53 protein-coding genes, 3 tRNA genes and 1 pseudogene (1 of these 57 running past the window's edge) are annotated in these 57317 nt (G+C 66.9%); 29 read left to right on the top strand and 28 right to left on the bottom strand.

The genetic code is table 11. The features are described from left to right. Positions 1–870: 870 nt before the first annotated feature. From RJ03_RS06665 to RJ03_RS06725, 13 genes are read left to right on the top strand one after another with little or no spacing between them, the layout of a single operon-like run. Complete coding sequence (locus RJ03_RS06665; RefSeq protein ID WP_051024409.1) at positions 871–1602, top strand: hypothetical protein; 732 nt, start codon at positions 871–873, stop codon at positions 1600–1602. Between the two features lie 50 nt (positions 1603–1652). Beyond that, positions 1653–3149: a YHS domain-containing protein gene (locus RJ03_RS06670; protein WP_036499022.1), complete on the top strand. Its 1497-nt coding sequence runs from the start codon at positions 1653–1655 to the stop codon at positions 3147–3149. A 27-nt stretch (positions 3150–3176) separates the two neighbouring features. Continuing rightward, positions 3177–3437, top strand: a complete 261-nt coding sequence (locus RJ03_RS06675; protein WP_036499026.1) for a toluene-4-monooxygenase system B family protein — start codon at positions 3177–3179, stop codon at positions 3435–3437. Further along, positions 3438–3776: an MmoB/DmpM family protein gene (locus tag RJ03_RS06680; RefSeq protein ID WP_036499029.1), complete on the top strand. Its 339-nt coding sequence runs from the start codon at positions 3438–3440 to the stop codon at positions 3774–3776. Continuing rightward, a complete protein-coding gene (locus tag RJ03_RS06685) occupies positions 3773–4759 on the top strand; it encodes an aromatic/alkene monooxygenase hydroxylase subunit beta (protein WP_036499032.1) in 987 nt (328 codons plus the stop codon). Before RJ03_RS06680 ends, RJ03_RS06685 begins: the two co-directional genes overlap by 4 nt. 1 nt (position 4760) lies before the next feature. Beyond that, a complete protein-coding gene (locus RJ03_RS06690; protein WP_051024393.1) occupies positions 4761–5855 on the top strand; it encodes a 2Fe-2S iron-sulfur cluster-binding protein in 1095 nt (364 codons plus the stop codon). Positions 5856–5865: 10 nt separating this feature from the next. After that, positions 5866–6201, top strand: coding sequence for a Rieske 2Fe-2S domain-containing protein (locus RJ03_RS06695; protein ID WP_036499035.1), 336 nt, complete (start codon positions 5866–5868; stop codon positions 6199–6201). Positions 6202–6214: 13 nt separating this feature from the next. After that, positions 6215–6424, top strand: coding sequence for a tautomerase family protein (locus RJ03_RS06700; protein ID WP_036499038.1), 210 nt, complete (start codon positions 6215–6217; stop codon positions 6422–6424). Positions 6425–6436: 12 nt separating this feature from the next. Next, positions 6437–7153 (top strand): 5-oxoprolinase subunit PxpA, encoded by a 717-nt coding sequence (locus RJ03_RS06705; protein WP_083870632.1) that lies wholly within the window; start codon positions 6437–6439, stop codon positions 7151–7153. Positions 7154–7194: 41 nt separating this feature from the next. Next, on the top strand, positions 7195–7440 hold the full coding sequence (locus RJ03_RS38270) for an acetyl-CoA carboxylase (RefSeq protein ID WP_036499043.1): 246 nt from the start codon (positions 7195–7197) through the stop codon (positions 7438–7440). Positions 7441–7444: 4 nt separating this feature from the next. Then, entirely contained in the window at positions 7445–8806 is a 1362-nt protein-coding gene (locus tag RJ03_RS06715; RefSeq protein ID WP_036499046.1) for an acetyl-CoA carboxylase biotin carboxylase subunit, read from the top strand. Beyond that, positions 8799–9689 (top strand): 5-oxoprolinase subunit B family protein, encoded by an 891-nt coding sequence (locus RJ03_RS06720; protein ID WP_036499049.1) that lies wholly within the window; start codon positions 8799–8801, stop codon positions 9687–9689. Before RJ03_RS06715 ends, RJ03_RS06720 begins: the two co-directional genes overlap by 8 nt. After that, entirely contained in the window at positions 9679–10647 is a 969-nt protein-coding gene (locus RJ03_RS06725; protein WP_036499051.1) for a 5-oxoprolinase subunit C family protein, read from the top strand. The genes RJ03_RS06720 and RJ03_RS06725 overlap by 11 nt, the downstream gene beginning before the upstream one ends. Before the next feature lie 49 nt (positions 10648–10696). Here RJ03_RS06725 and RJ03_RS06730 read toward each other — a convergent pair whose 3' ends face one another. After that, a complete protein-coding gene (locus RJ03_RS06730; protein ID WP_051024394.1) occupies positions 10697–11689 on the bottom strand; it encodes a 5-oxoprolinase subunit C family protein in 993 nt (330 codons plus the stop codon). Further along, entirely contained in the window at positions 11686–12690 is a 1005-nt protein-coding gene (locus RJ03_RS06735) for a 5-oxoprolinase subunit B family protein (protein ID WP_051024395.1), read from the bottom strand. Before RJ03_RS06735 ends, RJ03_RS06730 begins: the two co-directional genes overlap by 4 nt. A gap of 189 nt (positions 12691–12879) precedes the next feature. Between RJ03_RS06735 and RJ03_RS06740 the strand changes: the two genes are divergently transcribed. Beyond that, complete coding sequence (locus tag RJ03_RS06740; protein ID WP_157163358.1) at positions 12880–14016, top strand: PucR family transcriptional regulator; 1137 nt, start codon at positions 12880–12882, stop codon at positions 14014–14016. 6 nt (positions 14017–14022) lie between these two features. Here the strand turns inward: RJ03_RS06740 and RJ03_RS06745 are convergent, their stop codons facing one another. Beyond that, entirely contained in the window at positions 14023–14412 is a 390-nt protein-coding gene (locus RJ03_RS06745) for an SRPBCC family protein (RefSeq protein ID WP_036499056.1), read from the bottom strand. Between the two features lie 171 nt (positions 14413–14583). Between RJ03_RS06745 and RJ03_RS06750 the strand changes: the two genes are divergently transcribed. Both RJ03_RS06750 and RJ03_RS06755 read left to right on the top strand, forming a co-directional pair. After that, positions 14584–16047: an NAD-dependent succinate-semialdehyde dehydrogenase gene (locus RJ03_RS06750; protein WP_051024396.1), complete on the top strand. Its 1464-nt coding sequence runs from the start codon at positions 14584–14586 to the stop codon at positions 16045–16047. A 49-nt stretch (positions 16048–16096) separates the two neighbouring features. Then, positions 16097–16939, top strand: a complete 843-nt coding sequence (locus RJ03_RS06755; RefSeq protein ID WP_036499059.1) for an HpcH/HpaI aldolase/citrate lyase family protein — start codon at positions 16097–16099, stop codon at positions 16937–16939. A 30-nt stretch (positions 16940–16969) separates the two neighbouring features. On the opposite strand, the gene RJ03_RS06760 is transcribed toward RJ03_RS06755, so the two are convergent. After that, the gene (locus RJ03_RS06760) at positions 16970–17422 is read right to left on the bottom strand and encodes a MarR family winged helix-turn-helix transcriptional regulator (protein ID WP_051024397.1); all 453 of its coding nucleotides are present in this window, start codon (positions 17420–17422) and stop codon (positions 16970–16972) included. Positions 17423–17500: 78 nt separating this feature from the next. Between RJ03_RS06760 and RJ03_RS06765 the strand changes: the two genes are divergently transcribed. Next, positions 17501–18139 (top strand): UbiX family flavin prenyltransferase, encoded by a 639-nt coding sequence (locus tag RJ03_RS06765; RefSeq protein ID WP_506329925.1) that lies wholly within the window; start codon positions 17501–17503, stop codon positions 18137–18139. Positions 18140–18156: 17 nt separating this feature from the next. Next, positions 18157–19641 carry a UbiD family decarboxylase gene (locus RJ03_RS06770; protein ID WP_218000928.1) on the top strand — a complete coding sequence of 495 codons (1485 nt, stop codon included), beginning with the start codon at positions 18157–18159 and terminating at the stop codon, positions 19639–19641. A gap of 572 nt (positions 19642–20213) precedes the next feature. Here RJ03_RS06770 and RJ03_RS06775 read toward each other — a convergent pair. Continuing rightward, positions 20214–20286: transfer RNA gene (locus RJ03_RS06775), tRNA-Lys, on the bottom strand. Between the two features lie 349 nt (positions 20287–20635). On the opposite strand from RJ03_RS06775, the gene RJ03_RS06780 reads away from it, so the two are divergent. Both RJ03_RS06780 and RJ03_RS06785 read left to right on the top strand, forming a co-directional pair. Continuing rightward, a complete protein-coding gene (locus tag RJ03_RS06780) occupies positions 20636–21820 on the top strand; it encodes a L,D-transpeptidase (RefSeq protein ID WP_036499067.1) in 1185 nt (394 codons plus the stop codon). A gap of 377 nt (positions 21821–22197) precedes the next feature. Beyond that, positions 22198–23652 carry an alpha/beta fold hydrolase gene (locus tag RJ03_RS06785; protein WP_245552203.1) on the top strand — a complete coding sequence of 485 codons (1455 nt, stop codon included), beginning with the start codon at positions 22198–22200 and terminating at the stop codon, positions 23650–23652. Between the two features lie 90 nt (positions 23653–23742). On the opposite strand, the gene RJ03_RS06790 is transcribed toward RJ03_RS06785, so the two are convergent. Together RJ03_RS06790 and orn are read right to left on the bottom strand one after the other, a co-directional pair. After that, a tRNA-His gene (locus RJ03_RS06790) sits at positions 23743–23815 on the bottom strand. Positions 23816–23869: 54 nt separating this feature from the next. After that, entirely contained in the window at positions 23870–24508 is a 639-nt protein-coding gene (gene orn, locus RJ03_RS06795) for an oligoribonuclease (RefSeq protein ID WP_036499070.1), read from the bottom strand. Positions 24509–24677: 169 nt separating this feature from the next. Between orn and RJ03_RS06800 the strand changes: the two genes are divergently transcribed. After that, positions 24678–26402, top strand: a complete 1725-nt coding sequence (locus tag RJ03_RS06800) for a helicase HerA-like domain-containing protein (protein WP_036499072.1) — start codon at positions 24678–24680, stop codon at positions 26400–26402. A 55-nt stretch (positions 26403–26457) separates the two neighbouring features. Here the strand turns inward: RJ03_RS06800 and lysA are convergent, their stop codons facing one another. The 6 genes from lysA to RJ03_RS06830 all read right to left on the bottom strand — a co-directional run bounded on the left by lysA (position 26458) and on the right by RJ03_RS06830 (position 32827). After that, positions 26458–27801, bottom strand: a complete 1344-nt coding sequence (gene lysA / locus RJ03_RS06805) for a diaminopimelate decarboxylase (protein ID WP_036499075.1) — start codon at positions 27799–27801, stop codon at positions 26458–26460. Positions 27802–27946: 145 nt separating this feature from the next. Continuing rightward, the gene (gene cmrA, locus RJ03_RS06810) at positions 27947–28738 is read right to left on the bottom strand and encodes a mycolate reductase (protein WP_036499078.1); all 792 of its coding nucleotides are present in this window, start codon (positions 28736–28738) and stop codon (positions 27947–27949) included. 11 nt (positions 28739–28749) lie between these two features. Then, the gene (locus RJ03_RS34865) at positions 28750–29352 is read right to left on the bottom strand and encodes a VOC family protein (protein WP_051024401.1); all 603 of its coding nucleotides are present in this window, start codon (positions 29350–29352) and stop codon (positions 28750–28752) included. After that, the gene (locus RJ03_RS06820) at positions 29352–31403 is read right to left on the bottom strand and encodes an NADPH-dependent 2,4-dienoyl-CoA reductase (RefSeq protein ID WP_036499081.1); all 2052 of its coding nucleotides are present in this window, start codon (positions 31401–31403) and stop codon (positions 29352–29354) included. The genes RJ03_RS34865 and RJ03_RS06820 overlap by 1 nt, the downstream gene beginning before the upstream one ends. Before the next feature lie 4 nt (positions 31404–31407). Then, positions 31408–32010, bottom strand: coding sequence for a PadR family transcriptional regulator (locus tag RJ03_RS06825; RefSeq protein WP_036499083.1), 603 nt, complete (start codon positions 32008–32010; stop codon positions 31408–31410). 199 nt (positions 32011–32209) lie between these two features. Then, positions 32210–32827 (bottom strand): TetR family transcriptional regulator, encoded by a 618-nt coding sequence (locus RJ03_RS06830; RefSeq protein WP_083870643.1) that lies wholly within the window; start codon positions 32825–32827, stop codon positions 32210–32212. A gap of 170 nt (positions 32828–32997) precedes the next feature. Here RJ03_RS06830 and RJ03_RS06835 point away from each other — a divergent pair, with 170 nt between their 5' ends. From RJ03_RS06835 to RJ03_RS39200, 3 genes and pseudogenes are all read left to right on the top strand, one after another. Beyond that, positions 32998–34107, top strand: a complete 1110-nt coding sequence (locus RJ03_RS06835) for a ferredoxin reductase (RefSeq protein ID WP_083870634.1) — start codon at positions 32998–33000, stop codon at positions 34105–34107. Between the two features lie 32 nt (positions 34108–34139). Next, on the top strand, positions 34140–35294 hold the full coding sequence (locus RJ03_RS06840) for a fatty acid desaturase family protein (protein ID WP_036499089.1): 1155 nt from the start codon (positions 34140–34142) through the stop codon (positions 35292–35294). Further along, positions 35295–35477: pseudogene (locus tag RJ03_RS39200) on the top strand (hypothetical protein); the annotation flags it as partial. It lies immediately after the preceding gene. Positions 35478–35621: 144 nt separating this feature from the next. On the opposite strand, the gene RJ03_RS06850 reads toward RJ03_RS39200, so the two are convergent. Then, complete coding sequence (locus RJ03_RS06850) at positions 35622–36164, bottom strand: DUF4254 domain-containing protein (protein ID WP_036499094.1); 543 nt, start codon at positions 36162–36164, stop codon at positions 35622–35624. A 358-nt stretch (positions 36165–36522) separates the two neighbouring features. Here RJ03_RS06850 and RJ03_RS06855 point away from each other — a divergent pair, with 358 nt between their 5' ends. Beyond that, positions 36523–36855, top strand: a complete 333-nt coding sequence (locus tag RJ03_RS06855; RefSeq protein ID WP_036499097.1) for a hypothetical protein — start codon at positions 36523–36525, stop codon at positions 36853–36855. A 157-nt stretch (positions 36856–37012) separates the two neighbouring features. On the opposite strand, the gene RJ03_RS06860 is transcribed toward RJ03_RS06855, so the two are convergent. Genes RJ03_RS06860 through RJ03_RS06870 form a run of 3 tightly spaced genes read right to left on the bottom strand, consistent with a single transcriptional unit; the run spans position 37013 to position 39799 of the window. Continuing rightward, a complete protein-coding gene (locus tag RJ03_RS06860) occupies positions 37013–38182 on the bottom strand; it encodes an ABC transporter ATP-binding protein (RefSeq protein ID WP_083870635.1) in 1170 nt (389 codons plus the stop codon). After that, positions 38179–39000, bottom strand: coding sequence for an ABC transporter permease (locus RJ03_RS06865; RefSeq protein WP_036499100.1), 822 nt, complete (start codon positions 38998–39000; stop codon positions 38179–38181). Before RJ03_RS06865 ends, RJ03_RS06860 begins: the two co-directional genes overlap by 4 nt. Beyond that, a complete protein-coding gene (locus tag RJ03_RS06870) occupies positions 38993–39799 on the bottom strand; it encodes an ABC transporter permease (RefSeq protein WP_036499101.1) in 807 nt (268 codons plus the stop codon). Before RJ03_RS06870 ends, RJ03_RS06865 begins: the two co-directional genes overlap by 8 nt. Before the next feature lie 208 nt (positions 39800–40007). Between RJ03_RS06870 and ectB the strand changes: the two genes are divergently transcribed. Further along, on the top strand, positions 40008–41261 hold the full coding sequence (ectB, locus tag RJ03_RS06875) for a diaminobutyrate--2-oxoglutarate transaminase (protein WP_036499103.1): 1254 nt from the start codon (positions 40008–40010) through the stop codon (positions 41259–41261). Positions 41262–41378: 117 nt separating this feature from the next. On the opposite strand, the gene RJ03_RS06880 is transcribed toward ectB, so the two are convergent. The 6 genes from RJ03_RS06880 to RJ03_RS06905 all read right to left on the bottom strand — a co-directional run bounded on the left by RJ03_RS06880 (position 41379) and on the right by RJ03_RS06905 (position 46339). Beyond that, positions 41379–42299, bottom strand: coding sequence for an aromatic prenyltransferase (locus tag RJ03_RS06880; RefSeq protein ID WP_036499104.1), 921 nt, complete (start codon positions 42297–42299; stop codon positions 41379–41381). A gap of 284 nt (positions 42300–42583) precedes the next feature. Then, positions 42584–42659, bottom strand: a tRNA-Gly gene (locus RJ03_RS06885). A gap of 88 nt (positions 42660–42747) precedes the next feature. Then, positions 42748–43962: a DUF445 domain-containing protein gene (locus RJ03_RS06890; RefSeq protein WP_036499107.1), complete on the bottom strand. Its 1215-nt coding sequence runs from the start codon at positions 43960–43962 to the stop codon at positions 42748–42750. 111 nt (positions 43963–44073) lie between these two features. Continuing rightward, positions 44074–44517 (bottom strand): nuclear transport factor 2 family protein, encoded by a 444-nt coding sequence (locus tag RJ03_RS06895; RefSeq protein WP_036499111.1) that lies wholly within the window; start codon positions 44515–44517, stop codon positions 44074–44076. 37 nt (positions 44518–44554) lie between these two features. Further along, entirely contained in the window at positions 44555–44896 is a 342-nt protein-coding gene (locus RJ03_RS06900) for an MmcQ/YjbR family DNA-binding protein (protein WP_036499116.1), read from the bottom strand. A gap of 57 nt (positions 44897–44953) precedes the next feature. Continuing rightward, positions 44954–46339, bottom strand: coding sequence for a dihydrolipoyl dehydrogenase family protein (locus tag RJ03_RS06905; RefSeq protein ID WP_036499119.1), 1386 nt, complete (start codon positions 46337–46339; stop codon positions 44954–44956). A gap of 218 nt (positions 46340–46557) precedes the next feature. Here RJ03_RS06905 and RJ03_RS06910 point away from each other — a divergent pair, with 218 nt between their 5' ends. The 3 genes from RJ03_RS06910 to RJ03_RS06920 are packed head-to-tail and all read left to right on the top strand — an operon-like array spanning position 46558 to position 51973. After that, entirely contained in the window at positions 46558–47814 is a 1257-nt protein-coding gene (locus RJ03_RS06910; RefSeq protein WP_036499122.1) for an amidohydrolase family protein, read from the top strand. Continuing rightward, positions 47811–51284 (top strand): indolepyruvate ferredoxin oxidoreductase family protein, encoded by a 3474-nt coding sequence (locus RJ03_RS06915; RefSeq protein WP_036499125.1) that lies wholly within the window; start codon positions 47811–47813, stop codon positions 51282–51284. The genes RJ03_RS06910 and RJ03_RS06915 overlap by 4 nt, the downstream gene beginning before the upstream one ends. Continuing rightward, positions 51281–51973: a hypothetical protein gene (locus tag RJ03_RS06920; RefSeq protein WP_036499243.1), complete on the top strand. Its 693-nt coding sequence runs from the start codon at positions 51281–51283 to the stop codon at positions 51971–51973. Before RJ03_RS06915 ends, RJ03_RS06920 begins: the two co-directional genes overlap by 4 nt. A 25-nt stretch (positions 51974–51998) precedes the next feature. On the opposite strand, the gene RJ03_RS06925 is transcribed toward RJ03_RS06920, so the two are convergent. The 5 genes from RJ03_RS06925 to RJ03_RS06945 form a co-directional block, all read right to left on the bottom strand. Beyond that, positions 51999–52346 (bottom strand): hypothetical protein, encoded by a 348-nt coding sequence (locus RJ03_RS06925; RefSeq protein WP_157163359.1) that lies wholly within the window; start codon positions 52344–52346, stop codon positions 51999–52001. Between the two features lie 50 nt (positions 52347–52396). Then, positions 52397–53857, bottom strand: coding sequence for an aldehyde dehydrogenase (locus RJ03_RS06930; protein ID WP_218000933.1), 1461 nt, complete (start codon positions 53855–53857; stop codon positions 52397–52399). 84 nt (positions 53858–53941) lie between these two features. Beyond that, positions 53942–55144: an amidohydrolase family protein gene (locus RJ03_RS06935; RefSeq protein WP_051024402.1), complete on the bottom strand. Its 1203-nt coding sequence runs from the start codon at positions 55142–55144 to the stop codon at positions 53942–53944. A gap of 109 nt (positions 55145–55253) precedes the next feature. Next, on the bottom strand, positions 55254–56132 hold the full coding sequence (locus tag RJ03_RS06940) for an SDR family NAD(P)-dependent oxidoreductase (protein ID WP_218000930.1): 879 nt from the start codon (positions 56130–56132) through the stop codon (positions 55254–55256). A 30-nt stretch (positions 56133–56162) separates the two neighbouring features. Further along, positions 56163–57317, bottom strand: the 3' portion of a protein-coding gene (locus tag RJ03_RS06945; protein ID WP_036499134.1) for a thiolase C-terminal domain-containing protein. The gene runs 27 nt beyond the window's last position; the window shows 1155 of its 1182 coding nt (coding positions 28–1182); its start codon lies beyond the right edge, outside the window — the gene reads right to left on this strand; its stop codon occupies positions 56163–56165.

Consider the following 57317-nt stretch of genomic DNA (forward strand, 5'->3'; position numbering starts at 1 on the left):
CCCGAGTTTGTGGCCATCGACGTCCTTGTGCACCTTGCATGTTCGGTCACGGAATCGCGTACGGTTCCCCGGAAAGTTTGGGGTTGTTTTGGGATGGGCAGAGTCTGTGCCACGCTCGCGTCCGCAATCCAATTCGGTGTTTAGTTCCATCAGGTCCGGTGCATTTGGGGCTGACCCTCGGCAGGACTTGCCGCGGGACTGCCGCCGCCACCGAATCCTGCGGTGGCGGGCCGTCCCGGACAGCTGTGTAGATGCTGATCCAGTGGGTGTGAGGCTCCGGGGGATCGGTTTCCGCGCACCGCCTGGCTACACCGGTGAATCACGACACCTCAATCGGCGAACGCATACATCGACTGCGCCTGGAAGATGTCGGTATCGAGCAAGTTCGGCACCAGCCATCGCAACAGTGCCAAGTCACCTCTGCTGCAAGCCTATTGGGGCTGTCGGCCCTGGGGGCCGGTTAGCTCTGCAGTCGTGAGCCGGATTAGCCGGAACCTCACTCATAGGAGGCAGCGGGCCGTGACGGTGATAGAGCCAACCGTCATTCGTCACTGCCTGAGGTTCGCTGATGGCGCCCGAAAACAGCGACCGGATCTGCGGTGCGAGCCAATGATAGGCAAGGCTGCGGCCGCTGCGGTCGAGGCCGCCGGACGCCGAAGCCCGGCGCCGACGACTGCTCTATGGCAGGTGCCTCGATAGAGAGCTTCGGGGAGGGTTCGATCCGGTGGGTGCTGAGCGGCTCTCACCTGGGCTTTCGCCGGATCGTCCAAGTCGTCGATCGAAGTTGTCCAGGTTGCGCAGATCCTGGACTGTGGTCGGTGACACATTCTTGCCTTCACAGTGATTCGCTCCACAGAGTCAGGAATGTTCATGACCAGTAGCTCGACCCGCGAGGCGGGTAGCGCGCTGCACGCGCCACAGCTGATCGCGAATTGTCAGATGCTGTATCTGGTGTGGATTCCGGAGGATCCGCACGCCGTGGCGAAGTTGGTGCCCGAGGGGCTGACCCCGCGCGCGGACAGCGCCTGCTACATCAATCAGTACATCGTCAACGACCCGATGCAGACGTCCAACGGCGCCGCGGCGGCCGACGCGTTCGGCGCGTACTCGCTGACCTATCTCGGCGCGGATCTCGCCGGACTCGATACCGAGGCGGGCGTGCCGGCGCGGTGGTGGACGCACTATTTCAACAGCTCCGAAGCCATGAATCGGTATGCCGCCGAACGCGGCGTACCGACCGGGCCGGGGCGCACCGAACTCGAGATCGAGTCCGGAAAGGTCGTCGCAACAACGTATCTCGACAACAAGCCGACCATCCGGACGACGGCCACGATCGACGATTCGCCGACCACTCGATCGACCGGGCAGCTGCGCTACATCACCCGTGACGCGGAGGGGTTCGTCAGCGGCCGCTACCCGTTCGTAGCCGAGATGGCCGGCGGTTTCACGGTCGAGTCGCTCGAATTCCTCGATCCCGGCCACGACGTGTACGCGCTGCGCCCCGCCGATCCGCTCACCGTGACCTTCGGCTTCTACTCACCCGACATCACCTTCTGCTATCCGGGCGGCGAGGGACCGCTCGGCAGCACGCACGGCAGCTGAACGTCTGCGCCCACAGCCCCTGAAAGAACTCGACGAGGAGAAAGACCGATATGGCACTGCTCGACCGAAGCGCCTGGTACGACCTTGCGCGCACCACCGAATGGACGCCCACCTACATCTCGGCCGATGAGCTGTTTCCGCCGGAAATGAGTGGTGGCGAGGGCATTCCGGATGAGGCGTGGTCCACCTATGACGAGCCCTACAAGGTCACCTACCGCGAGTATGTCGACGTCCAGCGGCAGAAGGACGCGGGCGCGTACTCGGTCAAGGCGGCGCTGGAACGCAACGATCTGTACAACAAAGCCGACGCCGGCTGGATCTCCATCCTGAAGGAGCACTACGCCGCGGTCGCTCTCGTGGAATACGGTGCGGCACTGCAGGAATCGCGCTTCGTCCGGTGGTCGAAGGCGCCCGGCATGCGGAATATGGCGACCTTCGGGATGCTCGACGAGATGCGGCACGGGCAGATTCAGCTGTACTTCCCGCACGAATACATCAACAAGGATCGACAGTTCGACTGGTCGCATCGCACGATGTGGACCAACAACTGGGTCGCGCTGGGCGCCCGCCACTATTTCGACGACATCATGATGACCCGCGACGCGGTGGCCACCTCGATCTACGCCAATTTCGCGTTCGAGACCGGGTTCACCAATCTGCAGTTCATCGGTCTGTCGGGTGATGCGGCCAATGCCGGGGATTACACCTTCTCCAAGCTGATTCAGAGCATCCAATCCGATGAGGCGCGGCACGCGCAGCTGGGTACGCCGCTGTTGCAGATGCTGATCGAGCACGGGCAGGTCGAGAAGGCGCAGAACCATATCGACGTCTCGTTCTGGCGCTCGTATCGGCTGTTCACCATCCTGTCCGGCATTCCGATGGATTACTACGTTCCGCTGGATGTGCGGGAGAGCTCGTTCAAGGAGTTCATGCAGGAGTGGATCGTCACCCAGTTCATCAAGTCGATCGAGGATCTCGGCTTGCGCAAGCCTTGGTACTGGGACATTTTCATGCGTGATCTCGACGAGCATCACCACGGCCAGCATCTGGGCACCTACTCCTGGCGGCCGACGCTGTGGTGGCATCCGGCCGCCGGCGTGAGCCCGGAGGAGCGCGACTGGCTCGAGGAGAAGTATCCCGGCTGGAACGACACTTTCGGCAAGGTGTGGGACGTCATGATCGACAACTTCGCCAACGGCCGCAACGACAAGACCATCCCCGGCACCCTGCCGATCACCTGTAATGTCTCCCAGCTGCCGATCGTGGGCACGCCCGGCAAGAGCCTGCACGACACCACGTTGGTGCACGAAGGGCGCAAGTACCACTTCGCCTCCGAAGTGGACAAGTGGATCTTCCAGCAGGATCCCGAGCGCTACAAGCATCACCGCAGCCTGATCGACCGCTTCCTCGGCGGGGAGATCCAGCCCGCGAACCTCGAGGGCGTTCTCGAATACATGGGTCTCGGCGTGGTCAGCGCGGGCGGCGACGACGCCCACAACTACGCGTGGGTGGACCGCTACCGCAACAGCCTGGTCACGGCCGGCTGAACCTCGAAAAGTCCAGGAGGCTTTGCCATGTCAGTGTTTCCGATCTCCTCGAAATTCGAAGGCGATTTCGTTCTGAAGCTGGTCGCGGTCGACACCGAGAACACCGTCGACCAGGTCGCCGCCGCGGCCGCCGAACATTCCGTCGGCATCCACGTGCCCGATCAGCCCGGGAAGGTCATCCGAGCCCGCGCGGAGGGCGCCGACCTGCCCTATCCCCGGGATATGAAGCTCGCCGATACCGGGCTCGAGCCGACCGACACCATCGAGTTCTACTTCAGCGAGGTTTAGATGAGCGACGAATCCAGCACCGCGACAACGATTTCCGACCCGGTCGGACCCGTGGTCCAGGCGGGGGAGATCGCCGAGGCTGTAGCCGAGGCCGCTCGCATCGACAATGACGGCAAACGGGTCGATGTCCGCAATCGGGGCTCCTATGTGCGGATCGAGGTCGACGGCGGCGAATGCGTGCTGCACCGGACGACGATCGAGGAGCAGCTCGGGCGCCCGTTCCAGATGCGTGAACTCGAGGTGAGCATGCCGTCGTTCGTCGGCCGCATCGAGACCGGAACCGAAACGGTTCGCTTCTACCTCGCCAACTTCGCCACCAGCACAAAGGAATCCGCATGACCACATCGCTTCGCCCGCTGAAGACCTGGAGTCATCTGGCCGCCCGGCGCCGTCGGCCCAGCGAGTACGAGATCGTGTCGACGAATCTGCATTGGCACCTGCGGGACAAGGAACAGCCCTGGGATGTCGCGCACGAGGGCTACATGGCCGACTGGTACCGGCGCTACCGCAATGGCAGCCCGATCCAGCACGACGATTGGGATTCCTTCCGCGATCCGGATGAGCTGGTATATCGCTCCTACAACATCCTGCAGGACGGCCAGGAGAACTACATCGAAGGACTGCTGGACCAGCACAACGAGGAAGAGCACGACAAGAGCCTGGATTCGGAGTGGGTCGCCAGTCTGGGCCGGCTGTACGCCCCGGGCCGGTATCTGCTGCACACCGCGCAGATGACCAGCGCCTACCTCGTGCATATGGCGCCGGCGAGCACGATCAGCAACTGCGCCGCGTTCCAGGCCGCCGACCAGCTGCGGTGGTTGTCGCATACCGCCTACCGCACAGCCGAATTGGCGCAGTCGCATCCCTCGTTCGGTCTGGGCACCGCCGAGCGCGCGCTGTGGGAGGAGTTGCCCGCCTGGCAGCGATTCCGGGAGTTGATGGAATGTGTTCTGGCAACCCGTGATTGGGCGGAATCGTTCGTCGCGTTGAACCTGGTCGCCAAGCCCGCCATCGATGAAGCGTTCTACCGTCAGCAGGCCATCAGCGCACGCCGCCATGGCGATACCCTGTTCGCGCTGCTCGCCGAGGCGGCGTTGCGCGACAGCGAACGTTCGCGGCGCTGGTCGGTCGAGCTGGTGCGGATGATGGCCGCCAATCCGGAGAACGTGCCCGTCATCCGGAAATGGCTGGATCGGTGGGCTCCGCTGGCCGATGCCGCCATCGACTCCTTCTGTGCGGAACTGCCCGACAATCCCGAGGCGACGGAGGCGGCGATCAGGGCCACGCGCGCCTTCCGCAACCAGCTGCCGCTCGGAGGCTGATATGCGACGCTCGGAGACGACCGGCGCGCCCCTGGCTCCGGCAACCTTGCCGCAGGTCGATGCGACGGTAACGGTGCGGACCACCGACGGCCATCGCTTCGAGTGCCCGGAGGGCGACACGCTGCTGCGTGCGGCCCTCCGGGGCGGGATCCCCGCGACCTACGAATGCAACAGCGGCGGCTGCGGCAGCTGCAAGTTCGTGCTGCGGGACGGGCAGGTCGACCAGATCAACCCGCAGGCACCGGGACTCAGCGATCGCGATCGGCGCAAGGGCAAAATGCTTGCTTGCCAGTCGATCCCGCGCACCGACTGCACGGTCGCGCTGACTTGTGACCAGGCGTGGCCACCCGCGCGGACGCGTCCGAACCGATTCGGCGCCACGGTGATCGGGCGTCGTGAACTGACCCACGACATGGTCGAGCTCACCCTCGAGGGCGATCGGCCGGCGGAATTCCTTCCGGGGCAATACGCCATGCTGAGCCACGACGGCATCTGCGCCGACACCTTGTCGCCGCAGCGGCCCGCCGAGCGTGCGTACTCGATGTCGAATCTGCCGAATCCCGAGGGCCGGTGGCAGTTTCAGATCAAGCGCGTGCCCGGCGGTGCGGTATCACCGCACCTGGTGGAGGAACTGCGGGTCGGCGATGACGTCCGGGTGGACGGTCCGTTCGGGCACGCGCATCTGCAGCCGACCGAACGCGATGTCGTATGCATCGCCGGCGGCTCGGGACTGGCGCCGATGGTCTCGGTCGCGCGCGGACTGGCCGCTCGTGCCGACGCCGATCGGCGGCAGCTGCACTTCTTCTATGGCGGACGACGCGAAGCGGATATGTGCGCGCGCCCATTCGTGGACGAGATCGCACCGCGACTGCGGAATACGGCTCTCTCCGAGGCGATTTCCGAACAACCAGCCGCCGGGTGGACCGGCGCTCGCGGATTCGTCCACGAAGTCCTCGCCGCCTACGACCTGCCGGATCTGTCCGATCACGAGATCTATGTCGCGGGCCCGGCGGTGATGACCGACGCGGTGGTCCGGCTGCTGATCCTGGATCGGCAGGTCCCCGCCGAACGTGTTCATTTCGACCGATTCTTCTGAGGAACAATCCATGGCATTCGAACTCGTCACGACATTCGACGACCTGTGGGAGGGCGATATGGAGTCCTTCACCGTCGGCGATCAAGAGATCCTCGTCGCCCACCTGGAGGGTGGGGAAGTCATTGCCACCCAAGCGATCTGCCCACACCAGCAGATCGAACTGGTAGAAGGTGAGCTGCGGGGCAAGACGTTGACCTGCAAGGCGCACCTGTGGCAATTCGACCTGCCGAGCTGCCAGGGAATCAACCCGGGTCACGCCGAGCTGGCGAAATTCCCGGTGAAGATCGACGGAGACGACATCTACATCGATCCCACCGGCGACACACCGAAGATCGCCCATTCCTGAGCCGGAGGAACATATGCCTTTCATTCGCATCGACTGGTTCCCGGGGCGAACCCTCGAGCAGAAACGCGAGATGGTCGCGACGCTGACGCCCGAAATCGCCCGCATCGCGAAATGTAAACCCGAGACCATCCAATTCATCTTCACCGATGTCACTCGCGAGGACTGGGGCCGCAACGGCCGGCTTTTCTGCGACCACTACGAATACGAAAACGACCCCGAATAGCGAGGAAATATCATGGTTACGCTCAATTCAGATATGGGCGAGTCCTTCGGAATCCATTCCTTCGGCAACGACGACGAACTCGTGAGCCTCATCGATACCGCCAACGTCGCCTGCGGATTCCATGCCGGCGATCCGTCCGGCATCCATGAGACCGTGGCGAAGGCGCTGGCCGGCGGTGTCTCCGTCGGCGCCCACCCGGGCCTGCCCGACCTCGTCGGTTTCGGCCGGCGGGAAATGAAGCTGTTTCCGGACGAGGCGGCCGACATCGTCCGCTACCAGGTCGGTGCGCTCGTGGCCTTCCTGAAGGCGGAGGGAGCTTCGCTGCATCACATCAAGGCGCACGGTTCGCTCTACGGAATGTCGTCGCGGGATCCGGAACTCGCCGAAGCCATCGCCGGTGTCGCGGCGGAATACGAGGTCCCGATTTTCGGCATCCCGAACAGTCAGCACGAAAAGGCGGCCGAAAAACTAGGCGTGCCCTTTTTCGCCGAGTTCTATGTCGATCTCGGCTATCGCTCCGATGGCAGTCTGATCGTCGCGCGCAGGCCGCACGCGACTCCGGTCGACGAGGCGACCGAACGCGCGCGCCGGGCACTGACCGACGGCATCGCGACGGCGGTGACCGGCGAGGAATTCCCGGTGCGGGTCGACACCGTCTGCGTCCACTCCGATACACCGAACGCCTGCGAGATCGCCCGAGCGGTCCGCAACGTCCTATCGTCGTTGTGACGGCAGTCACAATTTATCCGGACCGATCGAAAGGAACTCCCGTGAGTGAGCATCAGGTCACCTCACCGTTGCCTGGAATCTTCTATCGCTCGCCGGCGCCGGGTCAGCCCGAGTTCGTGCAGGTCGGTGCGAACGTCGAGGCCGGCCAGACCATCGGACTGGTCGAGATCATGAAGCAGTTCTCCGAGATCAAGGCGGACGTGCAGGGTGTGTTGACGTCGTTCACCGTGGCGGACAACGGCGCCCTCGCTCCCGGCGATCCGGTCGCCATCATCGAAACGAAGTGACATCATGCGCAAGTTGCTGATCGCCAACCGCGGCGAAATAGCGGTTCGAATCGCCCGCGCCGCACGGGAACAGGGTATCGCCACGGTCGCTGTCCACAGCGAAGCCGATCGCGGCGCCGAGCACGTCCGGATCGCCGACGAGGCGGTGCTGATCGGACCGGCTCCCGCCACTGCCAGCTATCTGTCGGTGGACGCCGTCATGGCGGCCGTGCGAGACAGCGGTGCCGACGCCGTGCACCCTGGGTACGGATTCCTTTCCGAGAACGCCGAATTCGCGCGAGCGGTGCTGGAAGCCGGCGCGATATGGGTGGGGCCCTCCCCGGCCGCGATCCGGGAAATGGGCGACAAGGTCGCGGCCCGCAAGAGTGCCGAGGCGGCCGGCGTCCCCACCGTCCCGGGCTCCGACGGAGAGGTCACCGAGATCGACGAGGCCGAGCGGGTCGCGCAGCGCATCGGGTTTCCGCTCGCGATCAAGGCGGCCGCCGGCGGAGGTGGCCGCGGCATCCGCATCGTGGAGCGACCCGAGGACCTCGCCACGGCGATCTCCACCGCCCAGGCCGAATCGCGCGCGGCGTTCGGCAGCGATTCGGTCTATCTGGAGCGATTCGTACCGCGCGCCCGCCACATCGAGGTTCAGGTCTTCGGCGACGGTGCGGCCGCGGTGCATCTCGGACTGCGTGACTGTTCGATGCAGCGGCGCCGGCAGAAGGTCATCGAGGAAGCGGGGGAGCTGGGGCTGCCCGACGCGGTCGCCGCGAATATGGCGGAATCCGCTGTCCAACTGGCGAAGTCGGTCGGATACACCGGTGCGGGCACCGTGGAATTTCTGTTCGACGAAGGACGTGGCGAGTACTACTTCATCGAAATGAACACCCGCATCCAGGTCGAGCACCCTGTCACCGAAATGGTCTACGGCCGTGACCTGGTCGGTGAGCAGCTGCGCGTGGCCTCGGGCGAACCGCTGTCGTTCGCGCAAACGGATCTGAGTCCGCGCGGCCACGCGATCGAGATCCGGATCAATGCCGAGAATCCGGCGATGAATTTCCTGCCGAGCCCGGGAACGATCGCGCGCTTCGATCTGCCTGCCGGGCCGTTCGTTCGGGTGGACAGCGGCTTCCAGGCCGGGTCGACGGTGACGCCGTACTACGACTCGATGCTGGCCAAGATCATCGTATGGGGCACCGACCGGCCGGCGGCACTGGCTCGCATGAACCGCGCGCTGCACGAGCTTGTGATCGAAGGGGTCACCACGACGGCGTCGTTCATAGGTGAGGTGCTGGCGACCGAGGAATTCGGGACCGGGGCCTATCACACCACCTGGCTCGAGCAGTGGATGACCGAACGAGCGGAGGCCGGCGATGCCTGAGGACACCCCCTCGCGCTATTCGTGGGGCGCCGACGAGCATCTGGTCGTCCAGATCGCCGAGGAGATGACCCTCGCGGCGAACTTCACGGCCATGGCGATGAGTACCCATTTGCGCGAACGCGATCTGGACGGTGTCCTGGACATTTGCCCCGCGAACGCGTCGCTGCTCATTCGATTCGATCCCGACCGCATCGAGCCGGCCACGCTGGAAAGCGTGGTCCGCGACATCGAAGCCGTTGTCGCGCAACAGGAACAACCCAGCATTCGCACCCGGATTCTGGAGATTCCGGTCTGGTACGACGACCCGTTCACCCGCGAGGTGGGTGCCAAATTCCGTGATCGCCATCAGCGCCCCGAGGGCAGCGACGTGGACTACGCGGTCGCGGAATTGGGGCTCGATTCGGTCCAGCAATTCATTGATCGGCATTCGGGGTCGCCGTGGTTGGTGTCGATGGTCGGATTCGTGGCCGGGCTGCCGTTCATGTTCCAGATGGTCGAACGTCAGCGTCAGATCGAACTGCCGAAATACCTGCGGCCGCGTACCGAAACACCGAAGCTCACGGTCGGTCACGGTGGCTGTTTCGCCTGCATCTACTCGGTGAAGGGCGCGGGTGGATATCAGATGTTCGGGCTGACGCCGTTGCCGATCTTCGACCCGCAGCAGCAGCACGAAATCTTCCGCGAATCGATGGTGCTGTTCCGTCCCGGCGACATCGTCAAGTTCCGCCCCGTCGATGTCGAGGAGTACCGCGAACTCGAGCAGGCCGCCGAGCGCGGCGCCGACGTCTACCGCCGGGCCGAGGTCGATTTCGAACTCAACGAATTCCTGGCCGGCCCCGACGAATACAACGCCCGACTCCTAGGAGCTCTCGATGCATGTTGAGGTCATAGAGCCCGGCCTGGCGACCTCGGTTCAGGATCTGGGCCGCAGCGGCGCGTACAACGTCGGCATCCCGCCGTCGGGCGCATTGGATCAGACGTCGGCGAAGATCGCGAATCTGTTGGTGGGCAACGATATCGGTGCTGCCGTGCTGGAGGCTCCGTATCTCGGTCCCAAGCTCGGATTCTCCGGTCCAGCAGTGGTCGCGGTGACCGGTGCGCAGGCCGATGTCCTCGTCAACGGCATCGAAGTTCCCGCCTGGGAGTCCTTCCGGGTCGAGGAGGGCGATGTGCTGTCCTTCGGCTTCGTGCGGGGCGGCGCCCGGTTGTACATCGCGGTCGCCGGCGGTTTCGATGTGCCGGTCGTGCTCGGATCCCGGTCCACCTACGGCCTCGGTGCGCTCGGCGGATTCGACGGCCGGATTCTGCGCGCCGGTGATACGTTGCCCGTCGGTGTCGCCGGCCCGGATTTCGTCGCGCGCGCGGTGCCGGAGAAGGCGCGGCCCCGCTGGTCGCGGGAGGTCGAACTCCGAATCGTGCTGGGCCTCTACGACTATCGCCTCACACCCGACGGCCGCGACACGCTGCTCGACACCGTATGGTCGCTCACGCCGGTGGCCGACCGAACCGGATTCCGTTATGCCGGAGCGAAATTGGACTTCGAGGAGCGGGTGCAACCGTTCGGCGCCGGTTCGGATCCGTCGAATATCGTCGACGCCGGCTACCCGATCGGTTCCATTCAGGTGCCGAGCGGATCCGAGCCGATCATCCTGCATCGAGATGCGGTCTCCGGCGGCGGGTACGCGATGGTCGGCACGGTGATCAGCGTCGATATGGACCTCGTCGGTCAGTCCGCACCCGGCACCAATACCCGGTTGCGGGCGGTGTCACTGGACGACGCGCTGTCCGCGCGCCGCCGGTCACAGGCGCGCTTCGTGGCCTTGACCAATGCGCTGACCTGAGCGGTGGCCCGCGCCGCGGTGGGGGCGCGGGCCGCACACCGGCACCGAGTCAGCGCACCGGTACGGTCCGGCGCGGATCGACCATGAAGTCCACGCGCTTGTTCAACGCGAGCGCCTCGTCGTAGTCGATCTCCCGGAACCGGATGGTGTCGCGGCCCGGTCGCATCTGTCCGACCTTCCACAGCGCACAGTGCGGCACGGTCGCCACCACCGCGAATCCGCCGGAGGTGTTCGCGTCCATGCCCAGGATGGTCAGCACGTCGCCGTTGGCCAGGACGCCGCCGACCGGGTATGCGTCGTCGAGCACGTTGGACGGGTGCCCGCCCGCGATCCCGCCGTCGGGGCGCGCCCAGGTGAAGCGGTGCGGATTGAGGCGGGTGCTGATCCGGTCGGAATTCAGATCCACGCGCCACTGCGTGCCAACCAGTTCCGACCAGTCCTCGACGGTGAGGTAATCGGGGGTGGCGTGCGGGCCCTGGATGATCTCGATCTCCCAGTCGGTGACGAACCGTGGCCGCATCGACGCGGGCAGCCGGCGGCGCACGATGGGCTGTGCGCCGCGGGTGGCGAGCAGATCACCACGGACCAGCGCCCGGCCTTCCACCCCGCCGATCCCCGCGATCAGCGATGTCGCACTCGATCCGTAGACCTCCGGCACCGCCAGCCCGCCGCGGACGGCGAGATACAGCCGAAAGCCCGCGCCGGTCGATCCATCGGCCCGCAGCACGTCCCCGGACCGCACGTCGATCGTTTCCCAGGCCGGCACCGCGGCGTCGTTGACGAAGATCCCGGCGCCGTCGGGGGCCGCGACCGCGATCTGGGTGTCGAGGAGAAACGCCACCGACAGGCCGATCTTCGGTACCTCCAGGGCGGGCGCGCCGACCGGGTTCCCGACCAGGGCATTGGCGGCACGCATCGACAGATGATCCATCGGCCCGGAGGGGGAGTACCCCAGCGACCGCAGGCCCCGCCGCCCCGGCCAGGCCTGCACGGTGGTCTGCAAACCGGGATCGATGATCTCGATCGCTGGATGTGTCGTCACGGCACCCTCACGCTCTCGGCCGCACGACGCCGCTCGGCGGCGACCACGGCGGCCCTGGAGGCGAGCCGCCCGACTTCGTCGAGATACTCCGCCACCACGAACTCACCGGCCTCGATCCGATAGTCGTAGGTCCCTTCGAACACCTTGAGCCGCAATGCGAGCAACTCCTTCTCGGTCACTCTGGTGAAGTTCACCCGATCGCCGATGCGGAACAGGTTGAAATCGCTTGCCGCGTCCATTGTTTCGTTCGACTGCGCCGAATCTCCGGCGTCGGCACCGAAATTCCGGCCACCCAGCGGCAGGGTGCGGCCGAAAACCTGGTAGCTGCCCGGTGCTTCCACCGGATACAGCACCACGCACGGGCCACCCATCCCAACCGCTCCCTCAGCGGTCCACATGCGCGCCGGGTTGTATTTGGGAACCGAGATCTGCGTGAGCGGATCCAGCGAGAACAACGACGGCAGTCCCGGGAAGTAGCCGATGAACGCATTCCACCAGGTGGCCGCGACGAATCGGTCGAAGAAATCCTCGCGGCCGAGAAATCCGTTGTACCGGACGATGTAGTCGATATTGTCCCCGTCGCTGACATTGGGGGCGTCGTTGCGGGTCGTGATCCGGTACCTCCTGACCGCTTCGCGCGTCATTTCGTCGTCGAAGGCGATCGGCAAGGTGACCGTGCGACTGCTCAGCACGAGCGATTCGGTATCGGGCGTGGACTTCTCGCGTTCGACCACTTCATCCAGCAGCCTGGGGCGTGCGATCCGGCCGGGGTCGAAGGCGAGCATCACCGAACGAAATCCGGGCGCCGTTTCGGTCACTCCGTCGATGGGGTGGTCCACGAGGGCGCGGCGCAGTGCCTGCACACGGAAGTTGAGCCGCAGGTCGAGTTCCATGTCGTCGTATTCGATGAGGATCTGATTGTCGCCCGCTTGCTTCACATGCATCGCCGGCCGCGTGGAATCGCCCGCCAGCGTGCGAAGTATCGCCCGAGACACCGACATTTCCCGTCCTTTCTAGCCGACCTGCCCGCCGCATCGTGTGCTTGATTGAATAATGAGCGCAATCGACGATCGCGCAATGTACCGCTGTGTACAACATCGGGCCACGCCATGGGCCGTGTCGGACAGCAGTGTTTCGCGGAAATATGCCGCATCCTTGTCCGCACCAGTCAGAAAGGATCGTCGCCGCAGATGACAGACTCCCCTGATTCGGTGGCCCGATCACATCGTGAACTGGTGCGGGCGGCGGTGGCCGCTCAGGGCGCGCGCGGCATTACCGAACGAGTGGCCCACACGATCGGCGGCTGGGTGCTGCTGCTCGACGGCGCCGGTGCCCTGCTCGCCTCGATACCCGACGGTGCCCGCGCCCATCTTGCGCTCATCCAATCCGAATTGCCGCGGTTCACCACGCAGGCGCGGGCCGCCACGATGTCGCTGAACATCCCCGGCGAATCGGTGTCGATCCGGCCGATCGGCGTGGCGGGCCGCATTCGCGGTTATGTCGCCAACGGCCGGGCCACTGCCCTCACTCCGATCGAACGCTCCCTCGTGGATACCGCGACCTATCTGCTGGCCGAGGATCTGCACCGCGCCGACGAACTGCGCCGGGCCGCGCGTGACAACCGGCTTGCCGTCTTGCGGTTACTGCTGGACGGGCACGCCGATGTCGCCCGAACGACCAGCCAGATCCTGCGGGTGCCGGTACCGGTCGGTCCCGTCCGGGCAGCGCTGCTCGGGGTGCCGCGCGGCTATGCCCGCGAACTGCTCGAGACGGCCGAGGAAGATCAGGCGCTGCGGCGGATCGAGACGGTGATCGCCGAACTTCGACCGGGCCGAGTCGGGATCGTGTTGCCCACTGCGGAGGGCGATGTCCGCACGCTGGAAGCGATCCTGCGCCGCGTCCCGCACGGGCGGGGTGCGGTCAGCGAGCCGGTCGGGGCGCAGGACCTGCCGACCGCGTGGAATCGCGTGACGGGTGTGTTCGAAGCCGCCCCCGACCAGCCGGGCAAGCTCTACATGGCCCGGGATGTTTCCGAGGCCGGCCTGCTGCGGCACCTCACCGGCCCGGACGCGCGAGCGTGGGCGCAGGCGACCCTGGCCCCGATCACCGCCCTCGACCAAGGATCCAAGGTCGACTTCGCCCAGACATTGCGAACCTTCCTGGCGCACAACGGACAAGCCGACGCCTCGGCCAACATGCTGGGCATCCATCGGCACACCTTGCGCTACCGGATGACCCGCATCGCCGAGGCACTCGGGCGTGATCTGGACGATCCGACCGTGCGCGCCGAACTGTGGTTCGCCTTGCAGTTGCATCCGGGGCAGTAGCGCGACTCAGGACACCGCGTCGCGCAGTCCCGCCAGCCCTTGCGCGCAGGCGGGACCGAACGCGTCGGCCAACTCCGCCGGCTCGATGTCGGTGCTGTAGACGACCAGCGCCCGACCGGCTTCGAGTTCGATCACATCGACGGTACCGAGGTGGTTCGCTACCGGAAGGTCACCACCCACCACGCGGTACTGCAGCCGGCGCAGCTCGCCGTCGAGGGTGACGACCTCCTCTTCCAGGCGGCTGCCATCGCTCAACCTCACGGTGCGGCGGGTTCGGTCTCCCGCGGATTCGGTGATCGCCGGAAACCACGAACTGATGGCGGGCACATCCTCGACCACCTTCCACACCGCGTCGGCCGGACGATCGATGATGATTTCGGAGCGCAATGATGCCACGTGAATTCCTTTGCAAGACAGGGGTGTTCCGTCATCTCGCAGCGTGCCCGAAGTCCGCCCGAGGCGGAGTGCGCGATATGGACAGTCACGCGCCGCGCAATGCGCCAGCAGGCGCATACCGGTGCGGGCGTGGCGTTGCCAGACTGCCACAGATCTCCCGGAACGGGCGCAATGGAAAGCGAGGCGTGCGTGTACGACAAGGACTTTCTCGAGCAGGTGCCGACGAACCTGTTCATCGGCGGCGAATGGCGTGACGGCGAGACCTGCTTCGCGGTGGAAGACCCGGCGACCGGAAACTGCCTGGCCGAGGTCGCCGAAGCGTCCCCCGGCGACGCCGTGGCTGCCCTGGACGCCGCCGTGGCGGCCCAGCGGTGCTGGGCGCAGACCTCGCCGCGGGTACGCGCGGATCTGCTGCGGGCCGCCTACGAGCAAGTCATCGCCCGCACCGACGAGTTCGCCCTGCTCATCACCGCCGAGATGGGCAAACCGCTAGCCGAGGCGCGCGGCGAGGTCCGCTACGGCGCGGAGTTTCTGCGGTGGTTCTCCGAGGAGGCGGTGCGCATCGCGGGACAGTGGTCCCGGTCTCCGGAAGGCAGCACCCGACTGCTGACGATGCGGGAGCCGGTGGGACCGACGGTAATGATCACGCCGTGGAACTTCCCGCTCGCCATGGCGACTCGCAAGATCGCGCCCGCCATCGCCGCGGGCTGCACGATGGTGCTGAAACCGGCGGAGCAAACGCCGCTCACCGCATTGGCCTTCGCCGACGTCCTTCGCTCGGTGGGTCTGCCGCCCGGAGTTCTCAACGTCGTCACCACCACGCGGGCTGCGGAGACGGTCGCGCCGCTGCTGCGTGATCCCCGCGTGCGGAAATTGACGTTCACCGGATCGACCGCGGTCGGAAAGCTTCTCATGGCGCAGGCCAGTGACCAGCTGTTGCGGCTGTCGATGGAATTGGGTGGCAACGCACCGCTCGTGGTGTTCGACGATGCGAACCTCGATCGCGCCGTCGCCGGGGCGATGGTGGCCAAGATGCGCAATATCGGACAGGCGTGCACGGCAGCCAATCGCATTCTCGTGCACGAATCCGTGGCCGAGGAGTTCGGGACGCGTTTCGCGAAGGCGATGGCGGCACAGCGTCTGGGGCCCGGCACCGAGGCGGGGGTCGAGGTGGGGCCGATGATCGACCAGCGTGCTCGCCACAAGGTGCAGCGGCTGGTCGACGATGCGGTCGAGGCGGGCGCCCGGATACTCACCGGCGGCTCCGCCCGGCCCGGTCCGGGCTACTTCTTCGAGCCGACGGTGCTGACCGAAGTGGGTGACGGCGATATCGTGCGCGAGGAATTGTTCGGTCCGGTGGCGCCGATCTCGGTCTTCACCTCCGACGAGCAGGCGATCGCCATGGCCAACGACACCGAATACGGTCTCGCGTCATACATCTTCTCCGACAACATCTCTCGCGTCATCGACGTCGCGGAGAACCTGCAATTCGGCATGGTCGGGGTCAATCAGGGGGTGGTGTCCAACGTGGCCGCGCCCTTCGGCGGCATCAAACACTCGGGCTTCGGGCGCGAAGGCGGGACCGAGGGCATCGAGGAGTACCTGTCGACCAAATATGTCGGGATCGCGCCCTGAACGCCGGAGGCCGGACAACGCTCACTGGATCGATAACGGAGGTTCATCGATGACAACGACCGCATCGCCCTCGCCGACCGGCATTTCGTTCGACTATGCCCGCTCGTGGTTGCTCGTCGCGGCGCACCGGCCCGACGCGGTCGACGAGGCGGTCGTTTCGTCGGCCGATGTCGTGGTGTTCGACCTCGAGGACGCGGTGCCCGCCGAGCTGAAGGCGGAGACGAGAACCATTGTGGCGCAACAGATTCGCTCGGGCCGCCGGGCGTGGGTGCGCATCAACGATGTCGAGACCCCGTACTGGGCCGACGATCTGGCCGAGCTCGGCAGCCTGCCCGAGCTGGCCGGGGTGGTGCTGGCCAAAGTCGAACACGCGGGCCAGATCGACGCCACTGCGGCGGCACTGTCCCCGGGCACGCCGATCGTGGCGTTGCTGGAATCGGCCGCCGGAATCGAAGCCGCCGCAGCCGTAGCGGCCAGGTCCGCGACCGCTCGATTGGCCTTCGGCAGCGGCGATTTCCGGCTCGATACCGGAATGAGCGACTCGGCCGCGGCAATGGCCTACGCGCGCAGCAGGCTCACCGTGGCCAGCCGGGCGGCGGGACTGCCCGGGCCCATCGACGGACCCACCGTCAGCGAGGACGAGGACAGGCTGCACGCCGACACCGCCGCGGCATCGGCGCTGGGCATGACGGCGAGAATCTGCCTACGGGAGGGGCAGGTCACTCTCGTCAACCGGGACCTGTCGCCGTCTCACAGTGATATCATCTGGGCGACAGGCATTCTCGACAACGACGACGTCTCGCGCGACGGCTCCTATCGGCCACAGTTGGCGCGCGCCCGGAGCGTACTCGACAGGGCTCGGATCTATTCGTGTCCGATGCCGAAACACTGAGGCGGACAACGCATCCGATCGCACCTGGCGCTATTGTTCGCGGTCGCCGATCACGCGCCGCAGCAGGCTGAGGAATTGGCCTGTTTCCGCTTCGCTCAGCCCGGACAGAATCTGGGTGTTGATGGTGACGACGGCCGGTGCGAGGGTGGTTGCCGAGTCCCGGCCGGCATCGGTGAGGGTGATCAGTTTGCGCCGCCGATCGCTGGTGTCCTTGGCGATGTGGATCAATCCGCGCCGCTGCAATCGATCCAGCAGGGGGGCGGCGGTCGACTTGTCCAGGGCGGCAAGGTTTCCCAGCGTCCGCTGGTCCATCGCGCCGTGCAGGTGCAGCAGGGTCAGCACGGTGAACTGTGGGCCGGTCAGGTCCTGGTGGACCTGGTCGTGCCACAGGCGCGTGTATGCCTGGTTGAGTCGGCGAGCCAGGGGGCCCACTCCCTCGATCGCGGCACGCGCGGTGACGTCGTTCGGGCTCTTTCGTGCCACAGCTTACCTCGGCTCACGATTGATTAGGACGTGTGCGTACTATATCGTAGTGAGAAGTAGGACGTGTACGTCCTAAATGTGCCGAAGGAGTTGAGGGCGTTGAAATTGGTTGTCGCGATGACCGGAGCCACGGGCGCGCCCGTCGGTGTGCGGTTACTGGAAGTGCTCGGCGAACTCGGTGTCCAGACGCATCTGGTGGTCAGCCGATGGGCGCGGGCCACCCTCGCGCAGGAAACGGACTGTTCGCTGCGTGAGCTGAAGTCCCTGGCGTCGGTGGTCTACGGCCCCGACGACCAAGGCGCGCCGATCGCGAGCGGTTCGTACCGGGTCGACGGCATGGTGATCGTGCCCTGCAGTATGAAAACCGTTGCCGCCATTCGCATCGGATACGGCGAGGGCCTGATCGCGCGGGCCGCGGACGTCATGCTGAAGGAGCGTCGCCGGTTGGTCCTGGTGGCGCGGGAGACGCCGCTGTCGGTGGTCCACCTCGAGAATCTGACCGAAGTGGCGCGCGCCGGAGCGACGATCATGCCGCCGGTCCCGGCGTTCTACAACCAGCCCGCGACCATCGCCGATGTCGTCGACCACCTGGTGGTGCGCATCCTCGATCAGTTCGATCTCGAGGCGCCGCTGGCTCGCCGGTGGGAGGGGATGCGACCGACGCCACCGCATGCCACCGTTTCCGGCACCGCCGAACACGAGGCGGTGGTCGCGTGACACAGCGCGGAAGTGCCTTGAACTTCAGGGATTTCGTCGAGGAGTTGCTCGCCTCGGGGGATGCCGTCGACATTCGGCGATCGGTCGACCCGCATCTGGAAGTCGGCGCGGTGACGCGCAGGGTATACGAAACCCGCAGCCCCGCACCGTTGTTTGCGAATCTTTCGGCCGGAGAGCCCGGTTTCCGGCTGCTCGGCGCACCGGCGGGCATGAGTCGGCCGGAGGCCGAAGCCTACGGTCGTATCGCCGCGCATCTGGACCTGTCTCGCGACACGAAACCGCGGGCTCTGCTCGAAAAACTCATCGAGGCCATGCATTCCGAACCTCTCTCACCACGTGTCGTCGAGGACGGCCCATGCCTGGAAAACGTCGTGCAGGGTGCGGACGTAGACCTCGAGCGATTCCCCGTGCCGCTGCTGCACGAGCAGGACGGGGGCCGGTATTTCGGGACCTACGGCTTCCATGTGGTGCGAACTCCGGACGGTGAGTGGACGAGCTGGTCGGTGGCCCGCACGATGCTGCACGGCCGCAACACGTTGGTCGGTCCGGCGATGCCGCAACAGCACATCGGAATGATTCACACGATGTGGCGCGACCGCGGGTTGCGCACGCCGTGGGCGATGGTGCTCGGCGCCCCACCGGCCGCGCTGGCCGCCGCGGGCATGCCGTTACCCGCCCATGTCAGCGAGGACGGCTATGTCGGCGCGCTGACCGGAGATCCGGTGGAGGTGATTCGGACCGACCTCACGGGACTGCAGGTTCCGGCCAATGCCGAAATCGTGCTCGAGGGCTGGATCGATCCGCACGACACCGCTCCGGAAGGCCCGATGGGGGAATATCACGGATATTCCTTCGCGCACAGCAAGCGGCAACCCGTCTTTCACGTCGAGAAGATCATGCACCGCAATGATCCGATTCTGCCGGTGTGCGTGGCGGGTCTCCCTCCGGAGGAAAATCACACCATCTGGGGAACGATGATATCGGCGACAAGCCTGGATCTCCTGCGCTCGAGCGGGCTTCCGGTCACCATGGCTTGGTGCTCGTACGAGGCCGCGACCTGCTGGATCGTCGTCGCAATCGATGTCGAACGGCTCGCCGCGAGCACCATGACCGAACGCGAGCTGGCCGACGCGGTATCCGAGGTGTTCTTCGGGTCTCACGCCGGGTGGCTGATCCCGAAGGTGGTGCTGGTCGCCGATGACATCGACATCACCGACATAAACCAGGTCACCTGGGCCATGGCCACCCGATACCACCCGGGGACAGGGGAGTACCTCTACCCGGAGGCGCCCGGAATCCCCATGGTTCCCTACCTTTCCGAAGCGGAGGTTCGCACCGGCCGCGGTGGAAAGGCGGTCCTCAGTTGTTTGCTGCCCTGTCAGTTCGAGGGCCGGGCTCCGGGCACGACCGCGTCCTTCCATGGCTCCTATCCGGCTCAGGTGCGGCAGCAGGTCCTCGCGAACTGGACGAGCTACGGGTTCTCCGATTCCGGCTCGCGGTGACAGCGCGATGCTCACCGGTCGGAGGCTCGGCCGGAGCCGACATCGTCGGCGGCCCGCTGCAGGCGTCGTTGCCTGCGACCGAAGTTGTCCGATTACGCTGCGCGTCTTCGCTGTAAGTCAGGATGCGCCCGAAACCCCCGCGTGGATCTGCACAACCTGGCCAACTTCGATACATGACATGGACGATTCGGCAGGAGCGGCCGGCACCAGCCGCTGCTGGATCGTCGCGTTCGCCAGACCGGCGCCGGATTCGAGCGATATCACGTTCGCGCCGCGTCGATGCGGACGAGAGTTCAACTCCGCACCGGATCGCCTGCGAACTCCAGCTCAGCGGAACAGCGTGTCCGTCGCTACGGTCGGGCGGTGACCGGTGCGCCCCGGCATCAACGAGCGCCGTGTTCGTGCGATGGCACCCGGAGATAACAGCCGCGTGTGGACGGCGCCGTAGAAGGGGGTTGGACGGAACCAAGCACCGACAAGCATAGGTCGGCATCTCTTGGTGTATTTTTGGTGGCCGCCCCAAAATGGAGGCCTCGCAGTCCGGTCAAACTAGTCTGACCTGGTAGTTTAAGTGCGCCATCAGGGACTCGAACCCCGAACCCGCTGATTAAGAGTCAGCTGCTCTGCCAATTGAGCTAATGGCGCTTGGACCTCCGGATCGGGCCTGCAGGCTCCGTTCCGGTGCGGGAGAAACCATAACAGTTGGGTAGGCGGAAAGTGAAATCGGCTGTTCAAAGGCTGTTCGAGGGGGGATGGTGATCTTGCGTGAATGCGGTAACGGTTGGCGGGCCGGAAGGGATGAATCGGGCAAGAGTGTGCGGGGCCGGCTCGTCGTGTTCACCCGGTTGCGATCCTTCCACCTGGCAGAATGGGTGGGCGTGGTCTCGACCGATCCCCGCATGCGTGGTGGGTTGAGCAGCGTGGCTGGGCTTCCCGGTTGCGCACGAGGCATGAAACGGGGTTGCACATGGGCGGACGTCGAGGCTCGCGGCGGATGAAAGTGGTGGCGGGGTGGTTGGGCATGGTGTCGATGCTCGCCCTCGCGGTGACCGGATGCAGTGATTCCGGGGCAACGGGAAGTGGATCGGTGATCGAGGCGAATTCGGCCATCGACCTGGTCACACCGAAGGTGCTGACGCCGATCGCCGATGGCGCCGTCGGAGTTTCGCCGGCCGATCCGATTCCGGTGAAGGTGGACAACGGGAAATTGACCGCTGTCACGTTGCTCACACCGGACGGCACTCCGGTGGCCGGGCAGATCGCGCCCGACGGGACCTCGTGGCAAGTGACCGAACAGCTCGGCTTCAACCGCACGTATCGCCTGCGGGCCGAGGCGGTGGGGATCGGTGGGACTACCTCGACGACCATCAGTTTCACCACCCTCGCGCCGCGCAACAAGACGCATCCGTGGTTGCTGCCCGGGGAGAACGAGGTCGTGGGAATCGGGCAGCCGGTCGCGATCCAGTTCGACGAGAACATTCCGGATCGCCACGTCGCGCAGGATGCGATCAAGATCACTACGACACCGGCGGTGGAGGGCGCGTTCTACTGGGTGAACAATCGCGAAGTGCGTTGGCGCCCTGAGCATTTCTGGGCTCCGGGAACCAAGGTCACGGTGGATGTGAACACCTACGGCCGCGATCTGGGTGGCGGCCTGATCGGTGACTCCGATATCCATTCCAGCTTCACCATCGGTGATCCGATGGTCTTCACCGCCGACGACAACACCAAGATGGTCACCGTCGAACGCAACGGCCAGGTGATTCGAACGATGCCGACCTCGATGGGCAAGGACTCCACGCCCACCCAGAACGGCATCTACATCATCGGCGACCAGTTCGACCACATGATCATGGACTCGTCCACCTACGGTGTCGCCGCCACCGGCCCCAACGGGTATCGCACCCCGGTCGACTGGGCGACACGCATGTCCTACAGCGGCATCTTCATGCATTCGGCACCCTGGTCGGTCGGCCAGCAGGGCTATTCGAATACCAGCCACGGCTGTCTGAACCTGAGTCCGGAAGACGCCCGCTGGGTCTACGAGAACGCCAAGCGCGGCGATATCGCGATCGTCAAGAACACCGTCGGTGACACCCTGTCCGGTGTCGACGGACTCGGCGACTGGAACATTTCGTGGGCGGAGTGGAAGGCCGGCAACGCCGACACCAACCGCTGACCGACGCCTACAGCGGGCCTTCCGGACATCCGGAAGGCCCGCTCTTCGTCGGGGCCTCGGGGCGGCTCGCATTATCACCTCGATCTCCGGCAACGCCGAGCCGGTACAACCGCCGTCCGGCGACCGGACGCTACACTTGCGCCCGCCAATCGATGTTTCGGTGACATCGGGACCGAGGTGCACGGTGCTGCGGCTTCCCGAAATCGCCTGTGTTCGTGGCTCTTCCGGAGCGATTGCCGCTCCGCTGCGTGGTTGGCGACGGCTCCCCGGTGCGATTCGGTCTCGACTTGCTGAAGGGTCAGGTCCTCATGGGTGTGGGAGATCGGTACGCGGTGACGTCCGTCGTGTCGGTTATCGTTGCCGTTCTCGCGGTGACAATGGCCTCTGCTTCCGGTATCGCGGTCGCTGGACCGGCGGATCCGCCGGCGCGCTTCCTGCGCCAACATCTCGACTGGCGTCCGTGCGAGGATGCGGCCCTGGTGGCGGAGGGCGCGGTCTGCACGGATGTCGAGGTGCCCCTCGACTACGCCGACCCAGAAGGGCCGAGCATTCCCATCGCGGTCTCGCGGATTGCGGCGAGCGACACAGCACATCGTCGCGGTGTGCTGCTGACCAACTCGGGCGGGCCGGGTACGCCGGGGCTCGATGCGTTCGACCTCGTCGGTGATGTGCTCGAACCGGATGTGCTGAGCCGCTATGACCTGATCGGATTCGACCCGCGTGGCGTCGCCCGCTCCGGGCGGCACCAGCGCTGCGGATGGCCGGTCGCGACCCCGATCCGCTCGGCAGGTGTCGGGCTACCCGGATTCGTCACCGAAACGGCCCTGCAGGCGCGGCTGGCCGCCGACTGCCTGGTGGGAGGTGATCGGAACTGGATGCGGCAGCTCAGCACGCGCAACACCGCCCGCGATATGGACGTGATCCGTGCGGCACTGGGTGAGGACCGCATCAGCTATTACGGCGTGTCCTACGGGACGTATCTGGGCGCGGTCTACTCGCAGTTGTTCCCCGGCCGCTCCGATCGCATGGTGCTCGACAGTGCCATCGATCCGCAGCGCTATTGGCTCGGGTTGCAACAGGACTGGGGGCCGGCCGTGGAAGCGGCCTTCGACGACTGGGCCGCCTGGGTGGCGGTGCGGGATCGGCAGTATCACCTCGGCGACTCCGCGCCCGAGGTGCGCCGGAGAGTCGAGGCCCTGATCGACCGGGCATCACTGTCGCCGATCGTGGTCGAGGGCTTCGGCTTCGACGATCATGTGCTGCCGAATCTGCTGTGGACGATGTTGCGGGACGCGCGCTTGAACGATGCCCTGGCGGCATCGGTGCGGGCGGTCGCCGACGCGGCGGAGGGACGCGCACCCGAGGTGCCCCCGCAGCTGCACCAGCAGATCGAGTACTACGAGCACGACGAAGACTCGGTCATGGTGCAGATCTGGTGTGCGGACGCGCCGATGCCCGCCGATCCCGCCTGGTATTGGAATGCGATCCAGGCGGCCCGCCCGAGTCAGCCGATCTTCGCCGCATTGGCCGACAACGTCCAGCCCTGTGCGTTCTGGCCGCCGCCGGTGGAACAGCCCACCGTGGTCGACAATGCGGTGCCCGCGCTGATCCTGTCCGCCACCGGCGACAACCGCACGCCTCATGCGCATTCTGTGGCACTGCACCGACAGATGTCGGGGTCTCGTTTGATCACCTTGGCCGACACCAGGATCCACATGGTGCTGCGTCCCGGCCTGAGCACCTGCATCCTCGACACGACCAACGACTACTTCCGGGACGGGGACTTCCCGGCCTACGACCGCATGTGCCAACCCACCACACTCATCGAATGAGTCGTCCGATCGGGCCGGGCGGAAGGTCGAAGACTCGGATCCATGACGAAGGGGCAGGTCCGGAATCTCTTCCGGACCTGCCCCTTGCAGGGTGACCGACGGGACTCGAACCCGCGACAGCCAGGATCACAACCTGGTGCTCTACCAACTGAACTACGGTCACCATTGCCGGTAACAACCGGCGCGGTAGATGGTAGCGCGAAGACCGCCGGGAAACCTAATCGGCGGGTGTGGCGGGTGGCTGGGTGCCGGTGGAACCGGCGCTGACCTGCGCGGCGATCTCCGCGATCTCCGCGGTCGAGGGCCCGGGGGCGGCAACGAACGCGGTCCGCCGGTAGTACCGGAGCTCGCGGATGGATTCCTCGATATCGGCGAGGGCGCGGTGGGCCAGGCCCTTCTCCGGCTGGCCGAAGTAGATGCGCGGATACCAGCGCCGGCACAGTTCTTTGATCGAGCTCACATCGATCATCCGGTAGTGCAGGTGGGCGTCGAGTTCGGGCATGTCGCGGGCGATGAAGCCGCGGTCGGTAGCGATGGAATTGCCGGCGAGCGGCACGGTGCCGGGGGTGGGAACCCACTCGCGCACGTAGTCGAGAACCTGCTGCTGCGCCTGCTCCATGGTGACCGTGGAGCGGCGCACCTCCTCGGTGAGCCCGGATTTGGCGTGCATTTCCTGTACCACCGGCGGCATCGCCGCCAACGCGTCGTCGTCGGCGTGGATGACGATATCGACGCCGTCGCCGAGGATATTGAGATCGCTATCGGTTACGAGCGCGGCCACCTCGATCAGCTTGTCGCTGTCCAGGCGCAGGCCGGTCATCTCGCAATCCATCCACACCATCAGTTTGTCGGACACCCCGGCAACCTTAGTGCGCGGACGGTGCGAATCGGACCGACCGCACCGGATGCGCGCCGCCCGGCCCGTTGCGGCCGCATTCCGGCAAATCTCCCGCTACAGTTTGCCCAGGTGTATGCGTGATTCCAGTGGTGCCGGCAGCGGTGGGCAGGGCGACGGAGGATCGGCGATGACCAGTTCCGAGGACAAGGCGGCGAAGGCGGCGGCCGCGCGTAAGGCGGCCGAGGAAGCGGCCCGGGTCGCGGCGGAGGCGGCGGCCGCGGCGGAGGCGGCCGAGGCCGAAGCGGCCGCCGAACCGGCCACCGATGCGAAACCGGCTGATTCCGATCCGGCAGCAGCGACTGCCGACGCGAAACCGGTTGCCGACGAGACGAATTCGGTCGCACAACAGATCGCGGCGGGTTATGCCTTCGAGGGGGCGGCGCTGGAGCTGGGCGCGGTCGTCGTCGGCGGGGAGATCGATCCGGCCGCACGGGTACGGATTCCGATGCGGACGCTGAACCGCCACGGTCTGGTCGCCGGCGCCACCGGAACCGGTAAGACCAAGACTTTGCAGGGCATCGCCGAACAGTTGTCCGCGGCCGGCGTCCCGGTGGTGCTCGCCGATGTGAAGGGCGATCTGTCGGGGCTGGCGCAGCAGGGCGAATCGAACGACAAGCTCGCCGCCCGGGCCGCGCAGACCGGTGACGCCGACTGGGCGCCGCACGGATTCCCGACCGAATTCGTCTCTCTCGGCACCGAGGGAATCGGCGTGCCGATTCGCGCGACCATCACCTCGTTCGGTCCGGTTCTGCTCGCTAAAGTGCTGGGGCTCAACGACACTCAGGAATCCACCCTCGGGCTGATCTTCCACTGGGCCGACACACGCGGGCTGGCACTGCTGGATCTGAAGGATCTGCGCTCGGTGATCCAGCACCTGACCAGTCCGGAGGGGAAGGAGGATCTGAAGGGGATCGGCGGGGTGTCGGCCGCGACGGCCGGGGTGATCCTGCGTGCCCTGGTCAATCTGGAGGCCGACGGCGGCGACACCTTCTTCGGTGAGCCGGAACTCGACCCCGCCGATCTGCTGCGGACCGCGGGCGGGCAGGGCGTGATCACGCTGTTCGAACTCGGATCGCAGGCGGCGCGGCCGGTGCTGTTCTCCACCTTCCTCATGTGGGTGCTGGCCGACCTGTTCCAGACCCTGCCCGAAGTAGGCGATGTCGACAAACCCAAGCTGGTGTTCATCTTCGACGAGGCGCATCTGCTGTTCGCCGACGCGTCCAAGGCGTTCCTGGAGCAGGTCGAGCAGACGGTGAAACTGATCCGCTCCAAGGGCGTCGGCGTGTTCTTCTGCACGCAATTGCCCACCGACGTGCCCAATGCGGTGCTGTCGCAATTGGGTGCGCGGATCCAGCACGCACTGCGCGCGTTCACCCCGGACGATCAGAAGGCGCTGTCGAAAACGGTGCGCACCTATCCGAAGACGGCCGCCTATGATCTCGAAAACGCCCTCACCGCATTGGGTATCGGTGAGGCGATCGTCACGGTGCTGTCCGAACAGGGTGCGCCGACGCCGGTGGCGTGGACCCGGTTGCGGCCGCCGCGGTCGCTGATGAACACCATCGGCGACGACGGCATCCGCTCGCGCGCCCAGTCGAGCCCGCTGTTCGAGAAGTACGGCCGCACCGTCGACCGGGAATCCGCCTACGAGATGCTGACCGCGAAAGTCGTTGCGGCCGAACCGGAACCGCATTCGGTGCCGCAGGGCTCCGGCGGGCGGGCGCCGGAGCCGGACATCTCGGCGGCGGAACGGATCATGAGCAATCCGGCGGTGAAGAGTTTCCTGCGTTCTGCGGCCTCGGCCGCGGGTCGCGAGATCAGCCGCAGCCTCTTCGGTACCCGCAAACGCTGAGCAGCCCCGGACGTCGGACGGTACTCCACCACTCCGCGCCGAGACTCGTTGCCGCTCAGCCCCGATCGCGGAGCAGCAGATCCTCCGCGGTCTCGCGTCGCACCAGCTCCCGCATCCGGCCGTCACGGACCGCGACGATCGGCGGGCGCCCCACACCGTTGTAGGCCGAGGCCAGGCTGTGGTGGTAGGCGCCGGTGCACGGCACGGCCAGCAGCTCACCGACACGCAGATCGGCGGGTAAGCGGATATCGGTGGCGACGATGTCACCGGCCTCGCAGTAGCGTCCGGCCACGGTGGCGGTGACGGTCGGCCCGGTGGGGTGCCGGCCCGCCACCACCGCGTCGTAGCGAGCCCCGTAGAGCGCGACCCGCGGATTGTCGTTCATTCCGCCGTCCACGATCACGAACGTCCGGCCGCCCGGAACGTGCTTGATCGCCGTCACCCGATAGATCGTCACGCCGGCGCGGGCGACGATGCCGCGACCCGGTTCCATCGCGATCACCGGACGGGGGAAGCGATTTCGCGCGCACGCCGCGTCCAGGGCGTCGTCGATGATGTCGGCCAGTTCGGACAGATTCAGTTCCGCGTCGCCGGCGCGGTAGGCCACCGCATGGCCGCCGCCCAGATCGAGCTGGGTCAGCAACACGCCGTAATCGTGCCGGACCTCGGCCATTCGCGCGACGAGCCGCCGCACGGCTTCCCCGTAATGGTCGGGGTCGTGGATCTGTGAGCCGAGGTGGCAGTGGAAGCCGCGCAGATCCAGCAGGGGATGGTCGATGATCGTCCGGATCGCCTCCTCGGTGGTCTCGTCGTGCAGGGCGAAGCCGAATTTCTGATCGCTGACCCCCGTGCGCACGGCGGGATGGCCGTGCACGTCGATATCGGGGGTGAGGCGGAGCAGTACTTGCTGCGGCCGTGTGACGACCGTGCCCAGCAGACTCACCTCGGTGAGCGAGTCGATCACGATCCGCCCCACACCGGCGCCGACCGCGTATTCCAATTCAGCGAAAGGTTTCCCACTGCCGTGCAGGATGATTCGCCGCGGATCCACCCCGGCCGACAGGGCGATCGCCAGTTCGCCGGCCGAGCACACGTCGATGCCGAGGCCCTCGTCGGCGACCAGCCCGGCGATCGTGCGGGTCAGCAGAGCCTTTGCGGCGTAGACGATTTCGGCATCCGGGAAGTGTGCGCGGTACGACCGGCAGCGGGTGTGGATCTCGGTCTCACCGATCACATAGGTCGGTGTGCCGTAGCGATCGGCGACATCGTCGAGGGCGACCCCGTCGACGGTGATGCGGCCCAGTTCGTCATAGTGCGTCCGGCACGGCCACACGGTGGTGTCCAGTCGCGGGGACGCCATCCCCGAACGGAGGGACGGGAAGATCTCGAGCAACGTCACGGCGCGTCTCCTGTGGTGCCCCGCTTTCTCCTCGACTGCGGGGGTCACCTTCAGGACTACGCCGGTGACAGGCGCCGGAACCGTCTCGATACGCCGTCTTGACCAGCGGCGCCGCGATCTTGACGCCGCCCTGACACCCTGCTGATCAGCCCGCCAGCTTCTTGTAGAACGAGCCGACGATCGGCGCGGTGAGCGCCCGCGGCGCGTACTGGCCGGCGACGCTCATACCCTTGCTGATCAGGCCGGGAACGACGCGCATCTTGTTACGCGCCAAGGCGTCGATGGAGATTTTCGCGGTGTAGGCGGCCGACACCCAGATGAAATCCGGAATCTTGCTGCCGACCTCGTCCTGATCGGGGTTGTCGGTGCGTACCGGGCCCGGCGCCAGCAGTGTGACGTGCACGCCGCTGCCGGTCAGTTCGCCGCGCAGCGATTCGGAGAAGGTGTTGGTGAAGGCCTTCGTCGCGGCATAGGTGGCGTTGTTGGGGATGGCCATGTTCCCGGCCGCCGAACCGGTGATCAGGATGCCGCCGCCGCGGGCGAGCATGCCGGGCAGCACCGCCAGGGTCAGATCGTGGACCGCGACCGCGTTCAGTTCCATCACCGAACGTTCGACGTCGGCGTCCAGGTCGGCGACGGCGCCGAAGGTGGCGACACCGGCGTTGTTGCACAGGATGGCGATCTCACGACCGGCCAATTCGGCCACCAGCGGCGCGCGCTGTTCGCGATCGGACAGGTCCACCGCGCGAACCTCGGCGGTCACCCCGTAGCTGTCGGTCAGCCGTTGCGCCAGCTCGGCGAGCAGATCGCCGCGCCGGGCGACCAGGATGACCGAATAGCCGCGTCTGGCGAGCTCCTCGGCCAGAGCGGTTCCGATTCCGGAGGATGCTCCGGTGACGACGGCACGGTTGTCGGCGGTGGGTGCAGGCAAGCTCACGGTCGCCGAGCCTAGCCGGACTTCGCCTCACCGCGGGGCTTGGGCTCGAGGAAGGCGACACCCCAGTCGATATGCCCGTGCCACACGCCGGCGATTCGTCCGCCCTGCACCGCCGGCTTCGGATCCCCGACCGGGCCACCGGCCGCACGGACCGCGGCCACCGTGGCATCCAGATCCGGAGTGCCGAAGGCGACACCGACCAGCGCGGGCCGCTTCGTGGGGGCGGAAACGACCTCCAGGAACGCCTCGCCGACCCGGTAGAAGGCCATTTCCGGGCCTTCCGGGCCGCGTGGGTGGAAGCGCCGTCGCGGGCCGATTCCCAGTACGGCGTTCAGTGCGGCGACGGAATCGTCGAGATCCGGCACCCAATAGACGACGTGATCGACGAACGTCACCCCGTTGGGATGGGCCGACTCGGCCTCCACGTCGTGCAGCAGTTCCGGCACACCCAGTGTCGCCGCGTCGGCCTCGATGCCCTCGAAACCCCACCCGGTGCCGACTCCGAGCGTGCAGGAGATCCGCCCGATTCGCGTCATCGCGTCCGTGACCGCGAAACCCAATGCGGCCCAGGCCTTTTCGTCGCCCGGCAGCCCGAGCCGGGTGAGGATCGCCATTACAGCGCCGCCGCCAGCCGGGTGCCCTGATCGATGGCACGCTTGGCATCGAGTTCGGCGGCCACGTCGGCGCCGCCGATCAGATGGATGCGCACCCCCGCCTGCTGGAGCGGCTCGACCAGATCGCGCACCGATTCCTGTCCGGCACACAGGATCACGGTGTCGCAGTCGATGACGGTGGGCCGGTCGCGCTTGTCGCCGAAGCTGATGTGCAGTCCGCGATCGTCGATCCGTTCGTAGTTGACGCCGCCGATCTGCTCCACCCCCTTCGCCTTGACCGCCGCGCGATGCACCCAGCCGGTGGTCTTACCCAGGCTCTTGCCGAACGGCGTCGACTTCCGTTGCAGCAGGACGACATCGCGGGGAGCGGGCGAGGGACGCGCGGCGGTCAGCTGGCCCGGCGCCTCCGGATCGTCGGCGGTGACGCCCCACTCCTGCTTCCACTCGTCGAGCTTCAGCGCCGGATGTCCTTCGACGGTGAGGAATTCGCTGACGTCGTAACCGATTCCGCCCGCGCCGATCACCGCGACCTTCTTGCCCACCGGCTTCTCCTCGCGCACCAGTTCGGCGTAGGTGAGCACCTTCGGATGATCGATACCCGGAATGTTCGGAATACGCGGGCGCACGCCGGTGGCGACCACCACGTGGTCGTAGCGGCCTTCGATCAGTTCGCCGGCGCTCACCCGGCGGTTCAGGAATACTCGCACCCCGGCGAGTTCCAGTTTGCGGGTGAAATACCGGATCGTCTCGTTGAATTCTTCCTTGCCCGGAATCCGCCGCGCGATATCGAACTGGCCGCCGATCTTGTCGTCGGCCTCGAACAGATCCACCTTGTGGCCGCGCTCGGCCAGGTTCACCGCCGCCGACAGGCCCGCCGGTCCCGCGCCCACGACCGCGATGCGCTGCATCCGGCGGGTGGGCAGCAGCCGCAGTTCGGTTTCGTGGCCGGCCCGCGGATTCAGCAGGCAGGACACGGTTTTGTGAACGAAGGCGTGGTCCAGGCAGGCCTGGTTGCAGGCGATGCAGGTGTTGATCTCGTCGTCGCGGGCGGCCTGCGCCTTGGCGGCCCACTCCGGGTCGGCCAGCAGCGGCCGGGCCAGCGACACCAGATCGGCGTCGCCCCGGGTGAGGATCTCCTCGGCGGTCTCGGGCATGTTGATCCGGTTCGAGGCGCAGACCGGAATGTTCACGCGCGCGGTGATTTTCGCGGTGAACTCGACGAAGGCGGCGCGCGGCACCGAGGTGACGATCGTCGGCACCCGGGCCTCGTGCCAGCCGATGTCTGTGTTGATGATGCTGACGCCCGCGGCTTCCAATTCGGTTGCCAGGGCGAGGATTTCGGGCTCGGTCTGACCGTGCTCGACGAATTCGGCCATCGACAGCCGGAAGACGATGACGAAGTCCGTGCCGACCGCGGCCCGGATCCGGCGCACGATCTCCAGCGGGAAACGCCGCCGATTCTCCGCCGACCCGCCCCAGCGATCGGTGCGCTTGTTGGTGCGCGGCGCGAGGAACTGGTTGATCAGATAGCCCTCGCCGCCCATGATCTCGACACCGTCGTATCCGGCGAACTTCGCCAGCCGCGCACAGCGCACGTAGTCCTCGATGGTGCGCTCGACTCCCTTGCCGGAGAGTTTGCGGGGGCGGAACGGGTTGATCGGCGCCTTGATCGAGGAGGCCGAAACACTGAACGGCACATAGGCATAGCGCCCGGCGTGCAGAATCTGCAGGGCGATCCTGCCGCCCTCGGCGTGTACCGCCCTCGTGATCGCGCGGTGGCGGTAGGCCTCGGTCTTGTTGGTGAGTTTGGCGCCCAGCGGCAGCAGCCAGCCCTCGCGGTTGGGTGCGTAGCCGCCGGTGATGATCAGGCCGACGCCGCCGCGGGCGCGCTCGGCGAAATAGGCGGCGAGACGGTTGGTATCCCAGGCGCGATCTTCCAGCCCGGTGTGCATCGAACCCATGACCACGCGGTTGCGCAGCGTGGTGTGGCCCAGATCGAGCGGCTCGAACAGGCGGGGGTACGAATGCGGCGAATCGGAATTCGCGGTCATGGGATCACCTTTCGGAAACGGAATCCGGTTGCGGGGCTGAGGCTTCCGGATCGGGTGACGACGAACGCAGCACACCCCGCAGCCCGGCCAGCACCTCGTCGCACCATTCGACGAAGCCGACCTCGACCCGGATCCCGCCCCGCAGCACCAGATACTGGTAGAGAGCGGTGCCGGTGAGCCGGTCCGGGGCGGGGAAATCCTTCTTCTCGATGAGGCGGTACAACTCCAGCCGCTGGGCGTGCTGGTCGCGATGGCGTTCGACCTCGGCGCGCAGCGCTTCCAGATCGCCGTGTGCGGCGGCGCGGATCTTGACGCCCAATTCGCTGCGCAGCGGGCCGATATCGTCGGTCGGCTCCGCGATCCAGCGCGCCAGTTCGGCGTGTCCGGCATCGCTGACGGTGTAGACCTTCTTGTCCGGACGCCCGTCCTGGGCGATCGCCTCGCCGGTGACCCAGCCGCGTTCCTCCATGCGCTTGAGTACCCGGTAGATCTGCTGATGCGTTGCGCTCCAGAAGAATCCGATCGATTTGTCGAATCGGCGCGCCAGTTCGTACCCCGAACCGGCTCGCTCGCTCAGCGATACCAGCAGCGCGTGTTCGAGGGCCATGCGGTGAGGTTAACCGATACCCGCTGTACTATGCAACGTGGTGCATATTCCCGGCCAGGGGAGCCGGAACTGCGAGAACCCTGTGAGCACGTGCCGTTTTCTGTATCATCACCCGCGGTGCTCTGCACTATCTCGGATACGGGAAGGGCGCCTCGCACGGCCGCGAGGCCCGCGGGGCGTCCTTCTGTATGAGGGGCGTTCAGACGGTGTGCGGTTTCCAGGCGGCCATGCCGAGGGCGATCATGCGGACCTGGCCGACGGTGCGGTCGACGACGAGGGGGCGGTCGCGGAGCGGGGCGGCGACGAAGTCGGCGATGTGGTCGGCGACGGTGGAGACGATCAGGTCGGCGGCCAGTTCCAGATCATCGGTCGGCCAGGCGTCCAGCGCGGGGATTCGCGACATGTCGACCACCAATTCCCTTGTGATCAATTGCATTTCGGACGCGATCGCGGTGCGTAGTGCCGGTGCGCCGCCGTGGCGTTCGCGGATCAGGAAGCCGTAGAGGTCCTCGCGGCCGGCGATCTGGGCGAAGACGAATCGCACCGTTTCGGCCAGGCGCGCGTCCGGCGTGCGGCGCAGGTGCCGCAACGCCAGGCGCAACTGTCGCACTCCCTCGTCGACCAGGGCGGTTCCCAATTCGTCGAGGGAATCGAAGTGGCGATAGAAGGCGGTGGGCACGATCCCGGCCGAGCGGGCGATCTCACGCAGGCTCAGCGCCGCGAATCCGCGCTCGGCAGCCAGGGTCAGCGTGCCGTCCAGCAGCGCTCGCCGCGTGCGCTCCTTGCGCTCGACTCGGGTTTCGGCCTGCTCGCTCATCTCGCTGAGCATACATCCGTTCACGATTGGTCCATTCGGGGAGATGTTGCATCGGTCACACCAGATGCAGGTTGAACTATTGCGGTACCGCCAGGCACACTAGTTCAGTGTACAGATGTGCACCGAAAAAAGGTGCACGCGATCAAACGACGAAGGCTGGGGAGAACCGCATGGTGGGACTGCTCGATCTGGTCCAGACACTGACCTCGCCGCACCCGCTCGACCGGTATCTGGAGTTGGTGCGACCGACACTGACGCTGCGCGATATGCGGGCCGAGATCGTCGGCGTGGATCGGTCGGTGCCCGGTTCGGTGACTCTCACACTCCGTCCGACCCGGCAGTGGGCCGGGCACGAGGCCGGTCAGTTCGTGCAGGTCGGCGTGCTGATCGACGGAGTGAAGCACACCCGCTGCTACTCGCCGATCGATGCCGAGGCCGGACCGCGCCGCACCCTCACCCTGACCGTGAAGGCGCATCCGGAGGGGCTGGTGTCGCAGTATCTGCACCGGCACGCGAAGCGGGGGATGGTCGTGGACCTCGCGCCCGCCTCCGGGGTGTTCCGGCTGCCGGAGCAGCGACCGGACAAGGTGGTGCTGATCAGCGGGGGCAGCGGTATCACGCCGGTGCTGTCGATGCTGTCCACGCTCGTAGCCGAGGGGTATCGCGGCGACGTGGTGTTCCTGCACTACGCCCGCTCGCCCGAGGAGGTGCCGCATCGGGAGCTGCTCGCGGATATCGCCCGGCGCCACGACAACGTCGACGTCGTGCTGGGTTATCCCGAACTGGCCCGGTCGGAGCGGCTGGACGCCGCGCCGTGGAGCTGTGCGGTCGTGCCCGGCGCGAAGTTCCTCGACTACGACGAACTGGCGCGCATCGTGCCGTTCTTCGCGACGGCGCAGACCTACGTCTGTGGCCCGCCGCCGCTGATGGAGTCCGTGCGTCGCATCTACCAGGCCGAGGATCTCGACGACCGCCTGCACAGTGAGGAATTCGTCCTCACCGCCGCGCCGGCCGACACCGCCGATGTCGAGGGCATCACCACCTTCTCGGTGAGCGGCACGCAGTCGGAGAACACCGGTGCGAGCCTGCTCGAGCAGGCCGAGTCGGCGGGTTTGACGCCGGAGTTCGGGTGCCGGATGGGCATCTGCTTCTCCTGCACGGCGGTCAAGCGGTCCGGCTGCACCCGCAACCTGCGCAGTGGCGAACTGGACAGTGACCCGGACCAGCCGATCCAGCTGTGCGTCAGCGCCGCGGTCGGCGATGTCGACATCGAAATCTGAGCCGCACCGAAATCTGAAAGGGGAGAACAGCTATGACCATACTCACCGAGACCGAGAACGGGCCGCTGGTCCTGTCGCCGGAACAGGTCGCCGAGATCGGCCGGGAGCTGGACGCACTGCGCGACCGCATCACCGCCGATCTGGGGGAGCGCGATCGCGAATACATCTATTCGATTATCAAGGCGCAGCGCGGTTTCGAGGTCGCCGGGCGCGGCCTCATGTATCTGGGCTTCCTGCCGCCGTTCTGGCTGGCCGGGGTGGCGGCGCTGAGCCTGTCCAAGATTCTGGACAATATGGAGATCGGCCACAACGTCATGCACGGCCAGTGGGACTGGATGCGTGAACCGGGCCTGAATTCCCGTGTGTTCGAATGGGATACGGTGTGCCCGGCCGATCAGTGGAAGCATTCGCACAACTACATGCACCACACCTACACCAACATCCACGGCCGTGACCGCGACATCGGCTACGGCGTGCTGCGCATCGACGAGGGTCAGCAGTGGAATCCGTACTATCTGGGCAACCCGGTGTACGCGCTGGCGCTGATGCTGTTGTTCGAATGGGGCGTGATGCTGCACGACCTCGAGGCCGACAACATCGTCAAGGGCAAGCGGAAGTGGGCGGATGTCAAGCGCCTGGCCAAGGGGCAGATCCGCAAGGCCGGCCGGCAGGTGCTCAAGGATTACGTCGTCTTCCCGCTGCTGAGCGGCCCGCTGTTCGTCTCCACCCTGGCCGGCAACGTGACCGCCAACCTGGTGCGCAACGTCTGGGCGTACTCGATCATCTTCTGCGGACACTTCCCATCGGGCGTACAGACGTTCACCGAAGAGGAGACCGAGAACGAGACGCGCGGCGAGTGGTACGTGCGGCAGATGCTCGGCTCGGCCAACATCAGCGGCAGCAAACTGTTCCACATCCTGTCGGGCAACCTGTCCCACCAGATCGAACACCACCTGTTCCCGGATCTGCCGGCCAACCGGTATCCGGAGATCGCGCCCGAGGTCCGCGCGCTGTGCGAGAAGTACGGCCTGCCCTACAACACCGGCCGGTTCAGCAAGCAGGTCGGCTCGGTCTGGCTCAAGATCTGCAAGCTCGCCCTTCCCCCGGCCATCGTCGGGAAAGGCTCGCAGCCTGGTGTTATCGTGATGCGAGAGCGGCAGGTCGAGCCGAGCGAGGTGGGCGGGTAGATGATCGGAAAATTCGAGAGCAACAAGGATCTGATCCAGGAGCTGACATCCTCCGGGGCACGACACGTCGGCAATATCGCAACGATCATTACCGGCACGGTCTCGGAAGTGACGCGCGAAATCGGTGACTGGATCACCGATGCCATCGAGATGCGGGAGGCCGCGGCTGCGGCACACCGTGATCGGGAGGCGGCGGCCGACGTGAACACCGGGCGCGACCATCCCGACGTGCTGGTCGACGAGCCCGAGCCGGAGCCGAACGTGCATGCGGCCCAGCCCTTCATCGACGCCGATGTGGAAATCGTCGATCCGAAACGCTGAGCGGGATCAGAACACCGGCAGTCGGCGCCGGTGCTCGGCGATATCGGTGATCAGGTCCTTGTAGCCGTCGGCCAGTTCGGCGAGGCGCACCCAGTGCAGGTGTGTCTCGCCGTCCGGGGTGGAGGCGGGGAGCTCGTCCGCCGGATAGTTCGAGGCGGGCAGTCCGAGCGCATGATGGGCGGCGACCCATTTCCCGGCCATCCGGTCGATGACCGCCCCGAGAGTCTCGGTGTGCAGCGAGGCGCCCTCGCGGTGCGCGACGTTGTCGGCCACCCAGACATCGATACATTCGATCAGCCGGGTGCGGTCGCGATCGATGTGGTCGACCAATCGGCTGGCGCCGGCGACGCGGGCGGTCGAGGCCTTCGGCGCCTGCGCCTCCCGGGAGGCGTGCCGGCGCAATTCGTGGCAGCGGACCAGGTCCCGGGCCGCCTCGAGCACCGGGTGGTCGCCGGGCGGTGGTGTCGTGGACCGGAATGCGCGCAGCAGCGCAGATACCGACGGAAGTGCGCCGGTCGCGTCGTTGTCACCGGCGTAAGCGCTCGCCATCGTCTCCCACCCTCGTCTCAGCGGTCGGAATCTGGTTACGCCAGGGCCGAGGAGGTTTTCGGGGAGGGGCTCCCCTCGGCTCCGGCGTAGTCCCGCGGAAACGGACGCCGGCTGTTCGGTCGCACTGCTCACGGGTGTACGAACCGGGATATCCGCGACGATGCGATAGACGTGTCCGAATGCGGGGACATATTCAGGAAAGCGTGTCCCGACTTGGCATGCAACGGTTGACGCGCCGAACACCCAAGGTGCCGGACAATCGTTATACGCATCACGCGTGGATCACATGATCGCGAAGATCCACCATCGGCGGCGCGGCGCCTGCGCGACCGGTTGCGGATGGCTAGCCTGAGGATTTGTGCCCGCCTATATCTCTTCGCCGGAGCTGACCTTCGGCTTTCTGTTCGCTCTGGAAGATCCCGAGCGAATCGCCGAGGTGGTGCGAAATCTGATGGAGCGCCGCACGGTCTCGGTTTTTCGTCTGGCGCATGTCTCCGGCGCGGCCGGTCCACCGGAACGCTATGTCGTGAACTGGGCTGCCATCCCGCAGATTTCGATCACCACCGCCGCACCCGACGCCGATGCCATGCAGGCCGAGCGGATCATGCTGGTCAACGCATTTCTGGGCGAGGGCGGTGAGATCAGCTTGTACTCGGCGGACAGCAATCGCCCAGACGACAAGCGGCAGTGACGTTTTCCCATCGGCAGCACACAGGTTTTCGTTACGGAGACACTCCACACAGCGGCTCTTACGTCACTCTCAGCTACCGGCCAGCGGCGATTAAGTTCCGGGCAGCAGGGTGGGTTCTGGTCGATCGCCCGACACGGGGGTCGACGGCCTGTGCCCCCTACAGAGAGGTAGAAGCATGATTCCGGTCATCATCGACACCGGTAGCGCCGCGTTGAGCGGCATCCTCGACACCGGCAGCGCCGCCCTCAGCGGTGTCCTGAACACCCTGTTCACCGGGTCGTTCGGCGGCTGATTCCGGCCCGCCCCCGGGGATCGTGCCCCGGGTCACTGCCCCGGCGCCCGCGGGCGCCGGGGCGGTGCCGTCTCCGGCGGAGTAGATGCGGCGCACCACATCCTCGATATCGGGTTCCTCGATGGACAGGTCGCGCACCTCGACCCGATTCGAGATGGCGGCGAGAAGCTGTGCGGCGGTGGTGATCTCGGGATCGAAGGCCAGCCGCTGCCGCATGCCGTCGGCCTCGGCGGCCAGCAGTGTCGCCCCCGCGAGGCCGGTGAGATCGTCACTGGGCCGGGCCAGATCCACCACCAGGACGCGGCGCGCGCCGACGGTGCGCGCCAGGCCCGGCAGCGTGCCGTCGTAGGCGAGGCGGCCGTGGTCGACCACCAGTACCCGTTCGCAGAGGCGCTCGATATCGCCCATGTCGTGGGTGGTGAGCAGCAGCGTGGTGCCGCTTTCCGCCCGTTCCCGGCGCAGGAATTCCCGTAGCCGCTGTTTGGAGAGCACGTCGAGGCCGATGGTCGGCTCATCGAGAATCAGCAGCTCCGGACGGTGCAGGAGCGCCGCGGCGATTTCGGCGCGCATTCGCTGTCCGAGGGAGAGTTGACGCACCGGGGTGTCGAGGGTGTGTCCCATTTCGAGCTGTTCGACGAGTTCGTCCGTGCGGCGGCGCGCCGCGTCCGGTTCCAGGCGATGGATGGCGGCCAGAATGGTGAACGATTCGCGCAGCGGCAGATCCCACCACAGCTGTGACCGCTGGCCGAACACCACGCCGATCCGCCCGGCCAGTTCGCGCCGCCGGCGCACCGGGTCGAGCCCGCAGGTGCGCACGGTGCCGGAGGTCGGCACGAGGATGCCGGTGAGCATCTTGATCGTGGTGGATTTTCCGGCTCCGTTGGCGCCGATATAGCCGACCGCCGAACCGGTTTCGATGCGAAAGCTCATCGAGTCCACGGCGGTGAGCACTTCGCGCATGTGCCCGCGGCGGCCCCGGCGGCTGCGCCGGAGCACGAATTGCCTGGTCAGTTCCGATACTTCGACGGTGTTCATCCGCCCCCTCCCTGATAGTGGCGTACCCCGTTGCGCCAGAGCGTCAACGCCATTATCCAAACCCACAGCGCCGCAAGCGGTCCGAACCAGGCCAGCCCGGCGGGCAGCCACGCCGGTCCGGGAAGGCCGAGGAGAGCGATCGTGGGCAGATAGGCGACGAACGAGACCGGTATCGCGAATCCGAACAGCGCCCGCAGCGGGCCGGAGAACACCGAACTCGGCTGCTGGGCGGCGAAGGATCCGCCGTAGGTGAAGCTGTTGGTGAGTTCCGAACCGTCCACCAGGTGGAATTGCAGGCCCGCGGCGCAGACGAACAGGCCGGCGAAAATGGCGATCCCGCTCAGTGTGCTGCTCACCGCCAGCACGATATGCGTTGGGCTCCAATCGATATCGTTGCCGATCAGGCCGGCGGTCAGGACCACCGCCGCGACGGTGGCCCGCGACAGCCGCCGCAGCGATACATCGCTGGTGATCAGCTGGAGCAGCAGGGGCTGGGGGCGCAGGTGGAAGGCGTCGAGGGTGCCCATCCGAATGTAGGTCGCGAGGGTGTCGGTGTGGCCGACGGCGATCTGGGCGAGCGCGAAACTGAGGTTGGACAGACCGAACAGCAGCAGCATCTGGGTCGAGTTCAGGCCGCCCAGCGCCGTGACGTTGTGGTAGATCAGCCACATCTCCGCGAATTCGACCACGCCGATCAACAGGGAGGAGAACAGGTCGGTGGCGAAGGAGAGCGGATAGGCGCGCTGTGAGCGCATCCGCGAACGCAGCACGGCCACATAGGGTGTGAGCCTGCTGCCGTACGGTGCGAGCTCAGCCACCCTGCACCTCCAGTTTGCGCCGGCCCGCCGCGATGAGCGTCCGGCCGATGCCGATCGCGATGGCGATCCACAACACCTGCATGCCGATGACCGACCACGCCGCCGAACCCGTCGCCCGGCCGGACAGCACGTCGACCGGCCCCTGCAGCAGCCAGGGAAACGGGGTCAGCCGCGCGGCGGTGGCCAGCGGTGCCGGAAACAGATGGATGGGTACGTAGAGGCCGGCGAAGAACGTGGACAGGATCTGATAGAGCATCCGGATTCCGCGCGTCTCGATCAGCCAGAAACCCAGCAGGCTCACCGAGAACAACAGCAACAGCGAAAGCGTCACGGCCGCAACGACACTGACGGCGCCAAGCAGATACGGCGCGAAGGTGCCGGGCAACACCAGCTGCGCCGTGATCAGACCGGTGGCGACCGACGGCAGGCCGCGCAGCGCCAGCGTGCACGACGATCCGCCGAGATCGGTTGCCAGATAGAAGAATTGGATATCGATGGGGCGTTGCAGATCGACCGCCACATCGCCGGTGCGCACCCGCTCGGCGATATCGTGCGGTGGCCCCATCACTCGCAGGGCGCCCAGCATGGCCTGCGACAACCACACGTAGGCGCCGATCGACGCACCGGTGTAGCCGCCGAAGCCCGGCGTGGAGCGCGCCGCCGCGATCATCACCGCGGCCCGGATGAGGCCGAAGACGACATTGGCGGCCAAGCCCGCGAAGACGGCCGACCGGTAATTCCATTGACGCCTGAATCCGGCGCCGAACAGATGTGAATAAACCCCCGAGAGTGCGCGCACAAGTTGTCCAGAATACGACGTGGTCCCCCGCTCGGCGAGCGAATTTCGAAGAACCGGAGCAGGGCAGTCCGAGCGGTCGGTATGGTCGTCGCACCCGATGGCCGGATCGCTTTGCGCAAAACCTTGCCGCGACCTCCATCACAGTGTTAGAAACAGTCATGTTTCACACTGGGGTCGCAGCGGTGGCTCCCGCCCCTGAGGACCGCCTATGACCACCGTTTTCGAAACGCTGGAATCGGATGTGCGCGGATACTGCCGGGTCTGGCCGACGGTCTTCGACACCGCCCGCGGCGCCTGGCTCCGCGACGAGCAGGGCCGCGACTATCTCGATTTCTTCGCCGGAGCCGGCACGCTCAACTACGGGCACAACAACCCGATCCTGAAGGCGGCCCTGCTGGACTATCTGTCCCGCGACGGGCTCACCCACGGCCTGGACATGTCGACGGTCGCCAAGCGTGACCTGCTCGAGGCGCTGCGCGACCTGATCCTCGTGCCGCGCGGATTCGACTACAAGATCCAATTCCCGGGCCCGACCGGGGCGAACGCGGTGGAGGCGGCGCTGAAGCTGGCCCGCAAGATCACCGGGCGCAGCACGGTGGTGAACTTCACCAACGCCTTTCACGGCATGACGCTGGGTGCGCTGGCCGTGACCGGTAACGCCGCCAAACGGGCGGGGGCCGGCGTGCCGCTGCCACACGTCCATCCGATGCCCTATGACGGCTACCTGGGCGGTGCGGACGAGCTGGCGTGGATCGAGCGGATGCTCGACGACACCTCCTCCGGGGTGGACAAGCCGGCGGCCGTGATCGTGGAAACGGTGCAGGGCGAGGGCGGGGTGAACATCGCCCGCGCCGAGTGGTTGCGCCGGCTCGCGGAAATGGTCGCGGCGCGCGGAATTCTGCTGATCGTCGACGATGTGCAGATGGGTTGCGGGCGGACCGGGCCGTTCTTCTCCTTCGAGACGGCGGGTATCACCCCGGATATCGTCACGCTCTCGAAGTCCATCGGCGGCTACGGCCTGCCGATGGCGCTGGTGTTGATGAAACGCGAACTGGACCAGTGGGCGCCGGGTGAGCACAACGGCACCTTCCGCGGCAACAACCCGGCCTTCGTCACCGCGCGGGTGGCGCTGGAGGAGTACTGGCGCGACGACCGGCTCGAGCTCGCCACACTGGCCCGCGGCGAGCGGGTACGTGCGGCGCTGGCGCGGGTGGCGGATGCGGTGGGCGGATTGTCCACGCGCGGCCGGGGTTTGGTGCACGGCCTGGTCTTCGACGACGCCTCGGAGGCGGGCAAGGTGAGCCGGGTCGCCTTCGAGGAGGGGCTGCTCGTGGAGACCTCGGGCGCCTGTGACGAGGTTGTGAAACTGCTTCCGCCACTCACGATTTCGGATTCCGAGTTGGATCACGGACTCGAAATACTGGCGCGCGCTGTCGATATCGTCTGCGGCAGGCGCGGCTAGGGGGATCGGACCGTCGGCTGCCGACCCACACCCGGCAGCCGGCCGCGGGACCGGGTTTCCGCTGCGGGGCCCGGTCCCGCACCTTCGGGTGCGCCTCGGACGGTATGACACGGACGGCTATGAAACGGACGGCTCCGAATCGGATGTCTTCATCTTGTCCAGGATTCTGGGCTGCCACTGGTAGAACCAGCTGAATTTGTAGGATTCTCCGGCGGGCGACGAGGTGGCGGCAAAGGTGAATCGGCGATCGTTCGTGGCGAACGGGGCCTTGTCGGCGAGTTCCTGGAAGCGCGGTTCGATCGGAATCGGGAGCGTGGCCGGATCCGGTGTGATCACCGGGAAGCACAGTCGCTCGATCCGGGAGGATTCCCAGCCGAACGTGGCGTAGATGTCGAATGCTTTCGCGGTGACGGCGAGGAATTGCGCGCTCGGTTCCGGAAGTCCGGCGTCCCGATGGAGTGCGGCGACGGCCTCGGGTGCGAAGTGCTCGGCGGGCAGTCCGGGGAAGTACACGTTCATCGTCTTGTCGTGATAGTCGATGCCGAGCAGGCCGACCTTGTCCGCCAAGGCGTGCGCGGCGAACATGCGGGCGTGGTCGGCGAGGCCGGCCGGCATGGACGGGAGTGCGGCGAGGTCCGCCACGTTCCGGACGTCGTCCGCGGGGAAGAACGGCCAGATCTTCTTGAAGCCGCCGGCGACGCCGATGTCGATGCCGTAGCTGTCGACGGGGCATTGTTTCCGGACCTGGTCCAGCAGGGATCCGATCGGATGATCGGTCTGCGGGATCAGTCCGTTCGAGCGCGCGATGTCGTAGGGGTCGATGTCTTTCGGCAGCGTGAGGAAGCGATAGTCGAGGTCTCCCGCACGACGGGCCTCGGTGACGACTCGGAAAGAGATCACCGATTGGGTGAGCATCGTGCCGAATGCGGTCAGGACCGGCCATACCGCGTCTCGGGTGCACGGGACGTTCGCCAGCCGTGCGGATTTCTCGATGGCCACATACAGATCGTCCAGCGCGAATTCGGTAGTGGTGGACATGCGTCCTTCCTGAGAGGGTGCTACGAACAACAGCGCGGTGCCGCCGAGACGACGGCCGGACGGTCGGCGCAGTCGAATGCGGAACGCGCACTGGAGTTTACGAAGCGATGTGGCCGATGGGCTTGCGCCGACTGCCCGCTGCTGGGAGCCCCTCGGATCCGAACGTGCGAGAGCCCGTGCCGAACGAGGAAGGGTGAGCGCTCGGAGAAGCGGACGTCGAATGCGCCCGAGTGGGAAAGATCGACGCTACCGGGCCGATATTTCGTGGCGATCCGGTGCTCTCGTGGAGCGGATGACGGGATTCGAACCCGCGACCCTCACCTTGGCAAGGTGATGCGCTACCAACTGCGCTACATCCGCATCCCGCCTCGCGGCGGTGCGAGAAAAACAATAGCCGATCGCGGCGCGCAACCGCGAATCCGCAGGTCAGCGACCTGCGGATAGGGCGTCAGCTGAGCAGGAGGTGGACCTGCAATTCACCCACCAGGAAGCCGAGCACACCGCCGATGGCGACCAGTTTCCACTCGTCCTGTTTGAACGCCGGGCGCAGCAACCCTTCGTATTCGTCGTCGGTGAGCTGGCGGGTCTTCTCGATCACCAGGTTGCGCAGATCCAGCGTGCGCATCGCGTGGTCTTCGAATCCGGCTGCGGCACTGCGGATATAGGCCAGCATCTCGGGGACGATCTCGCGTTTGACCCGGGTGATGGAGTCGCCGGCGACCAGCATCACCAGCGGTCGCGCGGGCGCGGACTGGGTATCGATGAATTCGTCCATCCGCCGCGCCAGGATCGATGCCAGCCGGTCCGAACGCTCCCCGTTGAGGACCGCCTCGAGCATCTTGGCCGGGGTGAGGATTTCGGTGGCGATCAGATCGCCGTAGTCGATACAGACCTGTTCGCGGCGCTTGTGGAACAAGCCCTGCCAGAAGACTCGGCCGAAGATCCGCCACGGCCGCACCGGCCGGAAGATCATCTGCAGCGCCAGCCAGTCGGTGACCAGGCCGGTGAATCCGCCGAACAGCGGCATCAGCCAGGAGGAGTGGGTGAAGGCCCAGGTGACCATCTGCACGAAGCCCAGCAGTGTGCCGAACAACAGGCCGGAGCGCACGATGAAGCGCAGCTCGTGATGGCCCACCCGGCGCACCATCTCCACCAGCAGCGCCTTGTCGTTGACCAGGGTGTCGATGGCGATGGAGCGCAGATCCATGATCTGGTCGAGATTGGTCCGCAGGTCGGTGACGATCTCGTCGATGAGGTCGGGGACGTCGCGCTGGACGCGGCGGATCATCGCCTCGCGGGCGAACTGCGGCATGGTCACCCACAGCCGCGGTTCGTAGCGCATCATCAGCTCGTCGACGGTGTGCGCGACGGCGTCGTCGAGTGGTTCGCGCAGGGTGGTGGTGAGCTCGGCGACATCGATGCGGCCGAGGATCTCCTGCGGATCGATCAGCCGCGAGAACATCAGATCCACCGCGATCGTCGCCATCCGCGGCGCGGCCTTGGGGATCACGCCCTGCCAGCCGAACCAGGGCGGGATGCCGCGGAATTCCAAGGGGCGGCAGAGCATTTCGACGGCGACGAGTTTGGTGGTCCAGCCGATGAACGCGGCGATCACCGGAATCGAGCAGTAGAGCAGCCAGTGCTCGGTGAAATCGGCGATCACGCGTCCGCCCGGTGGGAAATCGCTGCACAGCGGTGATTCGGCGAACAGCGCCGGAACGATGGAGAAGTGTCGAGCCGCACGCGCGAACTGTAACAGGTTCTAGAGGAGTGCCTACTGGGAGCCGGGGGTGGCGGCCAGGAACATGTAGCTCTTCTCCTCGACCCGTCGCGCGATCCGCCACGCGCCGTCGACGCGGGTGAAGGTGTCCAGGTACCACAGCCCGCACAGCATGAGGTTCTGCTGACCCTCCGCCCCGCCGAGGAGCATCGGATTGTGGCACATGGTGCGGCCGGTGGCGCTGTCCCCGTCGATGGTGATCGAGGAGTTGCTGATCAGATGCTGGAAGGCGGGGAAGTTCGGCATCACCGTGGCGAGGAACTTCTTGATCTCGGACAGCCCACCGCTGGCGCCGCCCATGGCCGAATAGTCGATGTGCGCGTCCGCGGTGAAGACGTCGTCGAGCAGATCCCACTGCTGGGTGTCCACGGCATGGGAGTATCGGACCATCAGATCCTCGATCTCGATCCGATCCGAAATCTCTTGCAGCGACAGCATATTTCCTCCAGTGGTAGCGGCTCGGCGACGATGCGGGCTATTCGGAAGCCGCGTCGAAGGCGCGCACGAGCGTGCGCGGCGCCTTGTGTCGCCAGGCGTCGGTGAGCAACTCGCTCAGTAGGCCGGTGTCGGCGGCGCCCAGCTCGACGCGGACCGCCGACAGCCGCTTGCCCCACCACTTCTCCGCGCAGCAGTCCGGATATTCCGCGACCGCCTCCCGGATATCGGCTTCACTCGCCATTACGTGCGCGTGGGCGGGGTCGGGCAGCGTCGCGAAGATCGCCTTGCGGACGCGGAACGACGGCATGTCGAAATGCGGCGCTTCAATGGACTCGGGGAGTCCCAGCGCAATCCGCCGGACGTCGTCGGCATCGGCCATGGGCCGATTATGCGGCCGAATTCGTGCCCTCGCGGCCGGTTCGGCGAGATGGGCCGGCTAGCCGAGATCGGCGAGGGCGGCCTCGATCGCGCGGTGGAAGGTGGGGTAGGCGTAGATCATCTCCCGCAGCGTGGTGACCGGAACCCGGGCGTGCACCGCGACGGCCAGGGCGCTCAGCACCTCGCCGCCGACCGGGCCGACCGAGGTGGCGCCGACCAGAATGCCGCGATCGGCGTCGGCGACCAGCTTGATGAATCCGGCATTGCCCGGCCCGTGGATCCAGCCTCGGGTCGAATCCGGAACCTCGGCCCGGCCGGTCCAGACGCTCAGTCCGGCCTCGCGGGCCTGCGACTCCGTCATCCCGACCGCGCCCACCTCCGGTTCGGTGAAGGTGACATTGGGAACCGCGTGATACTGCGCGGGTTCGCCGGGGGAGCCGAGGATATCGGCGGCGGCGATGCGTGCCTGATACATCGACATGTGGGTGAAGGCGCCGTGCCCGGTGACGTCCCCGATCGCCCAGACACCCTCGGCGGCGCGCAGCCGGTCGTCGACCCGGATGCCGTGCGCCTGCTCGTCCAGGCCGATGGCGCCGACGCCCAGCGCGGACAGGTCGGTGTAGCGGCCGGCGGCGACCAGCAGGCGCTGGGCGCGGATCGGATCGCCGTTGCTCAGCCGGACGGTGAAATAGCTGCCGTCGTGGTCGATTCGGGTGGCCTCGACGCCGGTGCGGACCGAAATACCCTCTTCGGCAAAGGTTTTCGCCAGTGTTTCGGCGGCCTCGGGCTCGGCGCGCGGGAGCAGCCGGCTGCGTACGACCATCGTCACCTCGGCTCCGAATCGGGAGAAGATCTGCGCGAATTCCGCGCCGACCGGTCCGCCGCCGAGCACGATCAGGGATTCGGGCGCCTCGGTGGTGGTCACGGCCTCGCGGTTGGTCCAGTACGGGGTGTCGGCCAAGCCCTCGATCGGCGGAACGGACGGGGCGGTGCCGGGGTTGAGCACGATCGCGCGCAGGGCGCGGAACTCGCGCGGTCCGTCGGCGGTATCGACGCGGACCTGGCCCGGCTCGGTGATGCGTCCCCAGCCGCGCACGAAGGTGCCGCCGGCGGATTCGAACCGTTCGACGGCGACCTTGTCGTCCCAGTCGTCGGTCGCCTGGTCACGGATCCGCTTCGCCACCGGCGCCCAATCCGCCTGCACCTGGGTACTTCCCGCGAGTTTGCCGACCCGGCGCGCCTCGGCCAGGGTCTCGGCGGCGCGCACCATCATCTTGGTCGGCACGCAGGCGTAGTAGGGGCATTCGCCGCCCAGCAACCGGCCTTCGACGCCGACGACCGCGAGCCCGGCCCGCGCCAATTCGGTCGCCACGGCCTCCCCGCCGGGCCCCATGCCGATGACGACGGCATCCACGGATTCGGTCGCCGGGGTTTCGGCGGGCATGCGATCACGCTCCTCTGATTCGACACGGTGGGGACGGCGGGGTCCCGGAGACCATGGTGACAGCTGGGACGCCGCCGGTGGGGGATCGACAGGTGCGGATCGTGCATTCCGTTGCACGGTGCCGCGAGCGGATGGATGATTCTCGAAAGTAAGAATTCAACTCTCGCAACCGTCGCCCGGTGATAAAGTAAGTACTCGCTCAGTACTGGAGGTCGCTGATGACAGAGCGAATGCTGCTGACCAATGGGCGGATCCTGACCTGCGGCGGTGATCTCGCCGAACACCCGCGCGCGGGATCGGTACTCGTCGAGGGGGATCGGATCGCGGAGGTCTCGATCGGTGCGGAGATCGACATCGATCCGGGAGCCGTGCGAGTGGTGGATCTGCGCGGCGCCACGGTGCTGCCCGGCCTCGGTGACGCGCACACACACATCAGCTGGCCGCTGGATTTCGTCTTCGACCACGCGGCCGTCGCCGCGGCACCGCCGGGGCGGCACATCCTCGACGTCGCGGCCGTGGCGAAGACCTATCTGCACAGCGGCTACACCCTGCTGATCGGCGCGGGAGCCACGCAGCCGCAGGACGATCTGCTCATTCACGACGCGGTGGAGCGGGGGCTGATCGCGGGGCCGCGCCTGATTCCCTGCGGGGCGATGATCGCCGAGCGCGGAGGTCTCGGCGGCGAAGAGGGCGGCCTGATGGAGGTCGTCGACGGTGTCCGCGATATCCGCGAGGTCGTCGCGCGGCAGTGCGACAGCGGCGTGCGGTCGCTCAAACTGTTCATCTCCGGCGACGGTGTGGTGCCCGCGCATCCGTCCGAGGACGTCTACATGAACGACGAGATGCTTTCGGCGGCAGTCGACGTCGCGGACCGCTACGGCGCATTCGTGACGGTGCACGCTCGCGGTGCGGCCAGCGTGGCGATGGCCGCGCGCACCGGTGTCCGCATCATCCATCACGCCTGCTACCTCGATGACGAGGCATTGAGTGTGCTGGAGGCGAGGCGCGACGATGTCTGGGTATGTCCGGGCCTGCACTATCTGTACGCCGTGGTCTCGGGCCGCGCGCAGGAGTGGGGGATCAGCGGGGAACAGGTCGAGGCCTCCGGCTATCGCGACGAATTGCGGGCCCAGATAGACGGATTGCACAAGCTGAAGGCGGCCGGCATTCGGATCCTGTCGGGTGGCGACTTCGGGCATCAGTGGACCCGGCACGGCACCTATGCGGCGGAATTGCAGCGCTATGTCGAGTTGATCGACATGTCGCCGATCGAGGCCATCCACACCGCCACCCGGAACATGGGCCCGGCGGCGCGCCTGGACACCGGTGAGATCCGAGCCGGAATGCTGGCCGACCTGATCGTCGTCGACGGCGATCCGACGGCGGATATCGCTGTGCTGCAGGATCATTCGAAGCTGCGGACGGTGATCAAAGGCGGCGTCGTCGCCTACGTCGATCCCGAGGTCTATCCGTGACGGCTGCGACGCCGGTGCTCTCGGGAGTGCAGACCCTGGTGCGTCTGCTCGCGCTGCGCCACGAACTTGACCTTCGCGACGGAACGACCACCGCCACCATGGTTTCCGGATATCCGGGATCGCCGCTGGGCGGTTTCGATCTGGAACTGGAGCGGCACGAACCGCAGCGGCATCGCATCGTGCACCGGCCCGGACTCAACGAGGAGCTCGCGGCGGCCACCGTCTGGGGCAGCCAGATGGGCGCCGCCCTCGCCTACGACGGTGTCGACGGCGTGGTGGGGGCCTGGTACGGCAAGGGGCCGGGACTGGATCGCTCGGGCGATGTGCTCAAACACGCCAATGCGATGGGGGCCGGGCCGGGCGGCGGCGCGGTTGTCTTCTGTGGTGACGATCCGGCCGCGAAATCGTCCACCTTGGCCTGCGACAGCCAGTACACCTTCGCCGACGCCGGGATGCCGGTGCTGTTTCCGGGTGATCAGCAGGACGTTCTCGACCTCGGGATCCACGCCTTCCGGATGTCGCGGTATGCCGGATGCTGGGTCGGTCTGAAGATCGTCACCGCTGTGGCCGACGGAATCGGCACGGTCGACGCGGATCTCGGACGCCACCGCCCGGCCGAACCGCGGGTAAGTATCGGAGGGCGGATCTGGACGCATCGACCGCAGGCGACCATCGGCCCGCATGCGGTGCCCGGCCAGGAAGAGCTGATCAACGAGCATCGGCTGTGGGCGGCCCGCGCCTATGCCCGGCACAACGGTCTCGACCGGACGGTCGGCCCGGAGACCGCCGAACTCGGCATCGTCTGCGCGGGCGCGACGTATTTCGATGTGGTGCAGGCGCTGACGGAGCGCGGCGTCCGGCTCGCGGATCTCGCCGCGGCGGGTGTGCGCATTCTGCGGCTGGGCATGACCTACCCGCTGGTCGAGGAGACCGTTGTCGAGTTCGCGGATTCGGTGCGGCGGTTGCTGGTCGTGGAGGAGAAGCGGCCGTTCGTCGAGACGCAGCTGCGCGCGGTGCTGCACGAGGCGGAGCGTCGAATTCCGGTGCTGGGCAAGCGGGATCGTGACGGGGTGCCCTTGGTGGCCGGTTCCGGTGTCCTCGATCCGAAGTCCGTGGGTGAGATACTCGACCGCGTTCTTCCGGCGCTGCGCCCGGCGGCACCGCCGCGGCTCGAGCTGCCGCTGTTGGTGACGCCGGCCCGCGCGCCCGCGTATTGCAGTGGCTGCCCGCACAATCGGTCCACGGTCGCGCCGGAGGACGCGCTGGTCGGCGGTGGGGTCGGCTGTCACGGCATCATGTATTTCGAGGCCCGCAATCGCGACCTGACGATGTTGCCGCCGACGCCGATGGGCGCTGAAGGGGTGCCGTGGATCGGGTTGTCCCCGTTCGTCGAGGCGCCCCATCTGATTCAGAATCTGGGCGACGGCACGCTGACCCATTCCGGCACGCTCGCCATCCGCGCGAGTGTGGCCGCCGGAACCGACATCACCTTCAAGATCCTCTACAACGCGGCGGTCGCCATGACCGGCGGCCAAGAGGTGACCGGACTGCGGGACGTGCCCGCCCTCACCCGGGAACTGCAGGCCGAGGGGGTGCGCGAGATCGTGGTCTGCGCCGAGGATCCCGGCCGCTACGGCCGGCGCCCGCGATGGGCGCCGGGTGTCGAGGTGCTGGGCCGCGATCGGCTGGCGCAGGTGCAGCAGCGGCTGCGGACGGTGCCCGGGGTGACGGTGATCATCTACGACCAGCGGTGCGCGGCCGAGGCGCGGCGGCTGCGCAAACGCGGTCTGCTGCCGGAGCCGCCGCGGCGGGTCGTCATCAACGAGGCCGTGTGTGAAGGCTGCGGCGACTGTGGAACCAAGAGTAACTGTCTGTCGGTGCTGCCGGTGGACACCGAATTCGGTACGAAGCGGCGTATCCACGATTCCTCGTGCAATCGCGACTACACCTGCCTGGCCGGCGACTGTCCGTCGTTCGTCACCATCGAGCCGAAAGCCGGTGCGCGTCGGCGACATCGGGGCCGCCGCGAGCGTCCGCGACTTCCTTCGGGAGCGCTGCCGGAGCCGGCGCCCCCTGCGGTCGGCGAACGCTACAGCATCTACTTCACCGGAATCGGCGGCACCGGAATAGTCACGGCCAACCGGATTCTCGTGCGGGCCGCCGAGGCGGCGGGCTGGGTGGTCGGCGGTATGGATCAGACCGGGCTTTCGCAGAAGGCGGGCGCCGTGGTGTCCCATCTGCACCTGGCGGCCGATCGCGCAGGACTGACCGCGGCGGCGGTGAGCGGCGGCGGCGCAGACCTGTACCTGTCCGGAGATATTCTGCAGGCCGCCTCGGCCGACCATCTGACGAAAGCCCGTGCGGGACAGGCGATCGCGGTGGTCGACCGGAACGTCACGCCGACGGCGGCGATGTTGCAGAGCCACACCGCGGCCCCCGATGTGGCGGCATTGGAAGCCGCGATCGCCGATCGGATCGGTGCGCAGCGGACGTCGGTGATCGATGCGCGACGCGTCGCCGAGCGCGTCTTCGCCGATCACCTGCCCGCGAATGTGGTGGTGCTGGGCGCGGCGTTTCAGCTGGGCGGACTGCCGGTGTCGGCCGCCGATATGGCGGGGGCGCTGGCCGGGCGCGGCCGGTCGGCGGCGGACAACCGGCTCGCCTTCGCATGGGGGCGCTGGCTCGTGCACGACCCCGCAGCGGTCGCGGCGGCTCTGGGGGACGAGCGCGTGGCCTCGACCGCGCGCGGGTACGAGCCGACGCCGGCGGCCGGTGTGTCGGGGGAAAGGCTTGTGGCGCAACAGGTCCTTCCGGCCGAACTCCATGATCGGCTGGTTCGCCGGACCGCTCAGGTGATCGACTATCAGAGCGTGGGTCGTGCGCGCCGGTATCTCGACCTCGTCGAATACGTGGCCGCGCGCGACGATGCCGCGCGGGAGTGGGAACTGACCCGCACCGTGGCCGAGTCGTGGTTCGCCCTGCTGACCTACAAGGACGAATACGAGGTCGCGCGTCTTCATCTGGCCGCGGACTACGACGCGGTGGCCGCCGAACTCGGTCTCGACGGCGGCTACGCGCTGACCTATCACCTGCATCCGCCGATCCTGCGGCGCCTGGGGATGGCGCGAAAGCTGCCGGCGGGCCGGCCCTGCGCGCTGGCCTTCCGCGTGCTGCGGCGGATGAAACGGCTGCGCGGTACACCGTTCGATCCGTTCGGGTGGGACCGCGACCGGCGCGCCGAACGCGCGCTCATCGTGGAGTACGCGCGGCTCGTCACCGAGATCACCGATCCCGGCGCGGACCTGCCCTACGACCAGCAGGTCGAGCTGGCGGCCTCGGCGGCCGCGATCACGGGGTACGGACCGATCAAGGAACGCGGCATCGAGCAGTGGCGCGCCGGGATCGCGGCATGGCGGCTCGAACACCATTCGGCGGCAGCGGTTTCCGAGTCGAGCGGGGCGCTGCCGTGATCAAACGTCTGCGTTTCGCCACCAGGTCACCGCAGCTGTCATTCGATGCTTTCGCCCGGCAATGGCCGCTGCTGTGTGCCGCGGCGGCGGACGCGCCCAGCGGACTGCGACCGGTGCGGCTGGCGGTCTGCACCGTCCTGCCCGAGCTCACCGGGCCGGGACCCCGGCACGACGGTGTGGTCGTCGAATGGTTTCGCGATATCCGGCATCTGCGTCGCCACGACCGCTGGCGACGAGGAACCGACGACGCCGTCGATGTGGTGACGCTGCCGGACCGCACGGCGGAAGTGATTGCCCGCGAACATGTTCTGCGCGGCGGTGATTGGCTGGAACATCGGTGGGACGACGGCGGCGACCGGCTCAAACATATGGCGGTCGCGGTACGGGCGGCGAATCTGACGGCCGAAGAGTTCGCGACGCGGTGGACGACGCATGCGGGTACGGTGCGGCGACCGGGCGCCGCGACGGTGGCGATACCCGACGCCGCTCGTGGTCGCGCCTACGTCCAGAACCATCCGGTGGCGGCGATCCGCGCCGCCTACGACGCGGTGAACGAGGTCTACTTCGACGACGTCGCCGGCCTGCGCACGCGCATCGACTGGTTTCGCGACAACGGGCCCTCCGGACCGGATGGACTGTTCGAACGTTCGTGGTTTCTCGCTGCTCGTGAGGTGGTGCTGTCCAGCTGAGCGGACGGAGTGCGCGCCGGATAAGTCAGCGGCACATCACCACGAGGCGCCGGGAGATGTGCACCGGGGTCCCGGCCAGCACCATCGGTAGCGCGGCCGCGCTCAGGATCGCCGGCTGGATGCGGCCGTCGACGATCGGATGTGCCTGCGCGCCGTAGTTGTCCAGGGTGAACGCGAGGTCGGTGGTGGGCTCCACGGGGCGGTCCGACGGGGCCGGTTCCGGGAAGCACCACTTCCAGCGGCCTTCAGTGGTCGAGAACCAGATTTCGATGTAGTCCGCGCGCGCCGGACAGGGCCCGGCCGATTCGACCGTGGCGCGGACGAATAGTTCGCCGTCGAACACCGCACCGCACATTCGTGATCCGGTTCGCATCGGATACCACTTCCTTCGCGCAAACAACTGCCGAACGACGCTGCGGCCGTTCAGTTTCCGGCATCCCGGCGCAAGTCGGCCGGCAGTCCGATACTTCTGGGTTCGAGGAAACCGTGCAGCCCGTCCGGGCCCAGTTCGCGACCGAGCCCGGATTCCTTGAAGCCGCCGAACGGCACCCGGGGGAACGGCGGGTAGGTGCCGTTGATCGCGATGCTGCCGGTGCGCAGCCGCCGGGCGATCGCCAGCCCGCGCTCGGCATCCGCGGACCACACTCCGCCGGAGAGGCCGTAGGGCGAGTCGTTGGCGATGCGTACGGCGTCGTCGTCGCCGTCGTGCGGGATCAGGCACAGCACGGGGCCGAAGATCTCTTCCCGCGCCACCCGCATCGTGTTGTCGACCTCGGCCAGGATCGTCGGTTCCACGTACCAGCCTCGCGGCCGCGCGGCGGGGCGGCCGCCGCCGGTCACGACCCGCGCACCGGCGTCGCGGGCGAGCGAGATGTAGTGCTCGACGCGGGTGCGCTGACGCCGAGCCACCAGCGGACCGACCAGGGTCGCCGGATCGTGCGGATCGCCGACCCGGACCGCTGCCGCGGCCGCGGCAGCGGCGTCGACCGCCTCGGCGTAGCGGGAGCGCGGCACCAGTACCCGGGTGTGCGCACCGCAGACCTGACCGGACATATGCATCGCGGCCTTGACGATCGCGGGCAGCACGGTCGCGATATCGGCGTCGTCGGCGACGACCGCCGCGGACTTGCCGCCCAGCTCCAGCGACACCCGCCGCACCCGTTCACCGCATACGCTCATGATGCGTTTACCCGCGGCGGTCGAACCGGTGAAGGCCACCTTGTCGGTGCCCGGGTGGGTGACCAGATACTCACCGACCTCTCGGTCGCCGGGCACGACATTGACTGCGCCGGAAGGTATTCCGGCCTCGTCCAATGCCTCGGCCAGGACGAAGTTGCTCAGCGGCGACTCCGGCGGCGGTTTGATCACCACAGTGCACCCCGCCGCCAGCGCGGGTGCGGTCTTCCACGCCGCCAGCGTCACCGGGGCGTTCCACGGCACCACGGCCGCGACGACACCGACCGGTTCCCTGGTGACCAGGCCGGACCGGTCGCCGGCGGTGACCGTGTGCTCGAAGTCGAAGTCGCGGATCAGCTCCGCGTAATAGTCGAACAGGGCCGCGACCATACCGGTCTGTGCCTGTCTGGATTGGCTTACCGGGCAGCCGATTTCGTCGACCGTCACGGCCGCGATATCGGCCTCGCGTTTGCGGAGCAGTTCGGCTGCGCGGGCCAGTGTGCCGGCCCGCTCGCCGGGGGACAGCCGGGACCACGGGCCGTCGTCGAAGGCGGTGCGCGCGGCCGCGACGGCCCGATCGATATCGGCGGTGCCGGCCACCGGCACCTCGCCGACCGCCTCCTCGGTGGACGGCGAGATCACCGCGAAGCGTTCGACACCGGCCGGTGGCACCCACTTGCCGCCGATGTAGAACTCACGCCGGTACATCAGCCGATCGGTCACGCCGCCTCCTGCATTCGTGTCCGGCGTGACCTGTCGCCGTCACGCCGCCTGCGATGTCTTGTCCTTCGGTCAGTTCCGCCGCGGCGGGTCCAGGTGATAGAGCCGGGTCGCGGTGTGCTGCAGGACCTTCGCGACCGTCTCGTCCGGAATTCCGGTCAGCGAACGATCGATGATGTCGCGTGGGCTCGGTGATTCCGAGGCCGGTCCCGGCGAGAGGCTGGTGGCGTGCGGGAAATCGGTTTCGAACATCAGATTGTCGGCCAACTCGCCGATCACCGGTCGCAGCGAACGGTTTTCGAACCAGTACATCCCGTAGATCTGGCGGCGCATATATTCACTGGGTAGCAGCCGATCCGGATATTCGTGGTGCGCACCCACATTGAGCCACTGCCAGTCCATGCTCTCGCCCAGGAAGGGCAGCCAGCCGGCACCGTTCTCCACCGAGACGAAATTCAACTCCGGATAGCGATGGCAGACGCCGCTCACCACCACCTCGGCGATGTTCTGTGCATTGCCGAGCAGCACCAGCGCGCTCTCCTTGGTGAAGTCGAGTTTCTGCGATTGGTCGACCGCACCCTTGAGATCGTCGGGGGAGTTGAGGAAGCCGACGTGGAAATTCATCGACAGTCCCATGTCCTGGGCCTGCCCGAGCAGCGGCTCCCAGTAATCGTCCACCAGGCGGGGCAGGCCGACCTTGTCGTAGCGCGCGGCGAAAAGCACACCCTTGTGGCCCAATTCGTAGGCCCGCTTCATCTCGGTGACCGATTCGTCGATATCCCAGAAGGGCAGCATCATCATCGGAACCAACCGGCGCGAATCCGCCGAACACCACTCGGCCAGCCAGTCGTTGTAGGCGCGAACGCATTCGGTGGCCAGCTCGTGCGGCATCGAATTCAGGAAGACATGACTGTGGAAGCCGAGAATGTTCGGGTACATCACCTGGTAGTAGATGCCGACCTCGTCCATATAGGCGAGCCGTGCCTTGGCGTCGAGCGCGGCAGGGAAGGCCTCGGAGAGTTTCTTCGGATGGGAGGGCGGGAATTCGGGCCATTTCGCCTGTGCGAACGCGCCGACGCCGTAGAGCTTCTTGTCGCCGATGTACCAGTAGTCCTCTTGCCGCCGTTCGTGGAAGCGGACGTGCGGAACCAGATCGCCCCACTTCTTCGAGATCCGCGAGGTCCACAGATCGGCCGGTTCGATGATGTGGGAGTCGACATCGGCGACCGCATATCGCTCACACAGGGCGGCTCCGGCGCCATCGGGGTCAGCCATCCCGAACTCCTTCTGTACCAGGAAGATTATTCATCTATGAGAGTGTTCACTTACTTACTCTAGAGATCGGCCGGGCGATGTACAACCGTCTGCCGCGGCGGATCGGAGTTCAGTGCGCGGATTCCGGCGCCGGTGGCTCGGCCGGGGCGGGGGCCGGGACCGCGCGCAGATGGGGCGCCATCATCAGCGGCGTTACGCTCAGCACGCCCGATTCCACGGGCAGGGTGATGCCGGTGATCCAGCGGGCTTCGTCGCTGGCCAGGAAGGTCGCCGCCCACGCCACGTCCCAGCCGTCGCCCGGGGTGCCGAGCAGACCCGCCTCCGACCGCATCGTGTTCATGAATTCCGCCCGCGGCCCCGGCGCCGACACGGAGAGCACCATCGGCGTCGTGATGTGCCCGGGGGCGATGGCGTTGACCCGAATCCCTTGGCGGCCGTGCGAATACGCCATATCGACGGTCATCGCGAGCAGTCCGCCCTTGGCCGCGGAGTAGGCGACCGTCCCGTCACCGCGCAGCGCCGAGATCGAGGAGATGTTCACGATGGATCCGCCGCCGCGTTCGGTCAGTGCGGGTACCGCGTACTTCGAGGCGAGGAATGCGGTGCGCAGGTTGATATCGAAGGATCGGTCCCAGTCGGCTTCGGAGACGTCGACGACCGTGCCGACCGCGGCCAGGCCGATGTTGTTGACGAGGATGTCCAGCCCGCCGAAGGAGTCGACGGCGGTGCGCACCATGGCCTCGCACGCCGCTGCCTCGGTCAGGTCGGCCGCGAAGACCGCCGCCTTGCCGCCCTCGTCCTCGATCATCCGCAGGGTTTGTTCGGCGCGGTCGCCGTAGCGGTCCACCAGCAGCACGGCCGCACCCTCCCGTGCGAGTGCCACCGCGGTCGCCTTCCCGGTGCCGATCCCGGGCCCGGGCGTCGATCCCGCACCCGTCACGATTGCCACCTTGCCGTCCACGCGGCCCGGACGCTCCACCATGCTCATCTCTCCTTCGCCGTCACCGGTCCTGCTGGCTCACCAGCGCGTCAAAAGTGCCGCGCCGGACTCGATTCCGCCGACATTGGTCACCGCCGCGACCTCGGCACCGGCCACCTGCCGCGCGCCCGCCTCGCCGCGTAGCTGCCGCACCGCCTCGGCGGTGTGGCCGAATCCGGCGTGCAGCCGTCCGCCCGAGAGCTGACCGCCCCAGGTGTTGAGCGGCAGCTCACCACCGAGGACGATGCGCTTGCCGCCGTCGAGGTAGTCGCCGGCCTCGCCGGTGCCGCAGAAACCCATCGCCTCGAGCCACCACACCGCCTCGATACTGAAACCGTCGTAGAGCTGGGCGGTGTCCACATCGGCGGGGGTCAGCGCGGTCCGCGCCCACAGGGCGGCGGCCGTCGCGTAACCGACCCGGCCCATGTCCTCCCACTGATCCCAGGCCGGGCGCCCGTCCACCACGCCGGCCATCGCTTCGATGCGGACCGGTGCGCGCAGATCGGTGGCGGTCTCGGCCGCCGACACCACGATCGCGGTGGCGCCGTCGGCGGGGACGTCGCAGTCGAACAGGCACAGTGGCGAGGAAATCATTCGCGCACCGAGGTAGTCGTCCACGGTCAGCGGCGAGCGGTAGACCGCATCGGGGTTGCGCGCGGCGTGGGCGCGCTGGGCGACCGCGATCCACGCCAATTGTTCACGGGTCAGGCCGTATTCGTGCATGTAGCGGGTCGCGAAGGGTGCGATCTGGCATACCGGTGAGAGCATCCCGACCGGCAGCAGCCACGCCTGCGGCCCCTCGGCGAGCGGTTTGGTCGAGCCGTAGGCGGGACGGCCACCGGCGGCGCGGGCCGCACTGCCCTCCTTCACGGTCCGCCAGATGACGACATGCCGGGCCTGGCGGGTCGCGACCGCCTGAGCCGGGCCGTAGAACGGCAGCGCCATACCTTCGACCAGGCCTTGTCGCCACGTCGTATCGATGCGCAGGGTGTCCTGCACCTCGTAGAGATTGCCGTTGGCGTAGCCGGGGAGGTTGGCGACGCCGCCACCGGGGAACATGGCCAGGCCGTCGATGTCGTCGACGGTCAATCCCGCGTCCGCGACAGCGGCGAGAATGGCGTCGAGCGTCAATTGCAGCCCGGAGCGGTCGAGTCGGCGGGCGATCGCGGATTGGCCGATGCCGGAGATGACGGC

The sequence above is a fragment of the Nocardia aobensis NBRC 100429 genome (assembly GCF_000308375.1).
GTDB lineage: Bacteria > Actinomycetota > Actinomycetes > Mycobacteriales > Mycobacteriaceae > Nocardia > Nocardia aobensis.

Coding starts and splice junctions, on each gene's coding strand:
- RJ03_RS06880 (WP_036499104.1), bottom strand. CDS start 42,299: ATGTCCACCACTACCGAATTCGCGCTGGACGATCTGTATGTGGCCATC.
- RJ03_RS06900 (WP_036499116.1), bottom strand. CDS start 44,896: ATGGCCGATGCCGACGACGTCCGGCGGATTGCGCTGGGACTCCCCGAG.
- RJ03_RS06780 (WP_036499067.1), top strand. CDS start 20,636: ATGAAAGTGGTGGCGGGGTGGTTGGGCATGGTGTCGATGCTCGCCCTC.
- RJ03_RS06800 (WP_036499072.1), top strand. CDS start 24,678: ATGACCAGTTCCGAGGACAAGGCGGCGAAGGCGGCGGCCGCGCGTAAG.
- RJ03_RS06675 (WP_036499026.1), top strand. CDS start 3,177: ATGTCAGTGTTTCCGATCTCCTCGAAATTCGAAGGCGATTTCGTTCTG.
- RJ03_RS06910 (WP_036499122.1), top strand. CDS start 46,558: ATGACAGAGCGAATGCTGCTGACCAATGGGCGGATCCTGACCTGCGGC.
- RJ03_RS34865 (WP_051024401.1), bottom strand. CDS start 29,352: ATGGCGATCCTCACCCGGCTCGGGCTGCCGGGCGACGAAAAGGCCTGG.
- RJ03_RS06860 (WP_083870635.1), bottom strand. CDS start 38,182: ATGAACACCGTCGAAGTATCGGAACTGACCAGGCAATTCGTGCTCCGG.
- RJ03_RS06665 (WP_051024409.1), top strand. CDS start 871: ATGACCAGTAGCTCGACCCGCGAGGCGGGTAGCGCGCTGCACGCGCCA.
- RJ03_RS06720 (WP_036499049.1), top strand. CDS start 8,799: ATGCCTGAGGACACCCCCTCGCGCTATTCGTGGGGCGCCGACGAGCAT.
- RJ03_RS06685 (WP_036499032.1), top strand. CDS start 3,773: ATGACCACATCGCTTCGCCCGCTGAAGACCTGGAGTCATCTGGCCGCC.
- RJ03_RS06895 (WP_036499111.1), bottom strand. CDS start 44,517: ATGCTGTCGCTGCAAGAGATTTCGGATCGGATCGAGATCGAGGATCTG.
- RJ03_RS06740 (WP_157163358.1), top strand. CDS start 12,880: ATGACAGACTCCCCTGATTCGGTGGCCCGATCACATCGTGAACTGGTG.
- RJ03_RS06670 (WP_036499022.1), top strand. CDS start 1,653: ATGGCACTGCTCGACCGAAGCGCCTGGTACGACCTTGCGCGCACCACC.
- RJ03_RS06680 (WP_036499029.1), top strand. CDS start 3,438: ATGAGCGACGAATCCAGCACCGCGACAACGATTTCCGACCCGGTCGGA.
- RJ03_RS06905 (WP_036499119.1), bottom strand. CDS start 46,339: ATGCCCGCCGAAACCCCGGCGACCGAATCCGTGGATGCCGTCGTCATC.
- RJ03_RS06700 (WP_036499038.1), top strand. CDS start 6,215: ATGCCTTTCATTCGCATCGACTGGTTCCCGGGGCGAACCCTCGAGCAG.
- RJ03_RS06715 (WP_036499046.1), top strand. CDS start 7,445: ATGCGCAAGTTGCTGATCGCCAACCGCGGCGAAATAGCGGTTCGAATC.
- RJ03_RS06825 (WP_036499083.1), bottom strand. CDS start 32,010: ATGGCCCTCGAACACGCGCTGCTGGTATCGCTGAGCGAGCGAGCCGGT.
- RJ03_RS06940 (WP_218000930.1), bottom strand. CDS start 56,132: ATGAGCATGGTGGAGCGTCCGGGCCGCGTGGACGGCAAGGTGGCAATC.
- RJ03_RS06830 (WP_083870643.1), bottom strand. CDS start 32,827: ATGAGCGAGCAGGCCGAAACCCGAGTCGAGCGCAAGGAGCGCACGCGG.
- RJ03_RS06690 (WP_051024393.1), top strand. CDS start 4,761: ATGCGACGCTCGGAGACGACCGGCGCGCCCCTGGCTCCGGCAACCTTG.
- RJ03_RS06755 (WP_036499059.1), top strand. CDS start 16,097: ATGACAACGACCGCATCGCCCTCGCCGACCGGCATTTCGTTCGACTAT.
- RJ03_RS06820 (WP_036499081.1), bottom strand. CDS start 31,403: ATGACCGCGAATTCCGATTCGCCGCATTCGTACCCCCGCCTGTTCGAG.
- RJ03_RS06850 (WP_036499094.1), bottom strand. CDS start 36,164: ATGGCGAGCGCTTACGCCGGTGACAACGACGCGACCGGCGCACTTCCG.
- RJ03_RS06725 (WP_036499051.1), top strand. CDS start 9,679: ATGCATGTTGAGGTCATAGAGCCCGGCCTGGCGACCTCGGTTCAGGAT.
- RJ03_RS06935 (WP_051024402.1), bottom strand. CDS start 55,144: ATGGCTGACCCCGATGGCGCCGGAGCCGCCCTGTGTGAGCGATATGCG.
- RJ03_RS06735 (WP_051024395.1), bottom strand. CDS start 12,690: ATGTCGGTGTCTCGGGCGATACTTCGCACGCTGGCGGGCGATTCCACG.
- RJ03_RS06785 (WP_245552203.1), top strand. CDS start 22,198: ATGGCCTCTGCTTCCGGTATCGCGGTCGCTGGACCGGCGGATCCGCCG.
- RJ03_RS06695 (WP_036499035.1), top strand. CDS start 5,866: ATGGCATTCGAACTCGTCACGACATTCGACGACCTGTGGGAGGGCGAT.
- RJ03_RS06930 (WP_218000933.1), bottom strand. CDS start 53,857: ATGTACCGGCGTGAGTTCTACATCGGCGGCAAGTGGGTGCCACCGGCC.
- RJ03_RS06925 (WP_157163359.1), bottom strand. CDS start 52,346: ATGCGAACCGGATCACGAATGTGCGGTGCGGTGTTCGACGGCGAACTA.
- RJ03_RS06750 (WP_051024396.1), top strand. CDS start 14,584: ATGGAAAGCGAGGCGTGCGTGTACGACAAGGACTTTCTCGAGCAGGTG.
- RJ03_RS06840 (WP_036499089.1), top strand. CDS start 34,140: ATGACCATACTCACCGAGACCGAGAACGGGCCGCTGGTCCTGTCGCCG.
- RJ03_RS06705 (WP_083870632.1), top strand. CDS start 6,437: ATGGTTACGCTCAATTCAGATATGGGCGAGTCCTTCGGAATCCATTCC.
- ectB (WP_036499103.1), top strand. CDS start 40,008: ATGACCACCGTTTTCGAAACGCTGGAATCGGATGTGCGCGGATACTGC.
- RJ03_RS06835 (WP_083870634.1), top strand. CDS start 32,998: ATGGTGGGACTGCTCGATCTGGTCCAGACACTGACCTCGCCGCACCCG.